Genomic DNA, 56,950 nt, shown 5'->3' on the forward strand with positions numbered 1-56,950 from the left:
CGGTACGCCAGAGAGCGGCGCATCCCCTACTTCGGCATCTGCCTGGGGATGCAGATGGCGGTGGTGGAGTTCGCAAGGAACGCGGCGGGGCTCCGGGGGGCCCACTCCAGCGAGCTGTGCGGCCACACCGAGCACCCGGTCATCGACTTGATGAGCGACCAGCGGGGGGTCACCGCCAAGGGCGGCACCATGCGCCTGGGGGCCTATCCCTGCCATATCGCCTCCCCCGACTCCAGGGTGGGCAGGGCCTATGGCACCCAGAGCATCCAGGAGCGGCACCGCCACCGCTACGAGTTCAACAACGACTACCGCCAGCGGCTGGAGGCGGTGGGGCTTGTCCTCTCCGGCCTCTCCCCCGACGGGCGGCTGGTGGAGATGGTGGAGCTGGCCGACCACCCCTGGTTCGTGGGGGTGCAGTTCCACCCAGAGTTCAAAAGCCGGCCCAACAAGGCCCATCCTCTTTTCCGGGACTTCATCTGCGCCGCCAAGGAATACAAGGAACTGTCCAAATGATAAAGAAGTAACTGCAATTTGTGACCTTTTGGAGAGCTGACCGGTCTGTAATACGTCAAAAAGAGGAACGGCTAAAGCCGTTCCTCTTCCATTTTCCCCCTTCGGCAAAATATGTTTGTCTTTTCCCCTTTTTCCTGTTAGAATGGGCTTACTACGACATGAAGGAGCCGATACGCCTATGAAATGGAAGAGGGCCCTTGCCCTGGCCTTAGCCGCCCTCCTGACCCTGTCTCCCGCCGCCCTTGCCGCCGGGGAGGCCCCCTGGTATGCCGAGGCGGAGGCCTTCATCTACCGCGAGGGCCTGATGAACGGCGTGGCGGAGGGCTTCGCCCCCCAGACGCCGGCCACCCGGGGCGCCGTGTTCCAGGCCCTGTGGAACCTGGAGGGGCAGCCCTATCCCACCAGACCCTTCTTTTTTTCCGACGTGACCGCCGATGCCTGGTACGCCAACGCCGCCGCCTGGGCCAAGGAGATGGGCCTTGCCGCCGGGGATGAAAACCGGGCCTTCCGGGGCGGCGACGCCGTCACCAGGGCGGAGCTGGCCGCCATCTTCGCCCGGTATCTTCTCCAAAAGGGATTTCCTCAGGTCTCCCTCCCCGCCGGGACGGTCTTTTCCGACCTGGATCAGGTGCCGGACTGGGCCTACGGGGACATGACCCTCTGCGCCGCCTATGGCATTATTACCGGCCACGACGGCCGGCTCATGCCCAACGCCACCGCCACCCAGGCGGAGCTGGCCGCCATGCTTATGGCCCTCTCCCGGCTGACTCCCCCGGAGCGGCCCGCCGCGGAACGGTACATCGAGGGTCTTTTGAAGGCCAACTATCTGGGGCAGTTTGAGCCGGAATATCTGCAGCTCTCCGGCCTCAGCGAGAGCGCCGCCCGCCGCGCCTATGAAAAGCGGCTGCGCCAGGCCGCGGACTACTTCCTGCTCATCTATAATGTGGAGTATCCCACCGACGAGATGCGCACCGCCCTTGCGGACGTCTACGCCCAGGTATACGAGCATCTGGAGTTTAGGGTAGTCTCCTCCGCCGAGGCGGAGGACGGATTCTGGTCTGTGGAGCTTTCCATCTCCCCCCTGGACATCATCCGCATCACCGACGCCTCCCTGAGCCAGACCATGGAGCCCTTCTACGCCAAGTATCCCCTGTCCGTGCAGCTGGCCATGACCGACCGGGAGTACCGGGTCATGGACAAGGAGTGGGCCGAGCTGCTCATCGCCCTGTTCCGCTCCAAGCTCCCCAACGTCGGCTCCCTCTCCCCCCAGTGCGTCCTTCTCCAGCCGGAGCTGGGCGGCGACGGCAAATGGACGCTGTCCCAGGAGGCGCTGGACGCGCTGGACGCGCGCGTTATCCAGTATTTCCCCGAGGAGAGCTGAACCAAGACAAAGAAGAACGCCGTGAGGGATCCCCTCACGGCGTTTTTTATGCCCAGTCTCCCTGCGCCACGATGTGGCAGCGGCCGCCCACCTCGATGAGCCACCGGCCCTCTGCCTCCTTGGCTTGGATCTGCAAGACGGAGGGCCGGCCCATGTCCTCCCCCTGAAGGACGGTATAGGCGGCCTCTCTTTTTCCAAAGTAGTCATGCTCCAAAAGGTAGCCCGCCAGGTCACCATTGGCGCTGCCGGTGGCAGGATCCTCCACAAAGTTCTCCATCAGGCAGCGCACCGCCAAAACGTTCCGCCCCATGTCCACAAAGAACAGATGATTGCAGTAACACCCAGGGCGGCGGGCAACATAGGCGTTGAATTTGTCCCGGTCTATCGTCAGCCCGGCCAGGGTCTGACGGCTTTTGAGGGGGATGATCACCGACTCCAAGCCAGTACTGGCCCACTGGATGGGATAGTCCTCCCGGATCTCCTCCGGGGAGATGCCGTAGATCGGGGCCAGCTCCTCTCTGGAAATGACTGCGCCGAACTCCGGCGAATTCTGGGCCATGGTCAGTCCCTGGGGCGTGACCTTGACCCGGATCTGCCCCACCTTCAGGTTCAACCGAACCTCTTCGCCCGCTCCCCCCTCCAGCGCCTGGTGGATGACATGGGCTGTCCCCAAGGTGGGGTGGCCGGCAAAGGGAACTTCCCCCACATTGGGCGTCCAGATGCGCACGGCGTAGCCCCCGTCCGGCTGTTTGCCAGACAGGATAAAAGCCGTTTCAGAAAAGTTGATCTCCCGGGCAATAGCCTGCTGCTCCGCGTCGCTCACAGCCCGGTCGGGGATGACCACCAGAAGCGGATTGCCCTGGTATTTCTCCCGCGCAAAGCAGTCTACGATATAAAACCGCATCGGTCTCACTCCGCAAAAAGTCCCTCGGCCAGACGGCGGCCGGTGGGAGTGGCGGCCAAGCCGCCCTGGCCCGTCTCCCGCAGGGCGGAGGGAAGAGCCACGCCCACCGCCCCCATGGCGTCGATGACCTCATCGCAGGGAATGGGGCTGCTCACCCCGGAGAGGGCCATCTCCGCACAGGAGATGGCATTCACCGCACCCATCACGTTTCTTGTCACGCAGGGCACCTCCACCAATCCGCCCACCGGGTCGCACACCAGGCCCAGGGTGTTGCTCAGCGCCAGGGCGCAGGCCTGGGCCATCTGGGCCCCAGAGCCGTTTTTCACTTGCACCAGGGCCGCGGCAGCCATGGCAGAGGCGGAGCCAACCTCTGCCTGGCAGCCCCCCTCCGCCCCGGAGATAGAGGCCCGCTGGGCGATCACCTGGCCAAAGCCGGCGGCCACATACAGGGCCTCCACCATGGTCTCGTCGGAGATCCCGTCCCGCGCCTGCAGGGGGATGAGCACCGCCGGCAGCACCCCGGAGGCCCCCGCCGTGGGGGCGGCCACCACCCGGCGCATACAGGCGTTGCACTCGCCCGCCTTCAGGGCGGCGGCGATGACCTGGCGCAGGAAGGGGGAACACAGGCCGGAGCCCGGCCCCTCCAGAAGGGCCCCGGCCCCGCCGGTCAGGCCGCTGGGAGAGCGGCGGGCGGGGTCATAGTCCGCCTGGGTGGCCTGCATGGCCCGCCACAGCTCGGACATTTTGGCCCAGGATGCCGCCTCGTCCACGCCGCTGTCGGCGCAATCCTCCACCTGGATCCGCTTCCAAAGGGGGAGAGCCTCCCCGCCGGCCAGTAATTTTTCTACAGAATGAAAGGCCATCGCTTACACCTCCGTCATGTCGAGATAGGTCACCCGGACAATGCCCTCCAGAGCCCGCAGCTCCCCGATGGCGGCGGCGTGGATGGGCTGATCGCTCTCAATGACCATCACCGCAAGGCCGCCCCGCATGTCCCGGTAGAGCTGCATGGTGGCGATATTCACCCGCTGGCGGGAGAGTACCCCCGCCACCTCGGCCACCTGGCCGGGCTTGTCTTCGTTGCGGATGATAAGGGTGGGCAGGTCGCCGGAGAAGGCGGCCTCCAGGCCGTCGATGGCCTCCACCCGCACCCGGCCGCCCCCCAGAGACGCTCCCCGCACCTCCACGCTGTGGCCGTCGGGGGCGGTGAGGCGGAACAGGACGGTGTTGGGATGGGCCCCCTGGAGATTCACCCGGCCCAGGATCAGCTCCATCCCCGCCTCTTGCGCCAGCGCGAAGGAGTTGGGCAGCCGGGGGTCGTCGGGGGCCATGTCCAGCAGCCCCACCGCCAGAGCCTTGTCCGTGCCGTGTCCGGAGCCGGTGGCGGCGAAGGAACCGTGGAGCAGCAGCTCCGCCCTGGCAGGGGCACAGCCCAGCAGACGGCGGGCAATACGGCCCAGCCGGGCGGCTCCAGCGGTGTGGGAGGAGGAGGGGCCGATCATCACCGGGCCCATAATGTCAAAAATGGTCATGCTTCATCCTCTTTTCTCTCTTTCTCTTCCCCGTGGTATTCCTCAGGGATACGTTTGGAGTATACGATCTGCTGCGCGCTGTAGAGCCCACCGTAGCCGGAGAGGAGGTAGCTGACAGCGCAGGCGGCGGCGTAGAGGCCCAAGTCCTGCCCCCCAAAGAGCTCATAGGCCAGGAGAATGGAGGTCAGTGGGCAATTGGTCACCCCGCAGAACACCGCCACCATCCCCACCGAGGCGGCAAAGGAGGCGGGCAGCCCCAGCAGCGGCCCCACGGCGCAGCCGAAGGTGGCCCCGGTAAAGAAGGTGGGGACGATCTCGCCCCCCTTAAAGCCCGCCCCCAGGGTGAGGGCGGTGAACAGGATCTTCAGCACAAAGGCGTAGGGAACCGCCTCCCCGCCCACGGCGGCGGCGATGATCTCGCCTCCCGCGCCGTTATAGTCGCGGTTTCCCACCAGCACAGTCAAAAGCTGCACCAGGACGCCTCCCACGGCGATGATAAGATAGGGATTTTTCAGCGCCCGCTGATAGAAATGGCGGGCGGCGTGCATGGCCACGTAGAAAAGGATGGCCGCCAGGGCGCACAGGGCGCCCAGCAGCACGGTCTGGGCCAGAGACTGGGCGCTGAGACCGGGAAAGCGGGCCACGGCGTAGGCGGTGGCGTGCAGGCCCAGGCGCTGCGCCAGCAGGGTGGCGATCAGAGAGGAGAGCACCGCCGGCACCAGAGCGGCGTAGTGCATCACGCCCACATGGACGACCTCCAGGGCAAAAAGGGCGGCGGCCAGCGGGGTACCGAACAGGGCGGAAAAGGCGGCGGCCATGCCGCAGACCACCAGCATCCGCCGGTCGTCCTGGTCAAAGCCCAGCCGGCGGCCCAGGCTGGAGGCGATAGAGCCGCCCAGCTGGAGGGCGGCCCCCTCCCGGCCGGAGGAGCCGCCGCACAGATGGGTCAGGGTAGAGGCGGCAAAAATGAGCGGCGCGGTGCGAAAGGCCACGGGAGCCTCTCCCCGGACGGCCCGGAGCACCAGATCGGTTCCCCCGTCCTGCCATATACCGGCCCGGTGATAGAGCCAAACGATGACAAGCCCCGCCTCCGGCAAAAGAAACAGCAGCCAGGGATGCGCTTGCCGGGTTTGGCTCGCCCAATCCACCGCCAGGTGAAAGCCCACCCCCACCAGTCCTACTCCAAGGCCGAGCAAAACGGCCAGAATGGCCCATTTTACCAGCGTGAGCAGATCCTCCCAGCGGTCTTTCAGGGCGGCGATAAGATCTTCTTTCATCTCGTCCATTTACAGCACCAACTTTGTATCATTTGGTATTTATTATACCACATATATTTTTTCGTGCAATTCCCCTTTTTCTATGCTATAATGCTTTTCGTACATGATTCTAAAGGAGGAATTCTCCGTGGGAGAGCCCACAGTACCCTTACCTCTGCTGATCCTTTTGGTGCTCTGCCTGTGCGCCGAGACGGCCGGCATCATCGCCCTGGCCCTCAAGCTCCGCGCCCTGGGCAAACGCTCCTCGGAAGAGGATATCCGCCAGCTGGTGGACATCGGCGAAGAGAAGGGCTCTATTGAAAAAGAGGAGAAGGAGCTCATTGAGAACGTCTTTGAGTTCAACAACTCCACCGCCGCCGACGTGATGGTACACCGCACCGACGTGGTGATGCTCTGGGTGGACGACCCGGACGAGGAGATCCTAGAGACCATCCGCACCTCGGGCCTGACCCGGTTCCCGGTCTATGAGGAGGACACCGACGACATCATCGGCCTTCTCAATACCCGGGACTATCTGCTCAACGCCCACGCCGGCTCGCCCAAGCCCCTGCGGGAGCTGCTGCGGGAGGTGTACTTCGTCCCTGAGACGGTGCGCACCGACGTGCTGTTCCGGGATATGCAGAGCCGGAAGATCCACTTCGCCGTAGTGGTGGATGAGTACGGCGGCACCAGCGGCATCCTCACCATGGAGGATCTCATTGAGGAGCTGGTGGGCAACATCTATGACGAGTTCGATCCCCAGGACGAGCAGGAGATCGTACCCCTGGACGAGGAGCACTGGCGCATTGCCGGCTCCGCCCCCCTGGAGGAGGTAGCGGAGGCGCTGGAAATGGAATTTCCGGAGGATGAGGAGGCCGAGACCCTGGGCGGCCTGGTCTTTGCCCGGCTGGATGTGATCCCCGCCGACGGCACCCATCCCACCGTGGACGCCCACGGCCTGCGCATCCAGGTGGAGGAGCTGTCCGACCGCCGGGTGGAGTGGGCCAGAGTGACCCGCCTGTCCCCCAAGGCCCACACTGACGAAGAATAATATTTCCCAAAAGCGGCCCCTGACCTTCTGTCAGGGGCCGCTTTTTTCAGAGGAACATTTCGACAATTTTCAAAATGTTCTTGACAGCCTGTGATCGCCGTGGTATCATTTAGACATTCATCGAAATGAGGTGATGGATATGTCCTTTCAAGCCACCTTCAAGGCCCTGTCCGACCCCACCCGCCGGGCCATTCTGGATCTGCTCAAGGACGGCGCCAAGACCGCCGGAGAGATCGGAAGCTCCTTCGATATGACGGGGGCCACCGTGTCCCACCACCTGTCCGTTTTGAAGGAGGCAGGACTCATCAGCGACGAGCGGCGGGGGAAATATATCTGTTATGAGCTCAACTTGTCCATTTTGGACGAGATCACCGGCTGGATCGCCGGACTGAAAGGAGACAACTGATATGAAAAGCAAAAAGGCCATTCTATTGATGTGGATCGTATCCCTGCTGCCCTTTGTACTGGTGGCCATCGCCTGGCCCTATCTGCCCGAGAGGATCCCTGGCCACTGGGGGCTCAACGGCCAGATCGACCGCTACGACGCTCCCGCCACCCTGTGGCTGATGTGCGCCATCGGCCCCCTTCTGTCTCTGGGGATGCAGTTTTTGCCCCGGCTGGATCCCAAAAGAGAGAATTACGAAAAGTTCCAGCCCTACTACGACTTTTTCGGCCCTCTGGTGCCCCTCCTCCTTCTGCTCTGCATTGCCGTCACCCTGTCCGAGAGCCTTTGGCCGGGACGGATCAATGTAGCCCGGGCCATCGGACTTATGGTCGGCGTGCTGTTCCTCATCATCGGCAACATGATGGGCAAGGTAAAGACCAACTGGTTTATGGGCTTCCGCACCCCCTGGGCCCTCTCGGACCCCGACGTGTGGAACAAGACCCAGCGGCTGGGGGGCTGGACCTTCTTTCTCTCCGGCCTGTCCGCCCTGGTGCTGTCCCTGCTGGCCCCGGAGGAAATCTTTTTTGTGGTCTTCTTCGCCATCCTCATCGTGGGGCTTGTTCTGACCTATGTGATGAGCTGGAAGTGGTTCCGGGAAAAGAACGTATAGACCCGCCGCCTCTCTTTTTCATAAACTTTTCATACTTTCCCCCTTCAGATGTGCTATACTAAACTCAGAGGTAAACTGTTTTTGCGGGAGGGTTTGGTATGAAGCTGACATTTTTCGGCGCGGCGAGGGCCGTCACAGGGAGCTGCCACTGCGTGGAGTGCGGCGGGCGCAAGTACCTCATCGACTGCGGCCTTCAGCAGGGACGGGACGAGAAGGACAACAGTGTTCTGGACTTCAACCCCGGCATGGTGGACGCCGTCATCGTCACCCATGCCCACATCGACCACTCCGGGCGGCTGCCCCTGCTGGTGAAACGGGGCTTCCGGGGGCCCATCTACTGCACCCGGCTCACCGCCCGGCTGCTGGGTATCATGCTGCTGGACTCCGCCCACATTCAGGAAAGCGACGCCAACTGGGAAAACCAGAAGGGCAAGCGGGCGGGCAAGGAGCCGGTGGAGCCCCTCTACACCATCCAAGACGCCCAGGCCACCCTGGAGCTGCTGGTGCCGGCGGAATACGGTGAGCGGGTATCCATCCACGACGATGTGGCGCTGGAATTTGTGGACGCGGGGCACCTGCTGGGCTCCGCCGAGGCCCAGCTCTGGCTCACCGAGGGCGGAGTGACCCGGAAGATCGTCTTCTCCGGCGACCTGGGCAACACCGACCAGCCCATCATCCGGGATCCCCAGCCGGTGGACGGCTCGGCGGACTTCGTGGTCACCGAGTCCACCTACGGCGACCGGCTCCACGGAAAGATGGCCTCCTACAAGGAGGAGCTGGCCCAGATCATCGACGAGACTCTGGGGCAGGGGGGCAACGTCATCATCCCCGCCTTCGCCGTGGGCCGCACCCAGGAGCTTTTATATTTCCTTCGTGAGATCAAGGAGGAGGGGCTGGTAACGTCCAGGCCCGACTTTGAAGTCGTGGTGGACTCCCCCCTGGCCAGGGAGGCCACGGAGATCTTCTCCGGCGATTTGACGGGCTATTTGGACGAGGATGCCATCGCCGCCGTTCAGAAGGGCAACCTCTTCCGCTTCCCCGGCCTGGTGCTCACCGAAACGGTGGAGGACTCCAAGGCCCTGAACACCGACGGGAAGTGCCGGGTCATCCTCTCCGCCTCCGGCATGTGCGACGCCGGACGGATCCGCCACCACCTCAAGCACAACCTTTGGCGGCGGGAGTGCACGGTGGTCTTCGTGGGCTACCAGGCCGAGGGCAGTCTGGGCCGCCGGCTTTTGGAGGGGGTCAAAACGGTAAAGCTCTTCGGCGAGGAGATCTACGTCCAGGCCCGGATCACCCGGGTGGAGGGTCTCAGCTCCCACGCCGACCAGAAGGGCCTTCTCCAGTGGATGGAGTGCTTCCGGGCCCAGCGGCCCCGGCAGGTCTTCGTGGTGCACGGGGACAAGGACGTAACCGTCGCCTATGCCGATATTTTGAAGGAGCAGGGCTTTGCCGCCCATGCGCCGGACTACGAGGAGGTCTACGACCTGCTCGCCGACCGGATGCTGGCTCCCGGCATCCCCCCGGCCATCAAGGAGTCTCAGCCCACCTCCCCGGCCGGCTCCCCCGCCTACCGGCGGCTGGAGGAGGCCGGGCAGCAGCTGCTGGCCGTCATCCGTCACAACAAGGGCGGCGCCAACAAGGATCTGGGGAAATTTGCCGACCAGATCCGGGCGCTTATCCAGAAATGGGATCGGTAAGTGGAATAAAAAAGGGCCTCTCCCCCTGGGAGAGGCCCTTTTTGTCATTCATAACACGGGGGCCTGTCTCATATACTGTCATACCTTTTACTGCAAGGAGTGTGACAGCATGGACAGCAGAAACCAGGCCACTCTGCGGGGGCGGGCCGCCCAGGCGCCCTGCCTCTCCCACAGCAACCACGGCGTGGCCTATTACACCTTTCCCCTGGAGGTAAACCGCCTCAGCGGCACGGCGGATGTGCTCAATGTAGTGGCGGACGAGACCCTTTTGGAACAGTGCCCTGTGACGGCGGGAGAAGAGTATCAGGTAGCGGGGGAGATCCGCTCCTTCAATAACCGCAGCGGCGTGGGAAGCCGCCTGGTCATCTCCTTTTTCGCCAAAAGCCTCCAACCGGCCCAGGGGGAGCATCTGAACCAGCTGACCCTGAGCGGGGTGCTGTGCAAGGCCCCCAACCTCCGCCGCACGCCGCTGGGCCGGGAGATCTGCGATTTGCTGCTGGCGGTGAACCGCCGCTACGGCCGGGCGGATTACCTGCCCTGCATCGCCTGGGGCGGCCTGGCCCGCGCCTGCGCGGCGCTGGAGGTGGGGGACGAGGTACATATCACCGGACGGCTCCAAAGCCGGAAATACCGCAAGGTGATCCAGGGGGTGGAGTCGGAGCGCACTGCCTATGAGATCTCCGTCATGGAGTTGGAGCCGGAAGGGTAAAAAAACGCCGTGGTCAGATGACCACGGCGTTTTTTCTATGTAAGCTCAGCCCTCGTAGTAGGGATAGTCGATGACCATGGCGTCCATGCGGTAGAAATCTTCGTCCGTGATGGAGTAGTAACCATCCTCGTCCTTCTCCAGCTGAACAGTGGTGGACTGGGCGTCCAGGTTGCTGGTCTCGGAGAGTTTGGAACGGAAGGCGTTGATGATGATCTCCGCCCACTCGGCGTCGGCGGTCATCTTCTCCTCCTCGCTCATGTTCTCCTGCACCTCGGTGGGATACTTTTCATACCAAGGCTCCAGCGCGGTCTCCAGCTCCTCCTCGGCCAGGTGGGCGATGTCGATGGGATAGATCGTCACCTTCACGGAGAAGGAGCCGTCGTCCTGCTCGGCGGCGGAGACCACCTCGAACTTAAGGTGGCTGTAGATCTCCTTGTACAGCTCCTTGATCTCCTCCTGCTGCTCGTCGGTGGGGTACTCAATGGCGTAGTTGTAGATGAAGTATTCCACCTCGGCGTCCATGCTGCCCTCATAGGTGGAGGCCACATCGTCATCGTCGATGTCCACCAGCTTCTTGAACTCGTCGCTGGCTGTGCCCAGGTAGTTTTCCTCAATGATGCCGGTGACATAGGTCATGGCCTCATCCTTGCTCAGGCCGCTCTTACCGCCGCAGGCCGTCAGGCTCATGCCCAGAGCCAGGATCAGGGCCAGGAGCCCCATGCGTTTGATGTTTTTCATTTCACTTTCTCCTTACCGTCTCAAATATTTTTTATCTGCACAGCCGGGCGATGGCCAGGGCAAAAATTTTGGCGGACTTGATGAGATTGTCCACGCTGGCCTGCTCGTTGGCTGAATGCATTTTGGGGTCGAAGCCGGGGAAGTCGCAGCCAAAGGCCACGCCACCGGGGATGTCATGGACGTAAGTCCCCCCGCCGATGGCCATGGGCTTGGGATCCCTGACCCCGGTGTAGGCGCTGTAGCACTCCAGTAGCGTCTTGACCAGGGGGGTGTCCGCCGCCACCACATGGGCGGGAACCATCTGGGCGCCCCCGGTGAGGGTGAAGCCCGCCTCGCCCAGGGCCTTCTCACAGACCTGGACGCAGTTCTCCACCGTGGCGCACACAGGCACCCGGGCGTCGAACTGGGCGGAAAAACCGGTCTCGGACAGGGTCATGAGAGCCAGGTTCACCGTCAGCTCTCCGCTGTCATCCTTCTGGGCGATGCCCAGGGCCTTGCCCCGGGTGTCCCCCAGGGGGAAGCGCTCCTTCAGGGCCCGGATGGCCCGGGTGGACTGGCACTGGGCCAGAGGCAGGGCAGAGAGGAGCTCCAGCATGGCCTGGATGGCGTTGACGCCGTCGTCAGGGCTGGCGGCGTGGGCGTTTTTGCCGGTACAGTGGATCCGGGCGCCGCCCACCATGTCGGTGACGGTGAACATGGCCCCGCTCATGCGCTCCACCGTGGGGCACAGGGGGGTGATATCCGCCGCTCGCAGCCCCAGCACCTCGGCGCTGGCCTCCGGAGGCACCACATTGAAGCGGAAACCGCCGGAGAGGACGCTGACCCGGGGCTCCACCATCACCGCAGGCCAGGAGGCCCCAAACACGGGCCGGAACTGGCCCTTTTCCACATTGATAAGGGGGAAGTCCGCGTCGGGAGAGAAGCTCTGGGGCGCATAGGGCTCCCTGGCGTAGTAATACTTGATATCGCCGCTGCCCGACTCCTCGTCGGTGCCCATAATAAGCCGGGCGTTTTTGGTGACGGGTAGGCCCAGATCCCGCACCGCCTTCATGGCGAACAGGGCGGCGCAGAGGGGCCCCTTGTCGTCGGACACACCCCGGCCGTAGAGGACGCCGTCCTTCTCCACACAGGTGTAGGGATCGGTGCTCCAGCCGGAGCCCTCCCCCACCACATCCAGATGGGCCAGGATGTGGAGCTGAGTGTCCTTGTCGTTCATATCCGCCAGGCCCACGTAGTGGTCGTAGTCCCTGACGGAGAAGCCCAATTCGGCGCAGAGCTTCACCGCCTCATCCAAGGCGGCCCGGGGGCCGGGGCCGAAAGGGGCCTCAGCCGTGGGCTCCCCCTTCACGCTCTTCACCGCCACCAGGCGGGAGATGGCGGAGATCAGCTCCCCGCGCACTGCGCTGTCATTGAAATAGCTGTCGATACGCTCCTGAATATCCATAGCTTCACTCTTTCCCGGCGGCGGCCTTCTCGTCGGCCAGCTCGCCCAAATATTTATAAATGGTGTACCGTGACACCTTCAGCCGGGAGGCCACAAAGGGCACCGACTTGCGGAAGGAAAAGACGTTCTTCTGATCCAGCAGGGTCACCAGCCGGAACCGGTCTTTTTTGTTCAGCTCCTCAATGGGCTTGCCCAGTGCGGCAAGGCACTCCTCAAAGATCTGGTGGAGCTGGCCCGCGCCGCCGGCCCACAGGGCGCTTTGCAGGTCGGCCTCCGCGTTCATCAGACCCATGAGCGTGCGGTTAGCATAGCTCAGCGCGGTGAAGTCAAAGTCGATGCCCAGCGCCAGGTCGTAGTCCTCCCCCACCATGTGAAAGGTGGAGGATTTGATCTGCTGTCCCGACGGAGTCGTGGCGTAGAGATTGACAAAATCGTTGGCCAGGGTAGTGGAGTCCAGCACCTTGTCCGAGCCCAAAATGTCCAGGGTGGAGCCCACCTCCCGGCCGGAGACCTGACCGTTGTAGATGGACAGAATGGGGTGGCGGGGGTTGCCCATATCCTGCACCAGCGTCTCACAGGAGGAACCAAACATTTCCGCAATGCCCTTTGCGGTGCGATCCAGAAATTCAAACGCCTCTTCTCTGGTCATGTGCGGGCCCCCCTTTCATGGTTTGCAGAATCCAGAATATTTTAACACCATGGAATGGAAAAATCAACCCGGCCCGGCCTTTTCCCCCGGGAAAAACTGTGCTATACTGCAAGATAGGATATGACATCGCGCCAAAATCATGCAAAGGAGTTGGGGATATGGACGCCCAGGAGCGAAGACGCGCCATTCTTCAAAGACTGAATACGGCCACCGGCCCTGTAAGCGCCGCCGCGCTGGCCCGGGAGCTGGGGGTGAGCCGCCAGATCATCGTAGGGGACGTGGCCCTGCTGCGGGCGGTCGGGCACCCCGTCACCGCCACCCCCAGAGGCTATGTATCTGACCGCTCCCCCGGCGTGACACGCACCCTGGCCTGCCTCCACGACGGCGCCGGGATGGAGGCCGAGCTCACCGCGCTGGTGGACACCGGCTGCGAGGTGGTGGACGTGATCGTGGAACACCCCATCTACGGCCAGCTCACCGGTCAGCTGCGGCTGCGCTCCCGGTACGATGTGAGCCAGTTCATCGCCCAGAGCGAACGAAGCGGCGCTCAGCCTCTGTCCCAGCTCACCGGAGGGCTCCACCTCCACACCATCCGGGGCGAGGACGACTCCGCCCTCAACCGGGCGGAGGAGGCCATGGGAGAGCTGGGCTTCCTGTGGCAGGAGGAAGTATAGGGCGAATCATGTAAAGCAGAAACAAAATGTAAGGTATTTTACTATCAAACCAGCCAATTTACAATTTATTCACACTTCCGTCAAAGTTTCGTCTTAATTGTTTGATATCTTCAATATGGACACAGGAAGAAGCCAGAACACACTACGCATCCTCCCTTATTCCCTCTCTATCTCTCTGCAACAAAACACACACCCAAAAAGTCCCCGACGAAAGTCGGGGACTTTTTGGGTGTGTGCAGCAAAGAGCCAAAAAACAGGGGGACAACTCTTCTTGTCTTGATGCCCTTTGTCAAGACAAAAGAACCACCCCCCTGTCTCATTCGTTGGAGCTTTTGGGTTTAAATGTCCAATACACTCCCTCTTCGTTGGAATGGATATAGAGCAGACCGTCTTTTTCCCAAATGATCTGATCTAAGAGAAATTCTACATTTGTTTGATAATTCTCCTGCGGCATTTGTGTACTCGGCACACAGCTTTGAACCACACCCACCTGTTCCATCCCATCAAGGGAATGGAGCTTCCCATAGTCCGAGCGAGTGTAATAAACATCCTCATACATAACAGTAAGGGGACACTCCCAGGCAGGCGCAGGCTCCGGCTGATCCACTTGACTCACACATATAGCCAAAAGAATGAGCAACAGGGCAATTACGCCCCAAAAAAGGCCAGAGGGGCGGTTCTTTCGTCTTGTTGGAAATATGCCGCCGGGCAAAATAACCGCCCCCCTGTCTGCGTGTCTCAGGTTCTTCCTTCCAGACGATCTATCAAGCCGTCGAGATTGTCCGGGTGGATCCGATAGGCTCGGGAGCCTACCGTAAGTTCGCCGATGGAGGTAATGTGCACAGCGTCAAGCTCCTGGTTCCGGGCGAAGAAGTACAGATGGTAAAGCTGCCCCTCATATATATTGTCGGCCCTTCCGTCGTCGGCGCATCGCACTTGCGAAAAAGCCTCCAGAAAAGAGGCCAGCTCCTGGCCCTCCAGCAACTCCTCCCGCTCGGAGGATATGGTCACAGTTATAATTTTGCAGGAGGAGACCTGCCCCAGGTTCGGATAGATCTCGGCAACGGTTTTCTCCCGCATTCGATCAGCCACAAGACCGATCCCCAGCGCCACGAGAAGAACGGCGGCTATCCATACAGCTTTTTTCCTCAAAGGGTTTCCCTCCTCAGGCAAGGGTCATGAATTTGATTTCCATTCAAATGATACACGGTTTTTTAGCAAGAAATTGACGGCAGCCGCCCCGCTGGTATATACCTTATAAGCATTATATAGCAAGGCATCTTTCATAGACCCTGTAGCATCTGGATATAGTTCTTCCGGAAAATTAGTCACGGCCGCTCCAGTAGGGGAGTTTGCATTGTTGTAATGGTACACACTATAGGGACGAACAAAGCCATACTCTCGGTTTACCACATTTTTATAATCAGAACCATCTTTCACATATATGGCTCGGTTAATTGGATTAATATTGCCATAGCAATCTATCCAGTCGTCTTGATGAACTACATAGTTGGTCGGCAAATTACTGCTAATAAGCGCCCAACCAAAAGATGTTACATATCCCACATCGGCAAAAACTAACGCAAGATTTATGCCATTAGCCGCCCATTGGGCAAGTTGTCCATACTTGCCATACTTAAGTTGTCAAATCTTCTTCTGTTGCAAAATCTTTAATATCGTATTCCTCCGCCGCAAAGGCCGGGACTGCCAGACCCATACACATGGCCAGGGCCAGGAAGATACTTACCAAACGCTTCTTCATTATGATACACTCCTTTTCTTTCTTTTGTCAAATCTTTGTGACCGCTTTGCCGACAGTTTACCTCTGCATGGGACTCGCCCCTTTCTGTGCATGACACGAATCGAGACAACCTCTGTTCATTTTTGCCTCTATCATATACATGTAATGAGAAGGGCATTTTGTTGCACCCCCCTGTCTTGCGCCCTCTTGTCTTTTTTCGGCGGAGGGGGTACAATAGACCCACAACGAGCAAGGAGGTCTCCCCATGAAGGACGGATTTATCAAGGTGGCCGCCGGCACGCCCAAGATCCGGGTGGCCGATCCCCGCTACAACGCCGAGCAGATCTTTACCCTCATGCGCCAGGCCGACCACCAGGGCGTGCGGGTGCTGTGCCTGCCCGAGCTGTGCCTGACGGGCTATACCTGCGGCGATCTGTTCCTTCAGGACACCCTCCTGAAGGGCGCCGAGGAGGGTCTGGCCACCATTTTGGAGGCGACCAAAAACCTGGACATGGTCACCGCCCTGGGGCTGCCTCTGAAATACAAAAACAATTTGTATAACTGTGCCGCTATTATACAGAGTGGAAAGATCCTGGGTCTGGTACCCAAGACCTACCTTCCCAACTACGGGGAGTTCTACGAGGGGCGTTGGTTCACCTCCGGAAGGGGGATCTCCGAGCCCTTCTTCTCCCTATGTGGGCAGGAGGTCACGCTGGACGCCGATTTTCTCTTCTGCTGTGAGACCATGCCCGAGCTGGTCATCGGGGTGGAGCTGTGCGAGGATCTGTGGGCGGTGGAGCCGCCCTCCAGTCGGCTCTCCGCCCTGGGCGCCACCCTTATTCTGAACCTGTCCGCCTCCAATGAGCTGGCAGGCAAGGCGGACTACCGCCGCAGCCTGGTCGCCGGCCAGTCGGCCCGGTGCGTGTGTGGCTATGTCTACGCCGACGCCGGGGAGGGGGAGTCCACCACCGATTTGGTCTTCACCGGCCACAACATGATCGCCGAAAACGGCGCTCTACTGGCACAGCGGCGCTTTTCCACGGGGCTGACTGTCAGCGAGATCGACGTGGACAAGCTGGTCTTTGAGCGGCGGCGGATGAACACCTTCCCCACCGTGGAGAGCGAATACGGCGCCCAGGCGTCCTTCTCTCTGGAGCCGGGAGAGACCTCTCTCACCAGGCTCGTCTCTCCCTCCCCCTTCGTCCCCCAGGACGAGGCACACCGGGCGGAGCGGTGTGAGGAGATCCTGAAGATCGCCGCCCTGGGCCTGAAAAAGCGGCTGGAGCACACAGGGGCCAAAACGGCGGTCATCGGCCTGTCCGGCGGCCTGGACTCCACCCTGGCCATCCTCATCACCGGCATCGCCATGAAGCTCTTGGATCGCCCCGCTTCGGACATGATCGCCGTCACCATGCCCTGCTTCGGCACCACCCACCGCACCCGCTCCAACGCGGAGCTGCTGGCGGAGCACATGGGCGCCACCCTGAAGGTGGTGGACGTGGGTGAGGCGGTGAAGGTACATTTCAGGGATATCGGCCAGGCCATGGACAACCAGGATGTGACCTTCGAAAACGCCCAGGCCCGGGAGCGCACCCAGGTGCTCATGGATATAGCCAACCAGACCGGCGGCCTGGTCATCGGCACCGGCGACCTCAGCGAGCTGGCTCTGGGCTGGTGCACCTACAACGGAGACCACATGAGCATGTACGCCGTCAACGCCGGCATCCCCAAGACTCTGGTGCGGCATTTGGTGCGCTATGTGGCCGGGGACAAGGCCGGGGAGGATCAGGCCCTGTCCGAGGTACTGGAGGACATTCTGGACACCCCTGTATCCCCGGAGCTTCTCCCCGCCGTGGCGGGGGAGATCAGCCAGAAGACGGAGGACATTGTGGGCCCCTATGAACTCCACGATTTCTTCCTCTACTATGTCGTCCGCTGGGCCTTCTCCCCCAGGAAGGTGCTGCGCCTGGCGGAGCAGGCCTTCGGCTGCTCCTATGACCGGGCCGTCCTTTTGAAGTGGCTGAAAAACTTCTACCGCCGCTTTTTCTCCCAGCAGTTCAAGCGCTCCTGTATGCCCGACGGGCCCAAGGTAGGCTCCCTGGCCCTCTCTCCCCGGGGCGACTGGCGGATGCCCTCCGACGCGGCGGCCGCCCTTTGGCTGGAGGAGCTGGAAGGCTTGGAATAAGCATCCGCCAGTCGCCTGGGGCCCCCACAAAGCCATTTTTATACCGTTTCCAGAAAGGCCGCCTATAAAGGGCGGCCTTTTTTTGTCCTCTGTTTTCCCGCTTTTCCAGAGCAGCATCCGCCCCTACTCCACCCAGGCGCAAAAACGTTTCAGAATGAATCAAAACCAGGCGTCAGGTCTATAGAGGGTCCCTTTGGAGCAGACTATAATAAAAATCAGAAACAGCATCCGCGGTGTCGCTGTTTCAATATAAAACAAAGGGGAAAGCAGATATGAAAAAGCTTACCGGACTGTTCCTTGCCGCCGCCATGTCCCTCGGTCTCCTGGCCGGGTGCGCGGGCCCTGCCGCCAACAGCCCCGCCGCCTCCGGCGCCCCCGCAGCAAACAGCGGCACGCCCGCTGGAAGCAGTGAGCCCATCAAATTCACCGTCAGTACCGACGGCACGGTCCGCGCCGAATATGTGGACCGGTTCGTTCAGTATGTGGAAGAGGCCAGCAACGGCCGCTACACCGGCGAGGCGTATGCCCCCAGCTCTCTGGGCACCGCTGCCGACATGGCCCAGATGATCCAGCTGGGCACCCTGGATTTCTGCCTCAACGACGACATGTCCATCGACGGCATTCTGGACGGCGCGCTGGGCTTCGCCTGGCTGCCCGGCCTGGTGGCCGACTATGAGGAGGCCGACGCATACTACAATCAGGGCTGGATCGGCCAGCAGGTGGCCGCCATTATGGAGGCCAACAACATCATCCGCATCAGCTCCTTCTGCAACGGCTTCCGCCAGGTGGGCAACCTCAAGCACGAGATCACCGAGATGTCCGATCTGCGGGGCCTGAAGATCCGCACTCCCTCCGTGGCCTCCGTGGTATCCTTCTATGAGAAATGCGGTGCCATGCCCGTGATGATCGCCACCCCCGAGGTCCTCTCCGCCCTTCAGACCGGAACGGTGGACGGCCTGGACAACTGTGTATTCAACTACATTGTCCAGGGCCTCACCGACGTGGTCACCTATATCACCGAGCTGAACTACTGTTACTCCGGCGGCTGCTTCGTCGCCAGTCCCTCCTTCTGGGGCAAACTGAGCGCCGAGGATCAGGAGATGTTCCGCACATGCGCCCAAAAGGCCTCCGATGACTTCACCGAGTATTTCCGGACCACCACCGAGGAGCTCACCCAGAAGGGCATCGACGAGGGCCAGTGGGTGGTCTCCCAGCCCTCCGAGGCCATGAAGACCGAGCTCCAGGGCATCTATCAGGCCATCTGGGAGGAGAGCAAGGACAAGTACCCCGCCGAGATCATGGACGCCATCATCAACGGCTCCTACAAGGGGTAAAGCCCCCGTGAAATTCTGAAGGAAAGGGTGAACGCCCCATGTTCTTCCGAAAATTCGACTGGATCAACTCCGCCCTGGTCCATGTGGAGGTGGCGCTGCTGTCCGTCACCACCCTTGTCCTGGTGGGCGCCATTTTTGTGGAGGTCCTGTGCCGGTATGTGTTCTTCATCTCCACCGCCTGGGCCGAAGAGCTGGCCCGCTATCTCTTCGTATGGACCTCCTATATCGGCTCGGCCTACGCCCTGAACGAGGGCAGTCACATTGAGGTGGATATCGTCCCCCAACTGGCCCAAAAGGTCTCCGTGATCCGGGACAAGGAAAAGTTCGTCCGACGCCTGGAATTCATCGCCACCTTCATCACCGTGGTCTTTCTGCTCTACTTCTGTTTTATTTGGAGCCAATATCTGGGGATGGTGGCCGCCTCCACGCAGACCTCCCCCACCATGCACATCCCCATGTTCCTGGTGTATCTGCCCGTCCCGGTGGGCAGCGCCCTGATGATCTTCCACGGCGTTTATCTCATGGTCTGCCATCTCACCGGCAACCCCACGCCCAAGATCCAGGCTGAACTTGAAAAGGAGGCGGAGCAATCATGAATGCCGGCGTCGCGCTGCTGATCTTTATCGGCTCCTTCTTCCTCCTGTCCATGCTGCTGAAGGTCCCTGTCTCCTTCGGCCTCGCCATCGCCTCTCTGTTTGTGTTCCTGGGCGCTCACATGAACACCGTCACGGTGGCCCAGTACTCCTTTGCCTCCCTGGACAGCTTCGCTCTGCTGGCCATCCCCTTCTACATCTTCGCCGGGGTACTGATGGAGCACAGCGGCATCTCCAAGCTGGTGGTCAACTGGATCCAGTCCATTCTGGGCCGCATCCGGGGCTCTCTGGGCATCATCTGCACCATCACCTGCATGGCCTTCGGCGTGCTGACCGGCTCCGCCATGGCCACCATCAGCGCCATTGGCAACATCATGGCCCCCGAAATGGACAAGGACGGCTACCCCAAGGGCTACACCGCCGCCATGCTGGCCGCCACCTGCTTCCTCGGCATCCTCATTCCCCCCAGCGTCCCCGGCATCATGTACGCCCTGGCCTCAGACAGCAAAATCTCCGATGTGTGGATGGCCACCGTGGGTCCCGCCTTTATCTTTATGGCGGGCTACATCATTGTCAACTACTTCCGCATCGGCCGCCGCAGGCCCAAGATCGGAAAGCTTCATGACAGCGTGGGCGCCTACCTGGGCAACATCGGTCTTCGCACCGTCAAGACCTTTCCCGCCCTGCTGATGCCCGTCATTATTTACGGCTGCATCTATGGGGGCGTCTGTACCCCCACCGAAGCCGGCGCCCTCAGCGCGGTGTATGGCGTGATCTACTTCATCATCGTGCGCTTTCTCAATCACCGCGCCGGACTTTCCCTCTGGCAGGTGGCCGCCATCAGCGGCGCCTCCACCGCCGCCATCGGATTGCTCAACGCTTTTTCCACTGTGGCGGGCAAGGCCATCACCATGTCAGGCGTGTCCAATTATTTGTCCAACCTCATCACCTCCAACATCTCCAGCAAGGGCGTTTTCCTGCTGATGATCAACCTTCTGTTCCTGTTTTTGGGCACCTTCCTGGACATCAACGCCGCCGTGCTGATCATGACTCCCCTGCTGCTGCCGGTGGCGAAGACCTACGGGATCACCGCCATCCACTTCGGCGCCATCCTGCTGGTGAATATGAGCGTGGGCTTTTTGACCCCGCCCTTCGCCCTGGGCACCTTTGTGGGCACCAAGATCGCGGGGGCCGGATACGGCGAGACGGTAAAGGAATCCATTCCCTTCATGCTGGTCGGCCTGGTGGCCATTGTCGTCACCACCTGTTTCCCCGAATACATCATGTTCTTTGTCAACATCCTATCCTGAGCAGAGAGGAACGATCCATATGACGATTGAAGAAAAAAGAGCGGCATTCAAGAAAAACATGCTCGATCAAGACCGGATGACCCTTCTTTGCGGCGCCTTTGACGGGATCACCGCCCGGGTAGCCCAGGCCGCCGGCTGCTTCGACGGCTGCTACATGGGCGGCCAGGCCACCGCCGCCAGCATTTTGGGCGTGCCCGACATCGGCGTGGTCACCGGCTCCGAGCAGACCAAGCACGCCGGCGACCTGGCCTCCTGCGTGGAGCTTCCCTTTGTGATCGATGCGGACACCGGCTACGGCAACGACCTGAACGTCCGCCGCACCATGAACGACCTGGAACTGGCCGGCATCTGCGGGGCCCACTTTGAAGATCAGGTCACCCCCAAGCGCTGCGGCGGGATGCACGGAGTACAGATCGAGACCGCCGAGGTCTTTGCCCGGAAGATCGAGACCGCCGTCAAGTACCGCCGGGACCCCAACTTTCTGGTCATCGCCCGCTCCGACGCCGCCGAGGTGGTCGGCGTCGATGAGGCCATCCGCCGGCTGAACCTGGCCGCCGACGCCGGCGCTGACATGGGCTACATTTTCTCCGCCAAGGGCGTGTTCGACGACCTGGACGACATCAAGCGGGCCTGCGACACCGTCCGCATCCCCATTTTGTACTGTCTGATGGAGTTCTGCCCCGAGGTCTGCTTCACCCTGGAGCAGCTGCGGCAGGCCGGTCTGCGCGCCGTCTGCTGGCCCAACGGTCTGTTGATGCGCTGGTGCCGGGCCGCCACCGACCTGGTGGAGCAATTCAAGCAGACCGGCAGCTGCCTGACCTTCTTCGACCAGCTCATGCCCATTGAACAGTGCAACCAGCTTCTGGGCATTCAGGACTGGAATCCCCCCGGTATGTTTTGACCCTTCTTGATTTGAGAAGCACCGCATCCGTCCCGGACGGATGCGGCGTTTCTCGTGGAAAGGCCGGTGATTTTTTGAACAAGATCTGCATCCTGACCGTCGCCCCATATCCGGAGTTCGGCGAGCTGGCGGAGGAGGTCGCCCGTCAATATCCCCAGATCGACATGTATCTCGCCCCCGGCATCTATCAAAGCGCCATCGAGTACACTCAGATCTATCCCAGCAAAAAATTTGACGTCATCATCTCCCGGTCCTTTACCGCCGACCTGCTGCGCAGCTCCTCCATCACCCCTGTGATCGGCGTGGAGGTCTCCGCCTACGATGTTCTGCGCACCCTCCAGCTGGCCAACTCCCTGCGGCAGCCCTTCGCCGTTTTGAGCACGCCGCCGGTCATTGAGACTTACCGGCGTCTGGCCGAGCTGCTGGGCCTCTCCCTCCATCTCTATACCTTTTACCATGTCTCCCAGGTGGAGGGGCTGCTCCGGGAGATCAAGGAAAAGGGCTTTGACTATGTCATTGCCGGCATTGTCGCGGAAAATCTCGCCCCGCCCATCGGCCTGAAGACCATCCGCATCACCTCCTCCCGGGAGAGCATCCAGTCGGCCATCCAGCAGGCGCTGGCCTTTCATCAATGCGTGGAAAACGTCCGACAGACAGACGGACTCTACCAGACCTTTTTGGATCAGAGCAAGGACGGGATCATCATTTTCAACCAGGCCGGAAAGGCGGTGTATGCCAACATCGCCGTCCGGAACAAAAGTCTTTTGTCCACCGAGGAGCATATCGTCCGCTATATCGACACGCTGGAGCGGGAGAGCCATCTGTCCGTCGTCAAACGGATCGACGATTTCTATTGGGAGATCGAGGGACACCGGATCCCAGGAGAGAACGTGTTCTACTGCTTCCGTCTGCGCAAGCTGTACTCCATCTCTCAAAAGACCTCCTTCATTCATCTGGACAACGCCGACAATATCTTTCAGGGCATCAGCAACGTGATTTGGAACGGAGCCTACCGCTCCTGTCTGGAAAAGGTGGTCCAGTCCGCCATCGACACCCACATTCCCGTGCTGATCACCGGCGAGATCGGCACCGGAAAGGCGGAGCTGGCCCAATATATCTATTGTCACAGCGTCCGGAGCAAAACTCCGCTGATCACCATCAACTGCAAAAGCGTCACCAAAAAGTCCTGGGACACCGTGGTAAACAATTACCGCAACCCCATCCATGACGTGGGCGGCTCCGTGCTTTTGGAGCGGATCGACCTTTTGGAGCCCGCCATGCAGTCCACCCTGGCCGAGTATATCATCAACACCAACATGGGCCGCCGCCACAGGCTGTACGCCACCAGCTGCGCCGACCTGTCCAGGCTGGTGGTGGAGCGTGGCTTTTCCATCAGCCTGTACCGTTGCCTGCGGGGCCTGCACATCTCCCCCAAGCCCCTCTCCCAGCTGACCGAGCTGATCCCCCTGCTGGCCGGAGAGCTTCTGGAGTGGAACGGCAAAAATCTCTCCGGCAGCGCCATTGCCTTCGAGCCTTCGGCCATGGCCCAGCTGCAGGCCTTTTCCTGGCCGCTGAACATCCTCCAGCTCAATGACGTGGTCCAGCAGTTGGTGCTGGCCTGCAAGACCACCCTGATCTCCGGGGAGCTCACCGCCGAGATCCTCAGCGCCATCCCCGCCGAAGGCGCCCAGAGCGCCCAGGCCATCGACCTGTCAAAGTCCCTGCGGGAGATCGAGCGGGACGTGATCTTCGCCGTACTGCGGCAGGAGCAGATGAACCAATCCGCGGCCGCCAAGCGGCTGGGCATTGGCCGCTCCACCCTATGGCGAAAGCTCGGCCAGTAGTTCCTCACTCCGCAAAAGCAAGAGCCGCCTTCCGTTTTGGAAGGCGGCTCTTTTTGTATGCTGTTTGGTCCGGGCTTACTTCCCGGCCAAAACGTCCTTGAGCGCGGTGACCTGCTCGGCGGTGAGGCCCACGGTCTCAGTGAGATAGGTCTCAGCGGCCTTGCTGAGGTCGGCCTTGGCCAGGGCCTTCTCGTCCTCAGCGCCGGTGAGCTTGAGGAGGTTGGCCACCACATTGCTCTGGGCAATGCGGTTCCAGCGGTCGGAGTCCTTCTCCACATGGTAGTAGTTCTCGTAGGAGAGCATGTAGTCCTCGGTGATCTCCCGCACCGTACCGCCCATGAGGCACTCCAGCAGCATGGTGACGAAGCCGGCCCGGTCCTTGCCCTCGTTGCAGTGAATGAGGTAGGGACCCTCGTTGGCGAGCATATACTCCAGACCGGTCTTCAGCTTGGCGGTGAAGTCCTCGGCGGCAAAGTCCACGCCCATGTCCAGCTTCACGGTGTTGGTGGTGGCGGCGTAGGAGTCCTTCACGCCCTCATAGCCGTCGTACTCCTCCTCGGAGTCGGCCAGGTCAAGAATGGTCTTCACCTTGGCCTCCTTGATGAACGCGTCCACGTAGGTGTTCCGGCCCAACTCGGGGTTCACGGGGCTGGAGGCGCGGTAGAGCACCCCCTCGGCGATGTCGCCCATCTTCACCGCCCGGAAGTTGGCGAAGACAGCCTTATCGTTGTCGTAGTCCTTGATGTCGTTGGTCCGCAGAGCGTCGATGTTGCGGATGGTGTACTCCTCCAGATAGCCCTCCTTCTCACCCATGGCGAAGGAGATGACGGTATCCACTTCGGCGCCGTAGGTCTTGGAGAAGTTGCCCATGTTAATGGCGGCAGCGATGGTGTCCGTGGAGGTGTCGGTGAGAACGATGACGTTGCCGGTGTCCACGTTGGAGTAGCCGGTGCCGAAGGGGGCCTCCACGGTCATATCGCCCACAGTGACCTTCAGAATGTCGCCCACGGCGTAGCCCGCGCCCACAAAGACGTCGGCATAGATGTCGGTACCCACGTTGCCGTATTTGCTCACGGCGTTGACCTTACCGGCGACGCAGCCGTTCAGCTTCTCAGCCAGGAAGCCGGCAGTGATGTCGGCCACCTTGTAGATGGTCTCAAAGTTCTCCTCGGCAAAGACGTTGTAGGTGTGGTCGGCGCCCTCCACCAGGTAGACCCGACCGTTCTGAACCGCAGCGGCGATCTTGTCGGCGTTCTCGGGCAGAACCACGTCGTCCTTGTCGCCGTTGATGGCCAGCACGGGAGCCTCCAGGCCCTTGACGGTCTTCAGCACGTCGGTCTCCTTGACTTCCTTGAACCAGCGCTCACCCACGCCCAGGCTGTCCCGCCAATCGAAGGTCATCTCAAAGGTGCCGTCCTTCTTGGCGGTGGCGTAAGCGGCGTCAAAGTCCTCAAACATGGTGGTGAGATCCAGCGCGCCGGACCAGGTGACCACGGCCTTGAAGGTCTCGGGATAAGCCGCGGCGGCCAGCAGGGCGTTGGTGCCGCCCTGGCTCCAGCCCATGACGGCCAGCTTATCGCCGTCGATCTCGGCCTGCTCAGCCAGGTAGTCGGCGGCGGCCTTGGCGTCCAGATTGGCGGAGGTGTAGTTGTAGTCCTTGTAGTCGGCCTCAGACTCGCCATTGCCCATAAAGTCAATGCGCAGGGAGGCGATGCCGTTCAGGGCCAGCTCGGGAGCGGCGGTGAGGTAGCCGTTGCCGGCCTCGTCCTTGGTAGAGCCGGTACCGTGGAGCATGACCACGGCGGGGAAGGTCTCTCCCTCATGGGCGCCGGGCATGGTCAGAACGCCGGGGACGGTGTGGGCGGGGATACCGTCCTGCTCAGGCACCTCGATCTCCACATCGCGGGTGACATAGATGGGCACCAGCTCGTCATAGCTCTTGAGCATGGCGGCCAGCTCGGCGCGGGTCATCAGGGCGGAGGGGTTGATGGCGCCGGTCTCGTTGCCCTTCATCAGGCCCAGCTTGTAGCACTCGGCCACCTCGACAGCGGCCCAGGCGGGCACGGTGTCATAGTCGGGCGCGGTGAGGGCGGGGCTGGTGGTGGTGTCCACGATCCAGCCGTCAAAGGCGGCGTAACGGGAGAAGATGGCGGCCACCTCGGCCCGGGTGATCTCCCGGTCGCCCTGGAAGGCGCCGGCGGTACCCTCGGCCAGACCGGCCTGCTTGGCCCAGGCGGCGGCGTCGGCATACCAGGCGTCGGCAGTCACGTCAGTAAAGTCGGCAGCCTGGGCGACCTGGGGCTTGCCCACCATATTCCAGATGGTCTGGAACACGGTGGCACGGGTGACAGTGGCCTCGGCGGCAAAGCTGACGCCGTCCACAGTGGACATATAGCCCTTCTCGGTCACATAGCTCTGCGCCTCGGCGTACCAGGGGGCGGGAACCTGGGGCTCAGTCTCCTCAGGGGTCTCGGCGGAGGCGTTCATCCTGCTGGTATCATAAGTGTTGGGGAACACAGCGCCGTTGAGCACCCAAACGTCGCTCAGGTCGGGCTGGCCGTCCTTCACGGTGGACACCAGGAAGTCGCCCTCCCCGTGCTCCACGCCGGGACGGTTGGCGGTGAGGATGTCGCCCCAGGCGGTCTCCACCACCACCTGGATGTCTGCGGGGATGAACATGGCAAAGTTGGTGTCGGGCGTGGCCTTGGTCTTCAGGTCGATGTAGGTGTCCTTCTGAGCGAAGTCCTCGGCGGTGAGCTCAGTGCCGTCGGCCTTGGTGTAGGTGCCCATGACCTTCTCCAGGTTGGAAGGCCACAGCTCGTCCACCGTGCCTTTGAGCAGCACGGTGACGCCGTCGTCAGTCACCACGCCGGAGTTGCCCTCCAGCACGTTTTCATAGGGGGTGTCCTTGGACACCAGCATCCCCTGGATGGTGTACTCGGTCTTGCCGGTGAGGAACCACTCCTGGCCGCCCTCGGCCAGGTACTCCTCCAGGGAGACCTCGGTCTGGGTTCCCACCCGGGCGCCGTCGGCGGGAGTCCAGCCCTCGGGCAGGTCGGCCGCCATGGCGGGAGCCGCCAGGGACAGGCTCAGGGCTGCGGAGAGAACCAGAGCGGTAAGCTTTTTCCAGTTCATGATCAGTTACCTTTCCTTTCTGTTGTTTGTTGAGAGGGAAAACCGAAAAGAACCCGGAGGCGGACTCCGGGTTCTTTTCGGTTCCAGACATTCTTATTTCGTGAAAGCGGCCAGATTCACCAGAACCTGAGCAAACTCAACACGGGTCAGGGTCTTGACAGGCATCAGGTTGCCCTCGCCGCCAACCATGATGCCGGCGTCGAAGCAGTAGCCAACGGCCTCCAGATACTCAGCGGGGACCTGGTCGTAGTCAGCCATCTCCTTGACAGCCATACCGCCCTCGACGGTCAGCTCCTTCAGAGCGCAGTAGTCGGCGACGAGCTTGGCGGTCTCGGCCCGGGTGATCTCCACGTCCTCGAAGCCCTCGGCCTCCACCAGGCCCTGCTCAGCAGCCCAGGCCACGGCGGGAGCGTACCAAGCCTCGTCCTTGGCGGGCTCGGCCTTCTCCTCCACCGTCAGGTTGTAGAGGGTCTGAATGACCTGGCCGTTGGTCACAACGCCGGTGGGATCGAAGGTGCCCTCGCCGGTGCCCACCATCAGCTCGCTGCCCACCACGGTGCGCACGGCGTCGGTGTACCAGCTGTCCTCCAGATCGGTGTAGGCGGCCAGAGGATCAATGATAGTGATGCGGCCCTGGGGCTCGGCGTACTTCTCGCCCACGTTGTTCTCCAGCACATCGGTGATGTACTGCATCAGCACCTCGTCCAGAGGAGCGCCGGTGTCGGTGATGCGGTCGGAGACGGACAGGGCGTAATAGGTGTCGCCGCCGGCGGCCAGGAAGTCGTTGGTGACCACGGCATAGGTGGCCTCAGGATCGAAGTCCTTGCCGTTGATGGAGGTGATGGTCACCCGGTTGATGGAAGCGGGAGCGGCATAGGTGGTGCCGGGATAGTTCTCGCCGGCGTCAAAGGCCTTGGCGGCGTCCACAGTGAACTCGATGCCGGCCACCTGGGGGAAGCCGCCGATGGCGGTGGGAGTGCAGAAGGTGGAAGCCTCCAGCACCTCCAGCAGGACTTCGCCGGTGACGTAGTCAACAGCCACGGTGTTGCCGAAGGGCAGGACTTTGTTCACATCGTTCTTGCTGATGTCGCCGGCGGCGATGGCGGCGCGGATGCCGCCGCCGTTGGTGATGGCAATGACATTCTCAGCGGGAACGCCCAGATCCTCCTTGGTGGCGTACCAGAGCATGGCGTCGGTGATGAGGTCGCCCAGGTTGGTCTCCTCGGTGCGGTTGCCGGGCGCCCGGTCGCCGTTGAGGTTGACAGTGCTCTTGGCGAAGGCCTTGCCGTAGTCGGCCTCGATCTCGGCCTTGATCTCGGCGGCCCGGGCGGCGATGGCGTCGTCCTCAGCCACGGTGATGGCCTTGGTGTCCACGCAGTCGGTGGTGATCTTGCCGTCCTTGTCAATGACGACCACGCCGATGTTGGCGAACTTGGTGCCGGTGGAGGTCAGGTAGGTCTCGCCCACCTTGCGCTCTTCATTGGTCTTCTCAGCGATCTCCGCCTCGGTGGAGTGAGAGTGGCCGTCGATGAACACATCGATGCCCTCCACCTTCTCCAGCAGGTCGATGGAGCGGTTGGCGTTGGCGGCAGTCTCGTCGTCGATGCCCAGGTGGCCGATGCAGACGATGTAGTCCACCTTGGCGTCCTTCAGCTCCTTGATCTGCGCCTCGGCGACCTTGTACATATCCTCGCCGCCGGCGAAGGTCACGCCCTTGATCTTGGCGGGGTGGGCCTTGGTGGCGGTCTCAGGGGTGTCCATGCCAAAGAAGCCCACCTTCTTGCCGCCCAGCTCCACGACCTTGTTGGTGCCGAAGGCGGGCTTGCCCTCGAACAGGATATTGGCGGCCAGGATCTCGAAGTCGGCCTTCTCGGCCAGAGCCTTCATGTTCTCATAGCCGTAGTCGAACTCATGGTTGCCCAGCGTGGACAGGGTGTAACCGACCATGTTCATCAGCTCCACGGCGGTCTCGCCCTGGCTGACGCTGACATAGGTCTCGCCCTGAATGTAGTCGCCGGCGTCCACCACGATGACGTTGGCTCCGGCCTCTTCGAACATGGCCTTCAGGGCGGCCATCTTGGCATAGCCCTCAATGGCGCCGTGGACGTCGTTGGAGTGGAGGATGACGATGCTGTCCTTTACGTCCTCAGAGACGACGTAAGGCTCCACAGTCTCCTCAACGGCCTCTTCGGCCATAGCGGGCACTGCCAGAGACAGCGCCATGACCAGGGATAGGCCCAGGGAAATGAGCTTTTTGAACTTCATGGGACATTCCACCTTTTCCTTACATATTTTTGGTACCCGAAATTTCATTGCAGTTATAATTGTAACAAAACGGTGACAAAAATACAATAGGTCAAGCCAAAGAAAAATACAAAAAACGTTAAAATTTTCTTCCAATTTACTCTCTGATCTGTCCCGCGCCGTAAACGGCGTACTTTGTGGAGGTCAGCTCCTCCAATCCCATGGGGCCCCTGGCGTGGAGCTTCTGGGTGGAGATCCCGATCTCCGCCCCCAGGCCGAACTCAAAGCCGTCGGTGAAGCGGGTGGAGGCGTTGACGTAGACCGCCGCGGCGTCTACCCTGTCCAAAAACCACTGGGCGGCGTGAGCGTCCTGTGTGATGATGGCCTCGGAGTGGCCCGTGCCGTGCCGGGCGATGAAGTCCACCGCCTCCTCCGGCCCCGACACCACCTTTACCGCCAGCTGGTAGTCGCCGTATTCCCTGTCCCAGTCCTCCTCCACGGCGGGGGCGGCCCAGGGGAGGATGGCCCTGGCCTCAGCGTCGGCGTGGAGCGTCACATTCTTCTCCTTCAGCCGTTCCCAGGCCAGGGGAAGGAAATCCGCCGCCACCGGCCGGTCTACCAGAACGCACTCGGCGGCGTTGCACACCGAGGGCCGGGAGCATTTGGCGTTATAGAGGATCCGGGCCGCCATGGCCAGGTCGGCCTTGGCGTGGACATAGATGTGGCAGACCCCCTCCCCGGTGCGGATGACGGGCACCCGGGCGTTCTGCGCCACCGAGCGGATAAGCCCCGCGCCTCCCCGGGGGATGAGCACATCCAGGTATTGGGTCAGATTCATCATCTCGTTGGCAGAGGCCCGGTCGGTGTCCTCCACCAGGGCCACACAGTCCCCGGGCAGGCCGGCGGAGGCCAGGGCGCGGCGCAGGATGTCCACCGCCATCTGATTGGAGCGGAGGGCCTCCTTTCCGCCCCGCAGAATACAGGCGTTGCCCGATTTCAGGCAGAGGGCGGCGGCGTCCACCGTCACATTGGGCCGGGCCTCGTAGATGATGCCGATGACCCCCAGGGGCACCCGGCGCTGCTCCAGCTTCAGCCCGTTGGGCCGCAGGGTGGTCTTCACCACCTGGCCGACAGGGTCGGGAAGGGCGGCGATCTGCCGCACGCCCTCGGCGATAGCGGCGATGCGCTTTTCATCCAGGGCCAGCCGATCCAAAAGGGACTCCCCCATCCCGCCGGCCCTGGCGGCGTGGAGGTCGGCGGCGTTGGCGGCGAGCCACTCCGAGCGCCGGGAAATCAGTGCGTCCGCAATGGCCAGAAGGGCGGCGTTTTTCTCCTGTGTCCCCGTCACAGCCAGCTGCCGGGCCGCGATCCTGGCAGCCAGGCCCTGGGTCTCCAAAACTGTCATAAAAATCAACTCGCTTTATATTTAGGTAGCTTTCTCTATTTTGCCGCGAAACGGGTGCCCACATCCCCGCCCTCCACAATGTCATAGAGGGCGTCCAGCTTGTTCGAATTGGCGATGACCATGTCGATGCCGTGGGCCATGGAGCGCTTGGCGGCGGTGAGCTTGGTGTACATCCCTCCGGTGCCCCACTTGGTGCCGCCGCCCCCGGCCAGGGCCTCGATCTCCGGAGTGATCGCCTCCACCCGGTGGATCAGCTTGGCCGACCGGTCTTTCCGGGGGTCGGCGTCGTAGAGCCCGTCAATGTCGCTGAGGAGCACCAGCAGGTCGGCCCTGCACAGTCCCGCCACAATGGCGGAGAGAGTGTCATTGTCGCCCAAGACCTTCCTCTGACCGGTCTCGATCTCGGCGGCGGAGACCGAGTCGTTCTCGTTCACCACCGGGATACAGCCCAGCTCCAGCAGCGCCTCAAAGGTACCTGTGAGGTGCTCGGCCCGGACGGGGTGCTCCACATCCTCGCCGGTGAGGAGGATCTGAGCCACCGTCTGGCCGTATTCGGCAAAAAATTTGTCGTAGAGATGCATCAGCTCGCACTGGCCTGCCGCGGCGGCGGCCTGCTTGAAGCGCAGCTCTGTGGGCCGCTCCTTCAGCCCCAGCTTCCCCGCGCCCACACCGATGGCGCCGGAGGAGACCAGGATCACCTGGTGCCCCATATTTTTCAAATCGGAGAGCACCCGGGCCAGGGCGTCCATCTCCCGCAGGTTCACTCCGCCTCCCTCCCGCAGGAGGGTGGAGGTGCCCACTTTGACAACAAGCCGTTTTTTCTCCATATGTATCCGGCTCCCTTCCTCTTTCTGGCGCTATTGTACCACAAGAAGCAGAAGAAGCAAAGCGCAAAGTGCGCATCCGCGCTTTTTTCAATTCAACGAATTTTTGCGTAAAATTTTCATCTATTTAAGAAAACTACCCAGTTTTTATGATTTTCTCCTGATTTTAGTTGAAATCTTCGAATGAATGGGGTACAATAGCCGGAGCGACCAAAAAGGAGGGAGCGCTCCATGCTGAATATTGTTTTGGTGGAGCCTGAGATCCCCCCGAATACCGGCAACGTGGCCCGCACCTGTGCCGCCACCGGCATCCGTCTTCATCTGGTGGAGCCCCTGGGCTTCGATATCAGCGACAAGGCGGTGAAGCGGGCCGGTCTGGACTATTGGCACCTGGTAGACCTTCACGTGTGGAGCTCCCTGGACGAGCTTTTTGCCCGGGAGGATCCCCAGGATATCTGGCTGGCCACCGCCAAAGCCCCCAGAAGCTACGCCGACCCCGGCGTCACCTTCCGGGACGGGTGCTGGCTGTTTTTCGGCAAGGAGACCAAAGGTCTGCCCCAGGCGTTCCGGTACGCCCATGCCCAGCGCTGTATCCGCATCCCCATCCGTTCAGACGCAAGGTGTCTGAACCTGTCTAACTCCGTTGCCATCCTCGCTTACGAGGCCCTGCGGCAAACCGGCTTTTCCGGTCTGAGCCCTATGGGAGAGATGGCGCGGGACACATCCCCGGCGGAATTTGAACAAGGAGGGCAAACACCATGAACTACAATAAGAAGACAGTCAAAGACGTAGATGTAAAGGGCAAGAAAGTCCTGCTTCGCTGTGATTTCAACGTACCTCTCGCCAAGGACGGCAGCGGCGTCATCACCGATGATAAGCGCATCCGGGCCGCCCTGCCCACCATCCAGTACCTGCTGGAGGGCGGCGCCGCCGTCATCGCCTGCTCCCATATGGGCAAGCCTGAGGCCAGCTTCGACAAGTGGGTCAAAAAGCAGACCGAGAAGGGGAAGGATCCCGCCTCCCTCACCGAGGAGAAGTGGAAAAAGTCTCTTCAGGAGCTGCGCATGGAGCCCGTGGCCGCCCGCCTTTCCGAGCTGCTGGGTAAGCCGGTGATCCTGGCCGACGACGTGGTGGGCCCCGACGCCACCGCCAAGGCCGCCGCGCTCAAGAGCGGCGAGATCATGCTCCTGCAGAACACCCGCTTTGAGAAGGGCGAGACCAAGGGCGATGCCGAGCTGGCCAAGAAGATGGCCGCCCTGACCGGGGAGAACGGCCTTTATGTCTCCGACGCCTTCGGCGCCGTCCACCGCGCCCATGCCTCCACCGCGGTGGTGGCCGACTACCTGCCCGCCGTCAGCGGCTTCCTCATTCAGAAGGAGCTGGAAATCATCGGCGGGGCCCTGGCCGATCCCAAGCGGCCCCTGGTGGCCATCCTGGGCGGCAGCAAGGTCTCCTCCAAGATCGGCGTCATCAACAACCTGCTGGAGATCGCCGACACCATCATCATCGGCGGCGGCATGGCCTACACCTTCTCCGCCGCCCAGGGCGGCAAGGTGGGCAGCAGCCTTCTGGAAAGCGACTGGATGGATTACTCCAAGGAGATGGTGGAAAAGGCCGCGGCCAAGGGCGTGAAGCTCCTTCTGCCGGTAGACACCGTCATCGCCGACAAGTTTGCCGCCGACGCCGACAGCCGGGTGGTGGCCATCGGCGAGATCCCCGACGGCTGGATGGGTCTGGACATCGGCCCTGAGACCGTGAAGCTCTACTGCGACGCGGTGAAGGGTGCGGGCACCGTCATCTGGAACGGCCCCATGGGGGTCTTTGAGTTCGAGAAGTTCGCCGCCGGCACCAAGGCGGTGGCCCAGGCTCTCAGCGAGACCAGCGCCATCACCATCATCGGCGGCGGCGACAGCGCGGCCGCTGTCCAGCAGCTGGGCTATGCCGACAAGATGACCCACATCAGCACCGGCGGCGGCGCCAGTTTGGAGTTCATGGAGGGCAAGGAGCTGCCCGGCGTCGCTTGCCTTTTGGATGCGTAAGATCCTCATTTTATTGGAAAAGGAGCCATTTACCCGTGAATAGAAGATACCGCAAGACCATCATCGCCGGAAACTGGAAGATGAACAAAACCCTCAGCGAGACCCGGGCCTTTGCCGAAGAACTCAAGCCTCTGCTGGGCCGACCCAAGTGGTGCGAGGTGGTGCTGTGCACTCCCTTTGTCAACCTTCAGGCCGCCACCCGCCTGTTCAAGGACAGCCGGGTATCCATCGCCGCCGAGAACTGCCACTACGAGTCCTCCGGCGCCTATACCGGCGAGGTGTCCCCCGAGATGCTCAAGGACATCGGCGTAAAGTATGTCATCATCGGCCACTCCGAGCGCCGGCAATATTACAACGAGACCGACTTCACCGTCAACAAGAAGGTGAAGGCCGCCCTGGAGGCGGGTCTCAGGCCCATCGTCTGCGTGGGTGAGAGCCTGGAGCAGCGGGAGCTGGGGGTGACCCTGGAGCTTATCACCTATCAGGTCAAGTGCGCCCTCAGCGGCGTCAGCGCCGAAAAGATGCGCCACGTGGTCTTCGCCTACGAGCCCATCTGGGCCATCGGCACCGGCAAGACCGCCACCTCCGCCGAGGCCCAGGAGGTCTGCGAGCACATCCGCACCATCATCCGCAAGCTCTACGGGGCTCGGGTGGCCCGCTCGGTGACCATCCAGTACGGCGGCTCCATGAACGCCAAGAATGCCTATGAGCTTCTGGGCCAGCCCGACATCGACGGCGGGCTCATCGGCGGCGCCAGCCTGAAGGCTGACCAGTTCGTGGAGATCGTCAACGCCGCGAATCAAGATTAAACGAGGCGAGGTATTTTATGAGTAAAACACCTACCACCCTCATCATCATGGACGGCTTTGGCCTCCGGGATGAGACCATGGGCAACGCCATTGCCAATGCCCGCAAGCCCTTTTTGGAGAAGGTCTTTGAGGGATGTCCCGGCTGCAAGCTCTCCGCCTCCGGACTGGATGTGGGTCTCCCCGACGGCCAGATGGGCAACTCCGAGGTGGGCCACACCAATATCGGCGCGGGCCGGGTGGTCTTCCAGGATCTGCCCAAGATCACCAAGGCCATCGAGGACGGGACATTTTTCCAGAACAAGGCCTATCAGGACGCCATGCTCTCCGCCAAGGCCGCGGGCAGAGCCGTCCACATTTTCGGTCTGATGTCCAACGGCGGCGTCCACAGCCACATCACCCATATTGAGGCCGCGGTGAAGATGGCCCACGACCTGGGCTGCGAGAAGATCTTTGTCCACTGCTTTATGGACGGCCGGGACGTGCCTCCCACCTCGGGCAAGGGCTTTGTGGCCCAGATGAAGAAGACCTGCGACCAGTATGGGGCGCAGATCGCCACCATCTCCGGCCGCTACTACGCCATGGACCGGGACACCAACTGGGATCGGGTGGAGAGAGCCTATAAGGCCATGGTCTACGGCGAGAGCGCCGAGCGCTTCATTGGCGACCCTGTGGGCGCCATGGAGGCCAGCTACGCCGCTGACGTCACCGACGAGTTCGTCATCCCCGTCATCACCGCCGAGAACGCGGAGATTGGCGAGGGGGACAGCATCATCTTCATGAACTTCCGCCCCGACCGGGCCCGGGAGATCACCCGCACCTTTGTGGATCCCGGCTTCAACGGCTTTGAGCGGAAGAAGGGCTTCTTCCATGTAAACTACGTCTGCACCACCTCCTACGACGCGTCCATGCCCAATGTGGAGGTGGCCTTCCCCAAGGAGAGTCTGAACAACATCTTCGGCGAATATATCTCCCAGCAGGGCATGACCCAGCTGCGCATCGCGGAGACAGAGAAGTACGCCCACGTCACCTTCTTCTTTAACGGCGGCGTGGAGACCGTCTTCCCCGGGGAAGACCGGGTGCTCATCCCCTCCCCCAAGGTTCCCACCTACGATATGAAGCCCGACATGTCCGCCCGCGAGGTGGCCGCCGAGGCGGTACGCCGCATTGAGAGCGGCGAATACGATGTGATCATCCTCAACTTTGCCAACTGCGACATGGTGGGCCACACCGGCGTTTACGAGGCCGCCCGCCTTGCCGTGGAGACGGTGGACGAGTGCGTGGGCCAGGTGGTGGAGGCCACCCAGAAGATGGGCGGCGTGGCTCTTATCACCGCCGACCACGGCAACGCCGACCGGATGCTGGAGCCTGACGGCGTGACCCCCTATACCGCCCACACCACCAACCTGGTGCCCTTCTATATCGTGGGCGCGGACGTGAAGCTGCGGGATGGCAAGCTGTGCGACATCGCCCCCACCATGCTGGATCTCATGGGCCTGCAAAAGCCCAGGGAGATGACGGGGGATACCCTCATCCAGTCCTAACTCATGTGTACCCTGGGGCGAAATTGCCCCTGAATACGAAAGGAGATCATTATTATGAAGCAGATCATTGAAATCGTTGACGTTCTGGGCCGCGAGATCCTGGACTCCCGGGGCAACCCCACCGTAGAGGTGGAGGTCTACCTGGAGGACGGCACCGTGGGCCGCGCCGCAGTTCCCTCCGGCGCTTCTACCGGCATTTACGAGGCCTGTGAGCTCCGGGACGGCGACAAGAAGCGCTATATGGGCAAGGGCGTGGAGAAGGCGGTCAACAACGTCAACTCCGAGATCGCCGACTGCCTGGTGGGCATGAACGTCCTCGACCAGACCGCCATCGACAAGGCCATGATCGAGCTGGACGGCACCCCCAACAAGACCCGCCTGGGCGCCAACGCCATCCTGGGCGCCTCCCTGGCCTGCGCCAAGGCCGCGGCCGAGAGCCTGGGCATGAGCCTGTACAGCTACATTGGCGGCGTCAACGCCAAGGTGCTGCCCGTGCCCATGATGAACATCCTCAACGGCGGCGCTCACGCCACCAACAACGTGGAGATCCAGGAGTTCATGATCATGCCCGTGGGCGCCAAGGACTTCCGGGAGGCGCTGCGCTGGTGCGCCGAGGTGTTCCACACCCTGAAGAACACCCTGAAGGAGAACGGCACCCCCGCCGCCGGCGTGGGCGACGAGGGTGGCTACGCCCCCAACCTGAAGAAGGACGAGGACGCGCTGAAGGTCATCGTCAAGGCCATCGAGGAGGCCGGCTTCAAGCCCGGCGAGGACTTTATGATCGCCATCGACGCCGCCTCCTCCGAGTGGTGGGACGACAAGGAGAAGTGCTATATCCAGCCCAAGTCCGGCAAGAAGCTGACCCAGCAGCAGCTGGTGAACATGTGGAAGAAGTTCGCTGACACTTATCCCATCATCTCCCTGGAGGACGGCATGGCCGAGACCGACTGGGAGGGCTGGGCCATGCTCACCAAGGCCATCGGCGACCGGGTGCAGCTGGTGGGCGACGACCTGTTCGTTACCAACGTCACCCGTCTGGCCACCGGTATCGAGAAGAAGGTGGGCAACGCCATCCTCATCAAGGTCAACCAGATCGGCACCCTCACCGAGACCCTGGACGCCATCCAGATGGCCAACCGGGCCGGCTACACCGCCATCGTGTCCCACCGCTCCGGCGAGACCGAGGACGCCACTATCGCCGACATCGCCGTGGCCACCAACGCCGGCCAGATCAAGACCGGCGCCCCCTCCCGCACCGACCGGGTAGCCAAGTACAATCAGCTCCTGCGCATCGAGGAGGAGCTGGACGACGTGGCCCAGTACCTGGGCAAGGACGCCTTCTTCAACCTGAAGTAAGAACGAAGAGTGGAGCAGGGGAATGCCGAGGGCGCAACGACAGAGCGAAGCGAAATTTTGATGAGCTGCAGGCTCAAAGAGATTTTGCGCAGTCGGAGGAGTTGCGCCCGAGGCGTCCACCCTCCTGCGTAGCTTGACAGCCTCTGCATGAGAAAAGACCGGCCCGTCTGGGCCGGTCTTTTTCGTTCTTTTATTACTTTGTCGCCCAATTGCCCGTGGCGGCACATTTCAGGTAGGCGTTGATGAAGCCGTCCAGGTTGCCGTCCATCACAGAATCAATGTTGCTGGTCTCAAAGTTGGTGCGCAGATCCTTCACCATCTGATAGGGCATGAACACATAAGAGCGGATCTGGCTGCCCCACTCGATCTTCAGCTGCACGCCCTTTAGATCGGAGATCTTCTCCGCCTTCTCCTGCATCTGCAGCTCCACCAGCTTGGCCCGGAGCATCCGCATACAGTTTTCCTTGTTCTGGAACTGGCTGCGCTCCTCCTGGCTGGCCACCACGATGCCCGTGGCCTTGTGGATGAGCCGCACGGCGGAGGAGGTCTTGTTGATGTGCTGGCCGCCGGCGCCCGAGGCCCGGTAGACCTGCATCTCGTAATCCTCGTCCTTGATCACGATGTCCGCATCCTCCGGCAGGTCGGGCATCACCTCCACCGAGGCGAAGGAGGTCTGCCTTCTGGCGTTGGCGTCGAAGGGAGACACCCGCACCAGCCGGTGCACCCCGTGCTCGCCCCGCAGACAGCCGTATACGTTCTCCCCCTCGATCATGATGGTAGCCGACTTGATACCCGCCTCATCCGCCTCCTGGTAGTCCATGATCTTGTAGGTAAATCCCTTGCGCTCCACCCAGCGGGTGTACATGCGGTAGAGCATCTGGGCCCAGTCCTGGGCTTCGGTGCCGCCGGCGCCGGGGTGGATGGTCAGGATGACGTTGGAAGCGTCGTACTCCCCGGTGAGCAGGGTGGAAAGGCGCGCCTCCTCCATCTCCTCCTCCAGCTTGGCAAAGCCCTCTTCCAGCTCGGGCAGAAGGCTCTCGTCCTCCATCTCATTGCCCATCTCGCACAGGGTGAGCAGGTCGTCCCACTCCCCCTCCCGCTTCTTCTGGTTTTCCAGCTTGCCGCGAAGGGTATTCATCCGCCGGGTGGCCTTCTGGGACTTTTCCAAATCGTCCCAGAATCCCTCGCTGGCGCTTTCCGACTCCAGCATCTCCAGCTCCCGGGCGGCGGCGTCCAGATCCAGCGCCTGACTCAGATCGTCCAGCGCGGGCTTGAGGTTATTCAGCCGCACCTTGTATTCGTCAAATTGAAGCATAGTCCACACTCACATTTCCAAAAAAATCGGCTATGAAATCAGCTCCATTATTATATCCAAGCAGGGGCTTTTTGTAAAGGAGAAATCGCCCAACAGCCCGGAAAAGCGCAAAAACCGCCCCTTGGGGCGGTCTTTGAGTCTCATCGGTCACTGGGGACGGCGGTGGGTGGGGCGGAAAAGATCAAGTCATCCACGTCCCCTTTTTCTCCGCCGCCCCGGGTGGGCAGGGTCTTCTCCTCCACAGCGGCGCCTCCTCTCGGCAAAGGTTACTTCCTCCCATCTTATGCGCCCCCTGGGAAAAAGATTCCGCCGCTGTGGGATCTTTTTCTTGTCATCCTCCCCCCTGTGTGGTATAGTAGACAAACTCACCCCAAAAGGAGGTACCGGACATGAGGGAGATCCATCCTGATGAGACCAGCCGGGCCGCGGCGTTTCAGCTGTGGATGCAGGCGCCCCAGCCCATGGTGACCCTGTTCAAGACCCTGGACGTGACCAATCTGGTCAGAGCCAGCCGAAAGGGCCGCAAATTCAACCTGCTCCTTTGCTGGTGCATCGGTAAGGCGGCCTGCCAGGTGCCGGAATTTTACCTGCTCCCTGTGGGGGACAAGCTCATGGCCTACGACCAGCTTGCCGTCAATACCGTGGTCGCCGTCCGGGACGGCGGCATCAACACCTGCGACGTCCCCTTCTCCCAGGACCTGGAGGTCTTCGCGCAAAACTATCTGGCCCTCACCGCGCAGGTGCGCGAAAGCTGCCAGAACTATGACCTGACCGACCACATGGTCATCGGCACCTCCGCCCTCACCCAGACCGAGATCGACGGCGCGGTCAACATCTACGCCGGATTTTACAACAATCCCTTCGTTATCTGGGGCCGGTATCGGAAGCGTCTTTGGCGGGCGGCGCTGCCGGTGTCCTTCCAGTTCCACCACACCCAGATGGACGGCGGACACGCCGCCCGGTTTCTGGAGCTTCTGCAGGCGGAAATAAACAGTCTGAAATAAGCCGGCAGAGGAATTTTTTCTTGACATGGGGCATAGGCTATGATATAGTAGATAAGCACTTAAAAGGCCATACCAGATGCCGGAGTGGCGGAATTGGTAGACGCCCGGGACTTAAAATCCTGTGTTCCTAAAGAACGTGCCGGTTCGACTCCGGTCTCCGGCACCATGATATCGCGGGGTAGAGCAGTTGGTAGCTCGTCGGGCTCATAACCCGGAGGTCGTAGGTTCAAATCCTGCCCCCGCAACCAAAAAGTCACCGTTTCCCACTGGAAACGGTGACTTTCTTTATCTTTTGCGGTAGTTTGTGCGGCAGAGATTTCCCTGACCCAAACCGTGACCCATACGGGGAAAGGGCTGGAAAGGGCTGAACCACAACGGAGAGGGCGCTTCCTTGTTGTCGTATTACAAATTTGGTGATATAATATCAAAAACAGCTTAAGGAGGAATAAATATGCTTTTCTCTGAAATTACATCAAAACTAACAGGAATCTCGTGTCCCGTATTTGGAGTGTCCTGGAATCCTCCGGCTAGTCAACGTACGGTTGCGAGAAAGATTATAACCTATTTAGAGGGGAAGCGGGTGCTTTACGAAGACCTTAATGATGAATTTGCTTGTTCCTGTGTGAAGTCGGTTTTAGAAATCAAAGATTTTTTGACAAATCAAATTTCCGATATCAAAGAAAATTCGGAACTTGAAACATATGTGCTGGGGATGAGAACCGCTTGCAACGCTTTTTTGAGTAAGTGCCATTTGGAGAGGGAAAACAAATGTGAATATTGCCATGTGGGGACAATAGAGAACATGATGTTTACTGTTGCTTTAGGGCAGCTAAGAACATCCTTTGGGGTTATGATAGGCCAAATCGCAAAAACCTTTGGTGCCGATGTTGAAGACTCGTTGGCACAAATAATCCCAGACTGATTTTTCTTAGACGGACTGGGCCAAAATGCTACCCATTGTATTGGCTGCCTGGCGCTGGGCTTGGGTGGTGATGTGTGCGTAGGTGTCCAGTGTGTCACCTCAGACACGCTCACCTCCCTGATGGAGCGGCTGTCGGGCGATCCCCGTTTTTTCTCCCCCCACCGTTCCTATATCATCAATTTGGAGCACATCACCGCGCTCAATGCCGATAGCGTGCTCCTTGCAGGCGGTCAGCGGATCCCCGTAGTCCAGGCTGTCCTTCCCGCTCTGAAGCGGGCGTATGTGGCGTATCTGTCCCAGGCGGGGCATTAAGAGCGCATAAAACTTTAGGATGTTTGTTGTATAAAAAAGGGACGGGCCCCGTCGGGCTCGCCCCTTTTCCGTGTCTGCTCCTTTTCTTATCCCCTGGCCGCCTTCGCAATGACGCCCACATAGTTGGCGGTATCCGCCAAGGTAGCGCCGGAGACGGCGTCCACCGCGTTTTCACTGCCGGCCAGGGCCTCCGCCTCGGCCACCGTCATCCCGTTGACATGGGCCTGGATGGCGTCGTAGTTATCGTCGATGGGCACAGTGGAACCGGCGTGCTCCGCCATCAGCGCGCTGTAATAGTCGGCCTCCATCCGCTTGGAGATGAGGACTTTCCCCTCGGCATAGCCGGCGGCAAACTCGGCGTCGCTGTTGGGCACGCCCTTCACGTCGCCGGCGTCGGTAAACTGGAACTCGTCCAGATAGCTCAGCACGATCTTGTCCCCGTCGGTGAGGGCGGCAGCGGCGGTAAAGCATTTATCACCGTGGGCCGCGCCGTAGGCCACGTTCAGCTTCAGACTGTCGGAACTGCCGCTGAACTCCACCGCCTGGGTCTCCTGGGCGTTCTTGGCCGCCTGAACGATGGCGCTGAGATACCCGGCAGTATCCGCCAGAGTGGCGCCGGACACGGCGTCCACCGCGCCCTCCCCGGCGGCAACGCTCTCCACCTCGGCGATGGTCTTGCCCACGGCGAAGGTCTGGATGGCGTCGTAGTTGTCGTCGATGCGCACGGTGGAGCCGGCGTGATCCGCCATCAGGGCGCTGTAGTAGTCGGCCACCACCCGCTTGGAGGCCAGGGCCTGCCCCTCGGCATAGCTCTCGCCGAAGCCCTTGTCGCTGTTGGGCACCACCTCTAAGCCGGCGTCATCGGCCACAAACTGGAACTCGTCCACATAAGCCGCCACGATCACGTCGCCCTGCACCGCGGCGTAAGCCTCGGTAAAGCACTTGGTGCCGTGGGCCGCGGCATAGGCCAGGCCCAGCTGCACGCCGCCCTCGATCTCCACCTTCTCGGCGGGAGGCGCGGTCTGCGCCGGGGCCGGGGTGGGCTCGGTATAGTTCTCGCCCAGGGCGGCGGCCACAGCCGCCTTGACGCCCTTGCTGGTCATGGTGGCGCCGGACACGCCGTCGATGTCATAGCCGTTGGCGGCCACCACCTGCTGCTCCAGGTCGGCCAGCGCCTTGCCGCCGATCTCCGGGGTCTCCTTCTCCCCTTTGATGGAGCAGGCGGTGATCGTCCCGCTCTCCCGGGTCAGCGTCACGGTCACGTCGCCGCCATAGCCTTTTCCAGTCCCGGTGAGGGTCTCGCCGGCGGGCTTTTTCTCCCCGCAGGCGGTCATGCTGAGCGCAAGCGCGCCGCTCAAAAGGATCACTGCTGTCTTTTTCATATCCTGTCTCTCCTTTTCCAGTCGCCCTATCCGGGCGTCATTTCCAGCGTATCATATGCCTCTATCCGCAATGGAAGATATCTGTGTGCTCATTATTTTTAATAGTATGGCAAAAGCGTCTGTATCCTATTCTGTACAGGCGCCTTTATTCCGCCCTAAGCTCCCCTTGTAAAATCCCGCAGCATTCGGTGCACTTTAGCATTCTGAATAGAAAATGTCAAGAGTAAATGCGAAAAATTTGAAATAAGCATGCTGAATATTTGTGAATAAGAGCGCACGGCCACGGAACAGGATCGGAAACACAGACAATCCACCAGCAGCTGGGGCGGTGAGTTGGTTCTGGATCATTCTAAGGTCTGGATTTTCCCCTCACACTGTGTTATAATGCCATCCGGCCCTGGTTCTTCCTGGAAGGCCGGGGCCGTTTATTTTACGCAATACGAGGTTGAAACCCATGGAAACAAACGTCATTACGGTGGGCCTTCCCCGGGCTATGCTGTACTACCGCTGCCGCACCCTCTGGGGCGTCTTTTTCCGGGAGCTGGGGGTGGACACGGTCACCAGCGGCCCCACCGACCGGGAGATCCTGGAGCGGGGCTCCGCCCTGGCCATCGACGAGGCCTGCCTGTCCCTGAAGATCTACCTGGGCCATGTGGCGGCGCTGGTGGGGAAGTGCGACTATATCCTGGTGCCCCGGGTCAGCAATTTCGGCCACCACCGGAATATGTGCACCCGGTTTGAGGCCATGCCCGACCTGGTAAAAAACGTCTTTCGGGACGTCCCGCAGAAATTCCTCACCTGCAGCGTGGACGTGCTGGCAGGGCAGGACGAGGAACACGCCTTCCTGTCCCTGGGCCGCCAGCTGGGCTTTGGCCCCAAGACCGTGAAGCGGGCCTATAAGCTGGCCAAGCGGGCGGAGCTGACCCAGTACAGAGCCAGGGTGCAGAAGCAGGAGGAGCTGTGCAAGCGGGAGGGACTGAAGATCCTCATCGCCGGACACAGCTATGTGGTGGAGGATCCCTATGTCGGCAAGGTGGTCACCGATTACCTCAAGGGCGTGGGCGTCACCCCCCTCCGGGCCGACCTGACGGAGCGGGAGCACGCCCTGAAGCGCAGCCGGGAGCTCTCCCCCACCTGCAAGTGGGAGATCAGCCGGGAGATCCTGGGCGGCATCGCCCTGCGGAAAAACGAGGTGGACGGCATCATCCTCCTCAGCGCCTTCCCCTGCGGGCCTGACGCCATGGTCAATGAGCTCATTGCCCGCCGGGTCAAGGGTATCCCCATGCTGAACCTGGTTCTGGACAGCCAGACCGGCACGGCGGGGGTGGAGACCCGGCTGGAGAGCTTTATCGACATCATCCGTCTGAAGGAGGGGAAGCTGTAATGGCAGAGGCAAAAGGAAGAAAGATCTCCTTCCCCAGATACGCCGAATATAACTGCGCCCTGAAATACATCATGGAGCAGGCCCTGGACGTGAAATATGTCATGCCCCCCGCCCTCACCAAACGCACCATGGAGCTGGGCAGCAAATACAGCCCCGACTATGTCTGCACCCCCTTCAAAACCGTGCTGGGCAGTATGATCGAGGCCCTGGAGTGCGGCGCGGACACCCTCATCATGACCCACGGCCTGTGCCGGCTGGGATATTACGGGGAGCTTCTGGAGCAGATCCTCCGGGATCTGGGCTACCAGTTTGAGTTCATCAACCTGTCCGAGTATGACATGAGCAAGAAAAAGGAATATCTCAAGATCATCCGGCGCATCAACCCCAAGGTGAACCCCGCCCGGTGCCTGACCCAGTTCATGGAGGGCCTGCGGATGGTGGAGTACCTGGACGAGATCACCGGTGAATACTACAAAAATTGCGGCTTCGACCCCACCGGCGGGTATAAGCGCGGCTACCAGGACTTCCTTACCGCCATGTACACCGCCCGGAGCCGCAGCGATGTGGAGACAGGCTACCGCGAGGCCAAGCGCGCCCTCCAGGCCATCCCGCTGGATAAGCCCGCCCAGCCCCTGCGGGTGGGCGTGGTGGGAGAGTTCTACACCGCCATGGACGCCTTCTCCAACCTGGAGCTGGAGCAGAAGCTGGCGGACATGCGCCTGGAGATCTACCGGTGGATGAACGTGACCAACCAGTTCCTCCACTACAACGGCCAGAAGAATATGCACATCAAGATCCAGGATCTGTGCCAGTATGAGATGGGCCCCACCGCCACCGCCAACATCTGGTACGCCAGGGAGTGCGCCGAGCGGGGCTTTGACGGCCTCATCCACATCAAGTCCGCCGGCTGCACCCCGGAGATCGACGTGATGCCGGTACTGCAAAATATCAGCGCCGACTATAAGATCCCCGTGCTCTACCTGACCTACGACGTTCAGACCAGCGACGTGGGACTGCAGACACGGCTGGAGGCCTTTTATGACATGATCGCCATGAGAAAGAAGGTATTTTAACATGGAACACGCATATTTGGGCGTCGATGTGGGCTCCATCTCCACCAAGGGCGTCATCATCGACCGGGAAAACAACATTCTGGCCAGCCGGTACATCTGGACTCAGGGCGACCCCATCGGCGCGGTGAAGGAGCTGGTGCGCCTTCTGAAGGAGCAGTTCGACAGCACAAAATATAAAGTGGTGGCCACCGGCACCACCGGCTCGGCCCGCAAGCTGGTGGGCGCCATTCTGGGCGCCACCATGGTAAAAAACGAGATCACTGCCCACGCCGTGGGCACCACCACCTTTTATCCCGACGTGCGCACCATCCTGGAGATCGGCGGCCAGGACTCCAAGATCATCCTGGTGGAGAACGGGGTGGCGGTGGACTACGCCATGAACACCCTGTGCGCCGCGGGCACGGGCGCCTTCCTGTCCAGCCAGGCCAAGCGGCTGGGCATTGAGGTGGAAGAGATCGGCGACTACGCCCTGCGCTCGGCCCACCCCACCCAGATCGCCGCCCGGTGCACCGTCTTTGCCGAGTCCGACCTGGTGCATAAGATCCAGATGGGCCACCCCCGGGAGGACATTATCGCCGGGGTGTGCAACGCCGTGGCCTCCAACTACCTCAACAACGTGGGCAAGGGCAAAAAGATCCTCTCCCCGGTGGTGTTCCAGGGCGGCGTGAGCAAAAATAAGGGCGTGGTGGCCGCTTTCGAGCGCACCCTGGGCTGCAAGGTCATTGTCGACCCCAACGGCCACCTGATGGGCGCCCTGGGCGTGGCCATTCTGGCCAAGAAGGGCAGCAAACGGCAGGAATTCGACTTCGCGGTGGAGAACATGGAGTTCCATACCCGGGAGGCCAGCTGCGGCCAGTGCTCCAACCACTGCGAGATCATCTGCGTCTACCGGGGCGACGAGCTTATCGACGCCTGGGGCAACCGCTGCGAGCGGGGCGAGCGGACGCGCTGAGCGTCTCTTTGCAAACAGAAAGTGGGCCATGCCGGAGTCATCCGGCATGGCCCACTTTTTCTATGGGGACGCCCGCAAAGGGCTTTGCGCAATTTATCCGACGTGCAGCAGCTTTTTAAGATCCGCCCACAGTCCCTTGAACAGATTGGCCACCCGCTCCCAGAAGGTGGTCTTCTCCGCGGCCTTCTGCTCCTCTTCGGTCTGCTCCGGCTTTTCCTCCTTGATCTCCTGGGTGCGCATGATATACTGCACGCTCCGGGGCGCGGCGTTGCGCTGGTCGGTTATGGACACCGGTGTGGCGTTGGCGTCCATGTTCAAAATGCCGTCCACCCGGCCGCTGTGGTCGTCCCACTCGTCGTCGATGAGGTCGGAAATGGTGCTCTTGGCGTCCCGGATGGTGCCGGTCTGCTCCAGTCCCATGGTGGCTTTGCGCAGGGCATCGGAGAGCCCGCTCAAGGTGTTGGCGGTGCCCGCGTCCAGCTGGGGCCCGGCCTGCCGCAGCAGGCTCTCGGCGGAGCCGATGGCGGAGGCGGTGCCTCCCAGGGCGGTCTGGGCGGAGGCGGACAGGCTCTGGACGTCCGTCACGGCGGCCTGGAGCTCCGGCTCATAGGTATTGAGCGTGGCGATGAGGCTGTCCAGATCGGACAGGGCCGTGTCGGCGGTGATCGTAATACGGGAGAGAAGATCGCCCACCTCGTCCAGATCCCCCAGAAGGGCGGCGCCCTCCCCCTCATGCTCCTTCAGGGTCTTCAGCAGATCCCGGCACAGCTTGGCCAGGGAGTGGAGGTCGTCCACAGTCCCCGTGTCCCCCACCAGCTCGCAGATGTCGGACAGCTCCCCCACCAGCCGGGCGGTGGGGTCGGTAAGGCCGGTGATCAGATTGTTGATCTCTTTGATTTTCTTGTTCACGGTGTCCACCATGGGCATCTGGGCGGAGAACTCCGCGTAGGCCGCGTCGGCGGCGGCCGCCTGATTTCGGGCGGCGGTCAGCTCACTGCTCCCACCGGCCAAAAAGGCAGCGTAAGCGCTTTGAAAATTCGCCTCGGCCTGCTGCTTTACCATGGCCACGATGGCCTGCCCCTGCGGCCCGGCGGCAAACTCCTCCGGAGTCATCGGGGTATCCCCGGGCTGTACGCCGGCGACATAGCTTGCATACGCGGCGGCCACCTGATCCTTGGCGGTCTGTTCCACCTGCTTTTCATACCCCTGCTGAAAGGCCCCCAAAACGATAAAGTCCTGGAAGGACATATCCGTTTCGCTCAGCCCGTTCTCCGCCAGATAGCTCTCATACTGCCGGCGGTATTCCAGCACCGTCTTCATCTGGGCCGCCTGGTCGGGAGAGAGCATCCCCAGCATGTCGGAGTCCTTGATGGTGGAGATGCCCTTGGTGCTCTTCAGCGCCGACTCCAGCATATCCAGGGCGAAACGCATCCCCTCCATCTCGTCGTCCAGCTCTTCCATGCCGCTGGACAGGCTGCTGGCGATGGCGCTGGCCCGCTTGTTGTAGCTCTCCACGTCGGTGAGCAGTTCGCTGAGGGCCTTGGTATCGGCCTGGATGGCGGCGATGGTCTTCCGCGCCCTCTCCAGCTCCGGGGCCAGGCCCTGGGTGGTGGCGTTGAGCCGGTTGAGATCGCCGTTGAGGTCAGTGATGGCCTGAGAGGCCACCTGGGCGTACCTGTCCATGCTCCCCAGGGTGTCCACCAGGCCGTTGAGCCCCTCCAGGGCCAGATCGGTCTGGTCATAGACCTCCCCCTTCCCCCGTGAGACGGTGCTCCGGGCGCCACTGAGCTGATCCAGGCCGTTGGCGGTGGCATTGAGACTGCCGCTCATGCCGTCCAGGGTATCTAAGATCACGTCCAGACTGTCGCTGATGGCGTCCAGGGAGTCTTCCCCCTTCTCCTTGGCCTGCTTCAGGTCGGCCACCTTCTCCATCTGCTGAAGGGTGGCGGGCACCGCCAGGAAGATGAGGCCGGAGAAGGAGAAGTCCTCGCTGCCCACCCGGATGACGAAGTGATCCTCCTCCCCGGGCAGGGCGGCAAAGAGCACCGTGCGCAGGTTGCCGACAAGCTGTACCTCCGCCCCGGGGGCCTCCAGAGAGACGATGTCGTCGTCATTGAAGGCAGCGGCGGCGGTGAGCACCAGATTGTCCCTGCTGTAGGCCGGGGCGGCGGGATTGGGGAGAATGTCCAGGCAGATCTCCACAAGCCCTGTCTTCCCCGCCAGCTCCTCCGCCAGCGCGGGCGCGCCGTTGAGCCGGTAGGATACAGCGATGCTCCAGGGCAGCTGTTCAAAGGGCTTCACGGTCTTGCCCTCAAAATAGAACTTCTCCGGGGCGTCCTCCCCCATCTGGAAGGTGACCTTCCCGCCGTCAATGACGGGGGCGACGCCGTCGGTGAGGTTGATCACCTCGTCATATGTCCCGTAGTCGGTGACGGTGTCGGCGCCGTTGAGCCGGTAGCTTTTCACCACACTGGCCTCCTGCACCCCGCCATAGTAGTCCAGGGTGGCGTAATAGGCCTCGTCGTAGGAGGCGGGGATGGTCATTGCCTTGGCGGCGGGGACGAGGGAGGCGGCGGTCACGCTCAGCGCCAGAGCCAGCGCCAGGGCACGGTTACGATTTTTTCTCATTGGGGATCGGACTCCTTTCCTTGGACAGCTTGCAGGGCCGGGACTTTTTTCTCCCTGGGGGGCTTGGGCGTGCGCCAGTGGAGGGTGGTCTTATGGATCAGCGGCTCAAAGACGCACAGCACCGAGGGCAAAATGAAAATACTTACAAAGGCGGAGATGATGGCGCCCCTGGAGAGCATCATGCAGATGGCCTTCACGATGTCCATGGTGGACACCGCCGCCACGCCGATGGTGGCGCAGAAGAACACCAGCGCGGAGGTGAGGATGGAGGTGTCCGCCGAGGTGGCGGCGCGCTGGATGGCCTCCAGCCTGTCGTGGCCCTTTTGCAGCTCCTCCTGGAACCGGGTGGTCATCAAAATGGCGTAGTCCACCGTGGCGCCCAGCTGGACGCAGCCGATGACTGTGGGCGCCACAAAGGCCACCACGCTGCCGGTAAAGTAGGGGATGCCCTGGTTGATGAAGATGGCCAGCTCGATGGTGGCCACCAGCAGAATAGGCACGGCGATGGACTTAAAGGTGATGGCCACCAAAATCAGAATGGCCAGGATGGACAGGTAGCTTGTGACCTTGAAGTCCACGTCCGTGACGGTGATGAGGTCTGCCGTAAGGGCGGCCTCGCCGGTAATGTAGGCGTTGGGGTCGTGGGTATGGAGGATATCCTTCAGCGTCTCCAGCTGGGCGGCCACCTCATCGGAGGCGGTGACGTAGGAGGAGTTGATCATCATCATTTGATATCCGTCTTTTTTGCAGATATCCTTGACGGCGTCGGGGATAAAGAAATCCGGGATGCCCGCGGGGAGAAATTTGTCGTAGGCCGCCACGCTGGTGATGCCGGGCACCGCCTCGATCTCGTCGATGAGCCGGAGCATCTCGTTGTGGCTCAGGTCGTCCTCCATGACAACAAAGTGGCTGGAGGCCATATCAAAGTCGTCCTTGAGCTTGTTGGTGGAGACGATGGAGGGCATATCCTGGGGCAGGGACTCGTCCAGCTTGTAGTACATCTCCACATGGTTGTTGGCGTATACCGCCGGGATAAACAGCGCAAGGAACAGGATCACAAAGCCCTTCCGGTGCCGGACGATGAAGGCGTTGACCCCCGCCATTTTGGGCTTGAGGCAGGGATGGCGGAAGCGCTGGATGCCTCTATCCATCTGCAGGAGGATGGCGGGCAGCACCAGCACCACCGTGGCCACCCCCAGCACCACGCCCTTGGCCATGACAAAGCCGATGTCCTTGCCCAGGGTCAGGCGCATGAAGCACAGGGCCAGAAAGCCGGCGATGGTGGTGAGAGAGGAGCCGGAGAGGGACTTGAACGCGGCCACGATGGCGGTGGCCATGGCGTCCCGCTTATCCTCATAGTTGTGCAGCTCCTCTATGTACCGGTCATAGAGGAAGATGGAGTAGTCCATGGTAACGCCCAGCTGCAGCACCGCGGCAATTGCCTGGGTAATAAAGGAGATCTCGCCAAACATGATGTTGGTGCCAAAGTTATAGATCACCGCCAGGCCGATGCTGAGCAGCAGAGCCACGGGGAGGAGCCAGGAGTCCATCATCAGGCACATGGCCACCATGGACAGGATCACCGCCATGACCACATACAGCGGCATCTCCTTGATGACCAGATCCTTGGTGTCCTTGATAAACACGGAAAAGCCGGCCAGGAAGCACTTCTCATTGCACAGCCGGCGCACCTGGGCGATGGCGTTCATAGTGGATTCCGAGGCGCCGGCCTGGTCGTACTGGACGATCATCATGGTGGCCTTTCCCGAGAAGAACACATCCCGCACCTCGGCGGGGATCATCTCCTGGGGGATCTGGATCCCGGCCATATTGGAGATCCAGATGGCCCCGCTGACGCCGGGGACTTCCTTCACCTGCTCCAGCAGCTGGTTGGTGTACTGGGGCGGCATATCCTCCACAATGAGCATGGTGGTGGCCGCCATCTGGAAGGGCTCCTCCAAAAGGGCCTCCCCCTTTACCGAGTCCAGCTCCTGGGGCAGGTAGGTCAGGATGTCGTAATTGACCCGCGTTCCGAAATAGCCCAGGATACTGGGAATGAGCAGCGCTACGGCAATGGTCACCACCAGTTTGGGTCTTCTCGTCAGCTTGTGGGCGATTTTTTCCAGCAATTCGATCACCTTCCGGGGAATAGTCAGTCCCTGTTAAGCGGGGCGTCCCCTCTTTGCGGGGACGCCCCTATCTTAGTTTTTTCCAGGCCCAAAAGTCAATGGTTTGGGGGCCTTTCTCATAATTCTTCATGAACGGGACTGCCCTTGGCTTTTCATACTTTTTCATGGATTTTTCGCCCTGGGTATGGTATGCTTCAGAGTGAAAGGGAGTGGCTCAAATGAGCGCTAAAATACTTGTGGTGGACGACGACGCCTCCATCCGCCTCCTGGTCTCCGACGTGCTGAGCGACCAGGGTCTCTCCGTCACCACCGCCGCCTCCGGCGAGGAGGCCCTCGCCATTCTGGAGGGGGAGAGCTTCGAGCTCATCCTGCTGGATATCATGATGAAGGGCATGGACGGCCTTGAGGTCTGCCGCCGCGTCCGGGACAGCGTAGAGTGTCCCATCCTCTTTTTGAGCGCCAAGGATTCCGCCCAGGATATCGTCGCCGGCCTTGGACTGGGGGCCGACGACTACCTGACCAAGCCCTTTGAGCTGGAGGTGCTCTCCGCCCGCGTCCAGGCCCACCTGCGCCGCCAGGAGCGCATCCTCTCCTCCACCGCCGCCCCCCGGGCTCCCATTCAGATCGGAGAGATCTGCCTGGACGCGGAGAACGTCACCGTCACCCGCTCCGGCGCGCCCGTCTCCCTGTCCACCCGGGAGCTGGAGCTGCTCCACTACCTCATGACCCATGCGGGCCAGACCCTCTCCCGGGAGCGCATCTACCGGGACGTGTGGCAGACCGAGTACGGGGACATGAGCGCCGTGGCCATCAACATCAAAAATCTGCGCCTGAAATTGGATCCGGAGTGGCGCTACATCAAGACCGTCTGGGGCCAGGGCTACCGGTTCGTCACCCAGAGCGGCCTGATCGAGGGGGAGTGAAGGGGACATGGATACACAGCAAGCACAGAACAAAAGCGGCTTCCCCGGCGTGGGCTGGCTCTCCAGCCGGCTGAGCCGCAAGCTCATCGTCATTGTGGTGGCCTTGGCCCTGCTGGACTGGTGCGTGATCTCCCTCCACTTTGTGGACGCGCTTCAGGCTATCTACACCGCCGCCGACCCGGCGGTGGCCTCCCGGTACGCCGCCCTGAGCATGCTGCTTTTCAATCTGCTGGTGCTGGCGGTGGCCGCCATCCTCTTCTTTCTGCTGGTCATCGCCCCCATCATCCGCCTGCGGAAGGCCATGCGGCAGTATTCCGCCTCCGGCCAGGCCCCGGAGCGCACCGTCCGCTCCGACGAGATCGGCCGGCTCCAAAACGCCTTTGTGGAGCTGACGGAGACCATCGCGCGCAAAGAGCAGGCCGAGCGGCGGCTCATCGCCTCCATCTCCCACGACATCAAGACCCCGCTCACCTCCGTGCTGGGCTATTCCGAGCGTCTGCGCGCGGGCAGCCTCTCCCCGGAGCGCAAGGAGCAGTATTTGGATCTCATTCACGAAAAAGCCCTCCACCTGAAGGCGGTGGTGGATGAGTTCGACGACTATTTGGATGTGGGCCTCAGGGACGCCGCCCCCATGGTGCTCATGGAGGCGGGGGAGCTGTGCCGCCGCCTCCGGCACGAGTACAGCGACGAGCTGGAGGATGCAGGGGTGTCCTTCCGGGTGGAGTGCCTCGCCCCCGGGGCCCAGCTCATCTGCAGCTGGGAGCATATGCGCCGGCTCTTCGGCAACCTCATCTCCAACAGCATCAACCATGCCCAGGCCCCCCGCCTGGCGCTGGAGCTCACCTGTGAGCGTCAGGAGGATCGGATCCTGTTTTCCTTCCGGGACAACGGCGTGGGGGTGCCCCAGGAGCTGTTGGGCCAGATCTTCGAGCCGCTCTACACCTCCGACCGGGGAAGGAAGGTCTCCGGCCTGGGCCTGGCCATCTGCGGCAGCATCGTCAAGGCCCACGGGGGCGTCATCCACGCCCAAAACGCCCCCGGCGGCGGCCTTCTCACCCAGATATCCCTCCCCTGCGTGGAGCTCTGAGGCCACTGAAAAAGAGGGACACAGGATCTCTGTCCTGTGTCCCTCTTTTTTCATCATTTATTCCACTGTGCTGTGGGCAATGTAGGTCAGGTGGTCTCCCAAACGCTCCAGATTGGACACCAGGTTGATGAACACTCCGCTGGAGGCGGCACTGCACGCGCCCTGGTTGAGCCGCTCAATGTGGCTTTCAATGAGCCGTTTGCGCAGGGTGTCGACGTCATTTTCCACCCGATCCACCTCACCCAGCAGGCCCGCATCCTTTTCCACCATTACCCGCCTGGTCAGGCCGTAGAGTTCCTCCACCCGCTGCGTCATTCCATCCAGCTCTTGGCGCACGCTTTGAGAAAAGTCCAGATTCCTGTCCACGGAGGCACGGGTATACTTGGTCAGGTTGTCGGCGATCTCCGCGATACGCATAATATCCGCCAGACTCCCGTGGAGCCGGGAGATATCCCGCTCGTCGGAGAGCTTGCTCTGGGCGGCCAGACGGATCAAGTAGTTGACCACAGCCTGCTCCACGCCCCCCGCCCGGTCGATCAGTTTTTGTGTGGGGGCAATAAGCTCCTTGTCCCTGTCCTGAAAAGATCGGTAGCCTGTCCGAAAGGCCTCCATGGCTGTATCGGACAGGCGGACCATCTCCTTTTCCAATTGGGAAATGGCCAGAGATGTGGAGGCCAGCATGCGCTCGTCCAGGTAAGTCTCCTGAGGCTCCTCCCGAACCTCCCGCTCCCGGATCAGCCGCTCCGACACCCGGACAAACCAGCCGCACAGCGGCAGGAACAGTACCGTACAGGTGACATTGAAGAAGGTGTGGAACATGGCGATCTGGGTAGCTGTCTCTGAGAACCACCGGCCAAAGGTACACGTCATGAAGCCCGGCCAGAACGCCAGAACCAGGAAAAAGATCCCCGAGCCCAGGGTGTTGAACATCAGGTGGATAAAGCTTGCCCGCCGGGCGTTAGCCCCGGCGGTAAAGGAGCTCATCAGGGCCGTTACACAGGAGCCGATGTTGGTGCCCAGAATGATATAGAGCACCTCGTTGCCCCCGGTACCCACGGTGAGTCCCGCCACCGACATGGCGATGATGATGGAAGTGGTGGCTGAGCTGGACTGCACCAGAGCGGTGAGGAAAATCCCGATAAAAAACAGCAGCAGCGGATCGCGCACCATCGTGAAAAGGCTCTGAATGGCGTCCCGGTCGGCCTTCATGGCGTCCGACATCAGAGCCAGCCCGATAAAAATCAATCCCAGACCCGCCAGAAGAAGTCCCAGCTTCTTCTTGGTGTCCTCCTTCCCGATCATACTGAGCATGATGCCCACAAACACCAGAACCTGGATGTAAGTGGTGATGGGAAAGGCGCTCAGGGCGGCGATCTGCGCGGTGACGGTGGTGCCGATGTTGGCGCCCATGATCATAGCCGCCGCCTGGTAGAGGTTCATCACCCCCACGTTGACAAAGCCCACAATGAGCACTGTGGTCACCCCGGAGCTTTGGATGAGGGCGGTGGCCGCGGCGCCCACGCCCACATTCACCAGCCGCTTGTCGGCGGTCTTTCCGAACAGCTCCTTCAGTTTCCCGGTGGCAAGCTGCTCGATGTTGGCTGTGAGCAGGTGCACCCCCACCAGGAACACCCCCGTTCCGGCCAAAAGGCGGACGAAAAACAGGGCCAGTCCTCCCAATGTCATAGCGTCTCTCCCTCCGTTTTCCAGGGATAGTTTGCCCATTTCAGGCCAAAAAAGGCAAGGCTTCGCTGTCGAAACAACAGCAAAGTCTCGCCTTTTCATCACGCAACCGGGCCAAACAGCCGTATTGACGACTCCGCGAACACGGACTTTTCCGTGCAGGCTACTCCCTTTGTTTATAACATATATAACTTATTTTTTCCGGCTTGTCAATCCCTTTGGCTCAATATCCAGCAGGTATCGTCCAAAGGCGTTGAGAACGACCGTGTCCCCATACTGGTGCTGCCGGGGAAGATTGGGCCCGTAATTCAGATGGACGTGGCCGTGGATCAAATAGGCGGGCTTGAACCGATCCAGCAGGCGGTTGAAGGTCTGAAAGCCCCGGTGGGCGTAGTCCTCCCCGTCCCCGTAGCCCCTGGGGGCGGCGTGGGTGAGCACCAGATCCACGCCGCCCTGGCGCAGGATGCCGGGGACGAGTTTAGCCGCCCGCCAGGTCATCTCTCCCTCGGAATACTGGTGGGGCCCCGGCTTGTACCGCCGTGCGCCCCCCAGCCCCACGATCCGAAGGCCCTTCACCGTCACCGCCCTGCCGTCGATACATTCACAGCCCTCCGGGGGCTTTGCCGCATACCGCTCGTCGTGATTGCCATGGACATAGAGCAGGGGCACCCCCGCCATCGTCACCAAAAAGGACAGGTACTCCGGCTTCAGATCGCCGCAGGAGAGGATGAGCTCCACCCCCTCCAGCAGCTCCGGCCGGTAGTTTTCCCAGAGGACAGAGCACTCCTCGTCGGCCAGGCACAATATCCTCACAGCAGTACCCCCTCCTTCCGGGGCGGGATCTCTTCCCGGTATACGCCCTGGAGCCGTACCATCTCCCGGGCGGCGGGGATGAGGGAATCAAAGCCGGGGATCTCCCCCTCCACGCTCTCACACAGCCAGTCCATCTTCAGGATCTCCTCCGGAGAGAACCACCGCTCCCCATCGCTGCGCTCTGTCCCCCTGTTGTCCCGGATGACCCGGCGGAAGGGATCCAGCTCCCCGGAGCCGATATCCCGTTCCAGGATCTCCACCAGCCTCCGGCATCCCTCAGGCAGGCCGGGGGCGCACCGCGTCCCCACCACGCCGCTCTGGATGCCCCACCAATAGTTGATGGCCTGGGTCTTTCCATGGCTGCCCGTAATGTCCCAGCCGCCATCCAAAATGCTGCGCACCACCTGTTCATAGAAAATGCCCCAGTTCCAGAAGGGAGAGATCAGAGGCTCCCGCACCCCGTCTTCCCGCAGCCGGCTCAGGCCCCACCGGGCCTGGTATTGGGTGGGGGTTGGCACGTCCCGGTTGGACACCAGCTCCACTCCCTCGGCGTCAAAGCGCTCCAGCGCCTTGGGGTCGCAGCAGGACCACCGCAGGCGGATCCGCGCCCCGGGACAGGTCAGACTGGCGCCCAGGGCAAAGGCGTTGATGCCCGCGGGCACGCCGAAGATGGGATAGCTGGCGATATAGCCGATCTCCTTTCCTCTGCACAGGGAGCCTGCCACCACGCCGGAGAGGAACTTGGCCTCATAGATACGGCTGTAATAGGTGCGCACCCCGGTGTATGGCATGAACAGCGAACAGTTGAGGAGCTTCACCTCCGGATAGGCCGCCGCCATCTTCCGGCAGGCGCCGATCTGCTGGGGCGCGGTGGAGAAGAGCACCTGCGCCCCCTCTTTGATCGCCTGCTCCATCATCGCCTCGCCGGTATCCTCCTCCGACTTGGGCCAGTAGGTTCTGGTGGTCACCTTGTCCTCCAGGGCGATCTCCATATATTTGCGCCCCAGCTCATGGCCGCTGACCCAGTTGCTCACGGCGGGGTCGTGGGAATGGACGAAGGCCACCTGCAAATGGCTGGGCCGCACCACGCCGAACAGAAGCCCTTTGATGCCCTTGTCCGGCCCGGCGGGGACGGTGTCCACCGCGATGGGGTCGCTCTGCACATCGGAGATCACGTCAGGCCACACCGCCTCCAGGCTCTTATCCAGCTCCCCGTCGCTCATCTCCTTCAACGCGTCGAAGGAATAGACCTTCAGCCAGACCAGCAGGGCGTCGGAGGCGGCAGCCTGCTCCTCCTGCCGCCGTCTGCGGTCATAGGCGGACTGGAACCGGGTGTAGGCCGCCAGGAAATCCAGCCGCTCCTCCCCGCTCCAAACATGGTCGCACTCAAAGCCCAGGGCGGCCTGGAGCTTGCGGTACTGCCCCGGCCGGTCAAACCGCACCCGGTAAATGTGGGCGCAGTCATAAAAGCGGAGGAATTCATAATAGGCCGCGATCTCCGGCTCCTGGCTCCAGGGCGGGAGCATACGGGTGACATAGGCGCTCACCGTGGCCGCGTGAAAGCTCTTGAGCACGCTGATGCGCTTGTTTCCCTCCTGGACATAGAACCGGCCCAGATATTCCACACACCGCACCGGCTCCTGGATGCCCGTCTCCCCCAGATGATCGTCACACAGGCGGATCCACTTGGCGGCGAACTCCGTGTCCTGCTCCAAAAGGGGCATGAAGTTGGCGGCAAAGGCGTTCTTTCGGGCGTCGGTGCGGGTGCCCACCACCATCTCCATGGGGATCTCCAGCACCCCCAGATCGCTCACCCCGGCCGTGCTGGGCCCCACCAGGCAATCATCCAGGGCGGGCAGATAGGGATAGCTGCCGTGTATCACCGCGTCCTTATAACATTTTCGGCCCAGCTTCAGGGCCTTTTGATATTGTTCCACAGCCTCCTGCATTGGCATGGCTGACCGCTCCTTTCAAAATGGAAACGTTTCCATCCGGACATCATACCACGCTCCGTCCTCTTTGGCAAGGCGAAAACGCGGAAGAGGGACGGGGCAGATCCGCCCCGTCCCTCTTAAACATCTGCGTTTTTTACCCGTTATATCCGTTGGGATTCATGCTCTGCCAGCGGAAGCTGTCCCGGCACATGTCCACCAGTCCCCGCTCTGCCTTCCAGCCCAATACCTCCCGGCTCTTTGTGGGGTCGGCATAGCAGGTGGCGATGTCCCCCGGCCGGCGGGGGGCGATGCGGTAGGGCACCTCCGCCCCGCTGGCCTGTCCAAAGGCCTTCACCATGTCCAGTACACTGTAGCCCGTGCCGGTACCCAGGTTGATGGCCTCCGCCCCGGTGTGGCTCATCAGGTAGTCGATGGCGAACACATGGCCCCGGGCCAGATCCACCACATGGATATAGTCCCGCACCCCGGTGCCGTCGTGGGTGGGATAGTCGTCTCCGAAGACAGACAGCTCCTTGAGCTTG

Annotated in this window: 51 protein-coding genes and 2 tRNA genes (2 of these 53 cut by a window edge); 29 read left to right on the plus strand and 24 right to left on the minus strand. The window is 61.4% G+C overall.

Translation table 11 applies throughout. The annotated features are described in order from the left end of the window. Positions 1-513: the 3' portion of a CTP synthase gene (locus NFR87_RS01435; RefSeq protein WP_251445292.1), read on the plus strand. Its footprint begins 1,104 nt before the window's first position; 513 of the gene's 1,617 nt are visible here — the last part of the coding sequence; the start codon falls outside the window, past its left edge; its stop codon occupies positions 511-513. A 178-nt stretch (positions 514-691) separates the two neighbouring features. Further along, positions 692-1,894: an S-layer homology domain-containing protein gene (locus tag NFR87_RS01440; RefSeq protein WP_251445295.1), complete on the plus strand. Its 1,203-nt coding sequence runs from the start codon at positions 692-694 to the stop codon at positions 1,892-1,894. A gap of 46 nt (positions 1,895-1,940) precedes the next feature. Here the strand turns inward: NFR87_RS01440 and NFR87_RS01445 are convergent, their stop codons facing one another. The 4 genes from NFR87_RS01445 to NFR87_RS01460 are packed head-to-tail and all read right to left on the minus strand — an operon-like array spanning position 1,941 to position 5,616. Further along, a complete protein-coding gene (locus NFR87_RS01445) occupies positions 1,941-2,798 on the minus strand; it encodes a PhzF family phenazine biosynthesis protein (RefSeq protein ID WP_251445298.1) in 858 nt (285 codons plus the stop codon). A gap of 5 nt (positions 2,799-2,803) precedes the next feature. Continuing rightward, entirely contained in the window at positions 2,804-3,661 is an 858-nt protein-coding gene (gene sdaAA, locus NFR87_RS01450; protein WP_251445301.1) for an L-serine ammonia-lyase, iron-sulfur-dependent, subunit alpha, read from the minus strand. A gap of 3 nt (positions 3,662-3,664) precedes the next feature. After that, entirely contained in the window at positions 3,665-4,330 is a 666-nt protein-coding gene (gene sdaAB / locus NFR87_RS01455; RefSeq protein ID WP_251445304.1) for an L-serine ammonia-lyase, iron-sulfur-dependent subunit beta, read from the minus strand. After that, on the minus strand, positions 4,327-5,616 hold the full coding sequence (locus NFR87_RS01460; protein ID WP_338147023.1) for a chloride channel protein: 1,290 nt from the start codon (positions 5,614-5,616) through the stop codon (positions 4,327-4,329). The genes sdaAB and NFR87_RS01460 overlap by 4 nt, the downstream gene beginning before the upstream one ends. A gap of 118 nt (positions 5,617-5,734) precedes the next feature. Between NFR87_RS01460 and NFR87_RS01465 the strand changes: the two genes are divergently transcribed. The 5 genes from NFR87_RS01465 (at position 5,735) to NFR87_RS01485 (ending at position 10,101) form a co-directional block, all read left to right on the plus strand. After that, the gene (locus tag NFR87_RS01465; protein ID WP_251445307.1) at positions 5,735-6,637 is read left to right on the plus strand and encodes a hemolysin family protein; all 903 of its coding nucleotides are present in this window, start codon (positions 5,735-5,737) and stop codon (positions 6,635-6,637) included. A gap of 139 nt (positions 6,638-6,776) precedes the next feature. Beyond that, the gene (locus tag NFR87_RS01470) at positions 6,777-7,043 is read left to right on the plus strand and encodes an autorepressor SdpR family transcription factor (RefSeq protein WP_251445310.1); all 267 of its coding nucleotides are present in this window, start codon (positions 6,777-6,779) and stop codon (positions 7,041-7,043) included. 1 nt (position 7,044) lies between these two features. Next, on the plus strand, positions 7,045-7,692 hold the full coding sequence (locus NFR87_RS01475; protein ID WP_251445313.1) for an SdpI family protein: 648 nt from the start codon (positions 7,045-7,047) through the stop codon (positions 7,690-7,692). A gap of 98 nt (positions 7,693-7,790) precedes the next feature. After that, complete coding sequence (locus NFR87_RS01480) at positions 7,791-9,392, plus strand: MBL fold metallo-hydrolase RNA specificity domain-containing protein (protein ID WP_251445316.1); 1,602 nt, start codon at positions 7,791-7,793, stop codon at positions 9,390-9,392. Between the two features lie 109 nt (positions 9,393-9,501). Then, positions 9,502-10,101, plus strand: coding sequence for a single-stranded DNA-binding protein (locus NFR87_RS01485; protein ID WP_251445319.1), 600 nt, complete (start codon positions 9,502-9,504; stop codon positions 10,099-10,101). Between the two features lie 45 nt (positions 10,102-10,146). Here the strand turns inward: NFR87_RS01485 and NFR87_RS01490 are convergent, their stop codons facing one another. From NFR87_RS01490 to NFR87_RS01500, 3 genes are read right to left on the minus strand one after another with little or no spacing between them, the layout of a single operon-like run. After that, a complete protein-coding gene (locus NFR87_RS01490) occupies positions 10,147-10,839 on the minus strand; it encodes a P-loop NTPase family protein (RefSeq protein ID WP_251445322.1) in 693 nt (230 codons plus the stop codon). A 31-nt stretch (positions 10,840-10,870) separates the two neighbouring features. Continuing rightward, complete coding sequence (locus NFR87_RS01495; protein ID WP_251445325.1) at positions 10,871-12,283, minus strand: Sapep family Mn(2+)-dependent dipeptidase; 1,413 nt, start codon at positions 12,281-12,283, stop codon at positions 10,871-10,873. Positions 12,284-12,287: 4 nt separating this feature from the next. Beyond that, entirely contained in the window at positions 12,288-12,932 is a 645-nt protein-coding gene (locus tag NFR87_RS01500) for a helix-turn-helix transcriptional regulator (protein ID WP_251445328.1), read from the minus strand. A gap of 158 nt (positions 12,933-13,090) precedes the next feature. Here NFR87_RS01500 and NFR87_RS01505 point away from each other — a divergent pair, with 158 nt between their 5' ends. Continuing rightward, complete coding sequence (locus tag NFR87_RS01505) at positions 13,091-13,606, plus strand: transcription repressor NadR (protein ID WP_251445331.1); 516 nt, start codon at positions 13,091-13,093, stop codon at positions 13,604-13,606. 316 nt (positions 13,607-13,922) lie between these two features. On the opposite strand, the gene NFR87_RS01510 is transcribed toward NFR87_RS01505, so the two are convergent. The 4 genes from NFR87_RS01510 to NFR87_RS10430 form a co-directional block, all read right to left on the minus strand. After that, positions 13,923-14,318 (minus strand): hypothetical protein, encoded by a 396-nt coding sequence (locus NFR87_RS01510; protein ID WP_251445335.1) that lies wholly within the window; start codon positions 14,316-14,318, stop codon positions 13,923-13,925. Between the two features lie 26 nt (positions 14,319-14,344). Further along, positions 14,345-14,698 carry a hypothetical protein gene (locus tag NFR87_RS01515; protein WP_251445338.1) on the minus strand — a complete coding sequence of 118 codons (354 nt, stop codon included), beginning with the start codon at positions 14,696-14,698 and terminating at the stop codon, positions 14,345-14,347. 84 nt (positions 14,699-14,782) lie between these two features. Then, the gene (locus NFR87_RS01520) at positions 14,783-15,127 is read right to left on the minus strand and encodes a hypothetical protein (RefSeq protein WP_251445343.1); all 345 of its coding nucleotides are present in this window, start codon (positions 15,125-15,127) and stop codon (positions 14,783-14,785) included. A 115-nt stretch (positions 15,128-15,242) separates the two neighbouring features. Continuing rightward, on the minus strand, positions 15,243-15,368 hold the full coding sequence (locus NFR87_RS10430) for a hypothetical protein (RefSeq protein ID WP_277613113.1): 126 nt from the start codon (positions 15,366-15,368) through the stop codon (positions 15,243-15,245). A 244-nt stretch (positions 15,369-15,612) separates the two neighbouring features. Here NFR87_RS10430 and NFR87_RS01525 point away from each other — a divergent pair, with 244 nt between their 5' ends. The 6 genes from NFR87_RS01525 (at position 15,613) to NFR87_RS01550 (ending at position 23,514) form a co-directional block, all read left to right on the plus strand. After that, positions 15,613-17,532 carry an NAD(+) synthase gene (locus NFR87_RS01525; RefSeq protein WP_251445346.1) on the plus strand — a complete coding sequence of 640 codons (1,920 nt, stop codon included), beginning with the start codon at positions 15,613-15,615 and terminating at the stop codon, positions 17,530-17,532. A gap of 272 nt (positions 17,533-17,804) precedes the next feature. Beyond that, positions 17,805-18,866, plus strand: coding sequence for a TRAP transporter substrate-binding protein (locus NFR87_RS01530; RefSeq protein ID WP_251445349.1), 1,062 nt, complete (start codon positions 17,805-17,807; stop codon positions 18,864-18,866). A 38-nt stretch (positions 18,867-18,904) separates the two neighbouring features. Further along, entirely contained in the window at positions 18,905-19,462 is a 558-nt protein-coding gene (locus NFR87_RS01535; RefSeq protein ID WP_251445352.1) for a TRAP transporter small permease, read from the plus strand. Next, the gene (locus NFR87_RS01540; protein ID WP_251445355.1) at positions 19,459-20,769 is read left to right on the plus strand and encodes a TRAP transporter large permease; all 1,311 of its coding nucleotides are present in this window, start codon (positions 19,459-19,461) and stop codon (positions 20,767-20,769) included. Before NFR87_RS01535 ends, NFR87_RS01540 begins: the two co-directional genes overlap by 4 nt. 19 nt (positions 20,770-20,788) lie before the next feature. Further along, positions 20,789-21,670, plus strand: a complete 882-nt coding sequence (locus NFR87_RS01545) for an isocitrate lyase/PEP mutase family protein (RefSeq protein ID WP_251445358.1) — start codon at positions 20,789-20,791, stop codon at positions 21,668-21,670. A 74-nt stretch (positions 21,671-21,744) separates the two neighbouring features. Further along, the gene (locus NFR87_RS01550; RefSeq protein ID WP_251445361.1) at positions 21,745-23,514 is read left to right on the plus strand and encodes a sigma-54-dependent transcriptional regulator; all 1,770 of its coding nucleotides are present in this window, start codon (positions 21,745-21,747) and stop codon (positions 23,512-23,514) included. A 75-nt stretch (positions 23,515-23,589) separates the two neighbouring features. On the opposite strand, the gene NFR87_RS01555 is transcribed toward NFR87_RS01550, so the two are convergent. The 4 genes from NFR87_RS01555 to proB all read right to left on the minus strand — a co-directional run bounded on the left by NFR87_RS01555 (position 23,590) and on the right by proB (position 31,125). Beyond that, entirely contained in the window at positions 23,590-26,649 is a 3,060-nt protein-coding gene (locus tag NFR87_RS01555; RefSeq protein WP_251445364.1) for an alpha/beta fold hydrolase, read from the minus strand. A gap of 93 nt (positions 26,650-26,742) precedes the next feature. After that, complete coding sequence (locus NFR87_RS01560; protein WP_251445368.1) at positions 26,743-28,914, minus strand: bifunctional metallophosphatase/5'-nucleotidase; 2,172 nt, start codon at positions 28,912-28,914, stop codon at positions 26,743-26,745. 136 nt (positions 28,915-29,050) lie between these two features. Beyond that, positions 29,051-30,298, minus strand: a complete 1,248-nt coding sequence (locus tag NFR87_RS01565; RefSeq protein WP_251445371.1) for a glutamate-5-semialdehyde dehydrogenase — start codon at positions 30,296-30,298, stop codon at positions 29,051-29,053. Positions 30,299-30,333: 35 nt separating this feature from the next. Further along, complete coding sequence (gene proB, locus NFR87_RS01570) at positions 30,334-31,125, minus strand: glutamate 5-kinase (RefSeq protein ID WP_251445374.1); 792 nt, start codon at positions 31,123-31,125, stop codon at positions 30,334-30,336. A 228-nt stretch (positions 31,126-31,353) separates the two neighbouring features. On the opposite strand from proB, the gene NFR87_RS01575 reads away from it, so the two are divergent. Genes NFR87_RS01575 through eno form a run of 5 tightly spaced genes read left to right on the plus strand, consistent with a single transcriptional unit; the run spans position 31,354 to position 36,867 of the window. Beyond that, a complete protein-coding gene (locus tag NFR87_RS01575; protein WP_251445377.1) occupies positions 31,354-31,884 on the plus strand; it encodes a tRNA (cytidine(34)-2'-O)-methyltransferase in 531 nt (176 codons plus the stop codon). Continuing rightward, positions 31,881-33,161, plus strand: a complete 1,281-nt coding sequence (locus tag NFR87_RS01580) for a phosphoglycerate kinase (protein WP_251445380.1) — start codon at positions 31,881-31,883, stop codon at positions 33,159-33,161. Before NFR87_RS01575 ends, NFR87_RS01580 begins: the two co-directional genes overlap by 4 nt. 35 nt (positions 33,162-33,196) lie before the next feature. Then, positions 33,197-33,970: a triose-phosphate isomerase gene (tpiA, locus tag NFR87_RS01585; protein WP_251445382.1), complete on the plus strand. Its 774-nt coding sequence runs from the start codon at positions 33,197-33,199 to the stop codon at positions 33,968-33,970. A gap of 17 nt (positions 33,971-33,987) precedes the next feature. Further along, a complete protein-coding gene (gene gpmI / locus NFR87_RS01590; protein ID WP_251445385.1) occupies positions 33,988-35,511 on the plus strand; it encodes a 2,3-bisphosphoglycerate-independent phosphoglycerate mutase in 1,524 nt (507 codons plus the stop codon). Between the two features lie 54 nt (positions 35,512-35,565). Beyond that, positions 35,566-36,867 carry a phosphopyruvate hydratase gene (eno, locus tag NFR87_RS01595; RefSeq protein ID WP_251445388.1) on the plus strand — a complete coding sequence of 434 codons (1,302 nt, stop codon included), beginning with the start codon at positions 35,566-35,568 and terminating at the stop codon, positions 36,865-36,867. Between the two features lie 193 nt (positions 36,868-37,060). Here the strand turns inward: eno and prfB are convergent, their stop codons facing one another. Together prfB and NFR87_RS10435 are read right to left on the minus strand one after the other, a co-directional pair. Continuing rightward, on the minus strand, positions 37,061-38,182 hold the full coding sequence (gene prfB / locus NFR87_RS01600; protein WP_251445391.1) for a peptide chain release factor 2: 1,122 nt from the start codon (positions 38,180-38,182) through the stop codon (positions 37,061-37,063). A gap of 140 nt (positions 38,183-38,322) precedes the next feature. Beyond that, entirely contained in the window at positions 38,323-38,445 is a 123-nt protein-coding gene (locus NFR87_RS10435; RefSeq protein WP_277613114.1) for a hypothetical protein, read from the minus strand. Between the two features lie 126 nt (positions 38,446-38,571). Between NFR87_RS10435 and NFR87_RS01605 the strand changes: the two genes are divergently transcribed. From NFR87_RS01605 to NFR87_RS01625, 5 genes are all read left to right on the plus strand, one after another. Further along, positions 38,572-39,186: a CatA-like O-acetyltransferase, family 2 gene (locus NFR87_RS01605; protein WP_251445394.1), complete on the plus strand. Its 615-nt coding sequence runs from the start codon at positions 38,572-38,574 to the stop codon at positions 39,184-39,186. Positions 39,187-39,264: 78 nt separating this feature from the next. Then, positions 39,265-39,352 (plus strand) — tRNA-Leu (locus NFR87_RS01610). Between the two features lie 6 nt (positions 39,353-39,358). Beyond that, positions 39,359-39,434, plus strand: a tRNA-Met gene (locus tag NFR87_RS01615). 203 nt (positions 39,435-39,637) lie between these two features. Further along, a complete protein-coding gene (locus NFR87_RS01620) occupies positions 39,638-40,108 on the plus strand; it encodes a DUF6650 family protein (protein ID WP_251445396.1) in 471 nt (156 codons plus the stop codon). 72 nt (positions 40,109-40,180) lie between these two features. Then, positions 40,181-40,420, plus strand: a complete 240-nt coding sequence (locus tag NFR87_RS01625; protein ID WP_251445399.1) for a LytTR family DNA-binding domain-containing protein — start codon at positions 40,181-40,183, stop codon at positions 40,418-40,420. Between the two features lie 86 nt (positions 40,421-40,506). On the opposite strand, the gene NFR87_RS01630 is transcribed toward NFR87_RS01625, so the two are convergent. Next, complete coding sequence (locus NFR87_RS01630) at positions 40,507-41,802, minus strand: FMN-binding protein (protein ID WP_251445402.1); 1,296 nt, start codon at positions 41,800-41,802, stop codon at positions 40,507-40,509. Positions 41,803-42,256: 454 nt separating this feature from the next. On the opposite strand from NFR87_RS01630, the gene NFR87_RS01635 reads away from it, so the two are divergent. Genes NFR87_RS01635 through NFR87_RS01645 form a run of 3 tightly spaced genes read left to right on the plus strand, consistent with a single transcriptional unit; the run spans position 42,257 to position 45,211 of the window. Next, positions 42,257-43,186 carry an acyl-CoA dehydratase activase-related protein gene (locus NFR87_RS01635; RefSeq protein WP_251445403.1) on the plus strand — a complete coding sequence of 310 codons (930 nt, stop codon included), beginning with the start codon at positions 42,257-42,259 and terminating at the stop codon, positions 43,184-43,186. After that, entirely contained in the window at positions 43,186-44,259 is a 1,074-nt protein-coding gene (locus NFR87_RS01640; protein ID WP_251445405.1) for a hypothetical protein, read from the plus strand. The genes NFR87_RS01635 and NFR87_RS01640 overlap by 1 nt, the downstream gene beginning before the upstream one ends. A gap of 1 nt (position 44,260) precedes the next feature. Further along, positions 44,261-45,211: an acyl-CoA dehydratase activase gene (locus NFR87_RS01645; RefSeq protein WP_251445407.1), complete on the plus strand. Its 951-nt coding sequence runs from the start codon at positions 44,261-44,263 to the stop codon at positions 45,209-45,211. A gap of 93 nt (positions 45,212-45,304) precedes the next feature. Here NFR87_RS01645 and NFR87_RS01650 read toward each other — a convergent pair whose 3' ends face one another. Beyond that, complete coding sequence (locus NFR87_RS01650; RefSeq protein ID WP_251445409.1) at positions 45,305-47,839, minus strand: hypothetical protein; 2,535 nt, start codon at positions 47,837-47,839, stop codon at positions 45,305-45,307. Continuing rightward, a complete protein-coding gene (locus NFR87_RS01655; protein ID WP_251445411.1) occupies positions 47,836-49,968 on the minus strand; it encodes an efflux RND transporter permease subunit in 2,133 nt (710 codons plus the stop codon). Before NFR87_RS01655 ends, NFR87_RS01650 begins: the two co-directional genes overlap by 4 nt. A gap of 218 nt (positions 49,969-50,186) precedes the next feature. Between NFR87_RS01655 and NFR87_RS01660 the strand changes: the two genes are divergently transcribed. Together NFR87_RS01660 and NFR87_RS01665 are read left to right on the plus strand one after the other, a co-directional pair. Next, on the plus strand, positions 50,187-50,891 hold the full coding sequence (locus NFR87_RS01660; RefSeq protein WP_251445413.1) for a response regulator transcription factor: 705 nt from the start codon (positions 50,187-50,189) through the stop codon (positions 50,889-50,891). A 7-nt stretch (positions 50,892-50,898) separates the two neighbouring features. Next, positions 50,899-51,978 carry a sensor histidine kinase gene (locus NFR87_RS01665; RefSeq protein ID WP_251445415.1) on the plus strand — a complete coding sequence of 360 codons (1,080 nt, stop codon included), beginning with the start codon at positions 50,899-50,901 and terminating at the stop codon, positions 51,976-51,978. A gap of 57 nt (positions 51,979-52,035) precedes the next feature. Here NFR87_RS01665 and NFR87_RS01670 read toward each other — a convergent pair whose 3' ends face one another. The 4 genes from NFR87_RS01670 to galE all read right to left on the minus strand — a co-directional run. Further along, on the minus strand, positions 52,036-53,664 hold the full coding sequence (locus NFR87_RS01670; RefSeq protein WP_251445416.1) for a Na/Pi cotransporter family protein: 1,629 nt from the start codon (positions 53,662-53,664) through the stop codon (positions 52,036-52,038). Positions 53,665-53,853: 189 nt separating this feature from the next. After that, the gene (locus tag NFR87_RS01675; RefSeq protein WP_251445419.1) at positions 53,854-54,474 is read right to left on the minus strand and encodes a metallophosphoesterase family protein; all 621 of its coding nucleotides are present in this window, start codon (positions 54,472-54,474) and stop codon (positions 53,854-53,856) included. After that, positions 54,471-56,429: a BMP family ABC transporter substrate-binding protein gene (locus NFR87_RS01680; RefSeq protein ID WP_251445421.1), complete on the minus strand. Its 1,959-nt coding sequence runs from the start codon at positions 56,427-56,429 to the stop codon at positions 54,471-54,473. The genes NFR87_RS01675 and NFR87_RS01680 overlap by 4 nt, the downstream gene beginning before the upstream one ends. Positions 56,430-56,562: 133 nt before the next feature. Further along, a protein-coding gene (galE, locus tag NFR87_RS01685) for a UDP-glucose 4-epimerase GalE (RefSeq protein ID WP_251445423.1) crosses the window boundary here: on the minus strand, positions 56,563-56,950 show its 3' end. The gene runs 629 nt beyond the window's last position; 388 of the gene's 1,017 nt are visible here — the last part of the coding sequence; the start codon falls outside the window, past its right edge; it ends in the stop codon at positions 56,563-56,565.

This window comes from Vermiculatibacterium agrestimuris (assembly GCF_943193085.1).
In the GTDB taxonomy this organism is placed as follows: Bacteria; Bacillota; Clostridia; order Oscillospirales; family Oscillospiraceae; genus Vermiculatibacterium; species Vermiculatibacterium agrestimuris.

Bases quoted from the DNA above. Each gene is read 5' to 3' on its own strand.
- NFR87_RS01440 (WP_251445295.1), top strand. From the start codon at position 692: ATGAAATGGAAGAGGGCCCTTGCCCTGGCCTTAGCCGCCCTCCTGACC.
- NFR87_RS01445 (WP_251445298.1), bottom strand. From the start codon at position 2,798: ATGCGGTTTTATATCGTAGACTGCTTTGCGCGGGAGAAATACCAGGGC.
- sdaAA (WP_251445301.1), bottom strand. From the start codon at position 3,661: ATGGCCTTTCATTCTGTAGAAAAATTACTGGCCGGCGGGGAGGCTCTC.
- sdaAB (WP_251445304.1), bottom strand. From the start codon at position 4,330: ATGACCATTTTTGACATTATGGGCCCGGTGATGATCGGCCCCTCCTCC.
- NFR87_RS01460 (WP_338147023.1), bottom strand. From the start codon at position 5,616: ATGGACGAGATGAAAGAAGATCTTATCGCCGCCCTGAAAGACCGCTGG.
- NFR87_RS01470 (WP_251445310.1), top strand. From the start codon at position 6,777: ATGTCCTTTCAAGCCACCTTCAAGGCCCTGTCCGACCCCACCCGCCGG.
- NFR87_RS01475 (WP_251445313.1), top strand. From the start codon at position 7,045: ATGAAAAGCAAAAAGGCCATTCTATTGATGTGGATCGTATCCCTGCTG.
- NFR87_RS01480 (WP_251445316.1), top strand. From the start codon at position 7,791: ATGAAGCTGACATTTTTCGGCGCGGCGAGGGCCGTCACAGGGAGCTGC.
- NFR87_RS01485 (WP_251445319.1), top strand. From the start codon at position 9,502: ATGGACAGCAGAAACCAGGCCACTCTGCGGGGGCGGGCCGCCCAGGCG.
- NFR87_RS01490 (WP_251445322.1), bottom strand. From the start codon at position 10,839: ATGAAAAACATCAAACGCATGGGGCTCCTGGCCCTGATCCTGGCTCTG.
- NFR87_RS01495 (WP_251445325.1), bottom strand. From the start codon at position 12,283: ATGGATATTCAGGAGCGTATCGACAGCTATTTCAATGACAGCGCAGTG.
- NFR87_RS01500 (WP_251445328.1), bottom strand. From the start codon at position 12,932: ATGACCAGAGAAGAGGCGTTTGAATTTCTGGATCGCACCGCAAAGGGC.
- NFR87_RS01505 (WP_251445331.1), top strand. From the start codon at position 13,091: ATGGACGCCCAGGAGCGAAGACGCGCCATTCTTCAAAGACTGAATACG.
- NFR87_RS10430 (WP_277613113.1), bottom strand. From the start codon at position 15,368: ATGAAGAAGCGTTTGGTAAGTATCTTCCTGGCCCTGGCCATGTGTATG.
- NFR87_RS01525 (WP_251445346.1), top strand. From the start codon at position 15,613: ATGAAGGACGGATTTATCAAGGTGGCCGCCGGCACGCCCAAGATCCGG.
- NFR87_RS01530 (WP_251445349.1), top strand. From the start codon at position 17,805: ATGAAAAAGCTTACCGGACTGTTCCTTGCCGCCGCCATGTCCCTCGGT.
- NFR87_RS01535 (WP_251445352.1), top strand. From the start codon at position 18,905: ATGTTCTTCCGAAAATTCGACTGGATCAACTCCGCCCTGGTCCATGTG.
- NFR87_RS01540 (WP_251445355.1), top strand. From the start codon at position 19,459: ATGAATGCCGGCGTCGCGCTGCTGATCTTTATCGGCTCCTTCTTCCTC.
- NFR87_RS01545 (WP_251445358.1), top strand. From the start codon at position 20,789: ATGACGATTGAAGAAAAAAGAGCGGCATTCAAGAAAAACATGCTCGAT.
- NFR87_RS01555 (WP_251445364.1), bottom strand. From the start codon at position 26,649: ATGAACTGGAAAAAGCTTACCGCTCTGGTTCTCTCCGCAGCCCTGAGC.
- NFR87_RS01560 (WP_251445368.1), bottom strand. From the start codon at position 28,914: ATGAAGTTCAAAAAGCTCATTTCCCTGGGCCTATCCCTGGTCATGGCG.
- NFR87_RS01565 (WP_251445371.1), bottom strand. From the start codon at position 30,298: ATGACAGTTTTGGAGACCCAGGGCCTGGCTGCCAGGATCGCGGCCCGG.
- proB (WP_251445374.1), bottom strand. From the start codon at position 31,125: ATGGAGAAAAAACGGCTTGTTGTCAAAGTGGGCACCTCCACCCTCCTG.
- NFR87_RS01575 (WP_251445377.1), top strand. From the start codon at position 31,354: ATGCTGAATATTGTTTTGGTGGAGCCTGAGATCCCCCCGAATACCGGC.
- NFR87_RS01580 (WP_251445380.1), top strand. From the start codon at position 31,881: ATGAACTACAATAAGAAGACAGTCAAAGACGTAGATGTAAAGGGCAAG.
- gpmI (WP_251445385.1), top strand. From the start codon at position 33,988: ATGAGTAAAACACCTACCACCCTCATCATCATGGACGGCTTTGGCCTC.
- eno (WP_251445388.1), top strand. From the start codon at position 35,566: ATGAAGCAGATCATTGAAATCGTTGACGTTCTGGGCCGCGAGATCCTG.
- prfB (WP_251445391.1), bottom strand. From the start codon at position 38,182: ATGCTTCAATTTGACGAATACAAGGTGCGGCTGAATAACCTCAAGCCC.
- NFR87_RS01605 (WP_251445394.1), top strand. From the start codon at position 38,572: ATGAGGGAGATCCATCCTGATGAGACCAGCCGGGCCGCGGCGTTTCAG.
- NFR87_RS01620 (WP_251445396.1), top strand. From the start codon at position 39,638: ATGCTTTTCTCTGAAATTACATCAAAACTAACAGGAATCTCGTGTCCC.
- NFR87_RS01630 (WP_251445402.1), bottom strand. From the start codon at position 41,802: ATGAAAAAGACAGCAGTGATCCTTTTGAGCGGCGCGCTTGCGCTCAGC.
- NFR87_RS01635 (WP_251445403.1), top strand. From the start codon at position 42,257: ATGGAAACAAACGTCATTACGGTGGGCCTTCCCCGGGCTATGCTGTAC.
- NFR87_RS01640 (WP_251445405.1), top strand. From the start codon at position 43,186: ATGGCAGAGGCAAAAGGAAGAAAGATCTCCTTCCCCAGATACGCCGAA.
- NFR87_RS01645 (WP_251445407.1), top strand. From the start codon at position 44,261: ATGGAACACGCATATTTGGGCGTCGATGTGGGCTCCATCTCCACCAAG.
- NFR87_RS01650 (WP_251445409.1), bottom strand. From the start codon at position 47,839: ATGAGAAAAAATCGTAACCGTGCCCTGGCGCTGGCTCTGGCGCTGAGC.
- NFR87_RS01660 (WP_251445413.1), top strand. From the start codon at position 50,187: ATGAGCGCTAAAATACTTGTGGTGGACGACGACGCCTCCATCCGCCTC.
- NFR87_RS01665 (WP_251445415.1), top strand. From the start codon at position 50,899: ATGGATACACAGCAAGCACAGAACAAAAGCGGCTTCCCCGGCGTGGGC.
- NFR87_RS01670 (WP_251445416.1), bottom strand. From the start codon at position 53,664: ATGACATTGGGAGGACTGGCCCTGTTTTTCGTCCGCCTTTTGGCCGGA.
- NFR87_RS01680 (WP_251445421.1), bottom strand. From the start codon at position 56,429: ATGCCAATGCAGGAGGCTGTGGAACAATATCAAAAGGCCCTGAAGCTG.